The sequence below is a fragment of the Malikia spinosa genome, from assembly GCF_002980625.1.
Taxonomy (GTDB): Bacteria; Pseudomonadota; Gammaproteobacteria; order Burkholderiales; family Burkholderiaceae_C; genus Malikia; species Malikia spinosa.
Genome location: NZ_PVLR01000030.1, coordinates 1 through 53,901 on the forward strand (window position 1 = coordinate 1; position 53,901 = coordinate 53,901).

Below are 53,901 nucleotides of genomic sequence, written 5' to 3' on the forward strand. Positions count from 1 at the left end.
GTCGCCGTCGCGCAGCTCGATGGCTTCGCGGCTGCCGGTGGAGGCGCCCGACGGCACGGCCGCGCGGCCCATGACGCCGCTTTCGAGCAGCACGTCGCACTCGACGGTGGGGTTGCCGCGGCTGTCGAGCACTTCACGGCCGACGATATCAACGATTGCACTCATGTCTTACCTTTGGAGTTGAAAAATACTGGGACCTGGCCGCAGCGGGCGACCGGGCCGGAGGGCAGGGTCAGAACTCGCCGAAGCGGTTTTCCAGGAAGCCGTGGCGCTTGGTCACGCGGTCGAGCTCGACCAGGGTTTCCAGCAGCGCCCGCATATGCTTGAGCGGTACCGCGTTGGGGCCGTCGCTCATGGCCTGGCGCGGATTCGGGTGGGTTTCCATGAACAGGCCGGCCACGCCGACGGCCACTGCCGCGCGCGACAGCACCGGCACCATCTCGCGCATGCCGCCGCTGCTCGTGCCCTGGCCGCCCGGCAGCTGCACGCTGTGGGTGGCGTCATAGACGACCGGTGCGCCGGTCTCGCGCATGATCGCCAGGCTGCGCATGTCGGACACCAGATTGTTGTAGCCGAAGCTCGCACCGCGCTCGCAGGCCATGAAGTTGTCTTCCGGCAGGCCCGCGTCGCGCGCGGCGGCACGCGCCTTGTCGATCACGTTCTTCATGTCGTGCGGCGCGAGGAACTGGCCCTTCTTGATGTTGACCGGCTTGCCCGACTGCGCCACGGCGCGGATGAAGTCGGTCTGGCGGCACAGGAAGGCGGGGGTCTGCAGCACGTCGACCACCCTGGCTACGGCCGCGATATCGGCTTCGGTGTGGACATCGGTCAGCACCGGCACGCCCAGCTCGCGCCGGACCTTGGCCAGGATCTCGAGGCCCTTGTCCATGCCAGGGCCGCGGAAGGTGCTGCCGCTGGAGCGGTTGGCCTTGTCGTAGCTGCTCTTGAAGATGAAGGGGATGCCGAGCTCGGCGGTGATCGCCTTGAGCTCGCCGGCCACGTCCATCTGGAGCTGCTCGGACTCGATCACGCAGGGGCCCGCGATCAGGAAAAAGGGCTGGTCCAGCCCGACATCGAAGCCGCAGAGTTTCATGCTCAGCCTTTCTTGGACTTGTGCTGGATCAGGCCGGCCTTGACGAAGGCGTTGAACAGCGGGTGGCCGTCCCAGGGCGTGGACTTGAACTCGGGGTGGAACTGCACGCCGACATACCAGGGGTGGACGTCCTGCGGCAGCTCGACCATCTCGGTCAGGTGCTCGCGCTGGGTCAGCGCCGAGATCACCAGGCCGGCCGCGCGCAGCCGGTCCAGATACTGGGTGTTGGCCTCGTAGCGGTGGCGGTGACGTTCGGTCACGACATCGCCGTAGATGGCGTGCGCCAGCGTGCCGGGCGCCACGTCGGAGCTCTGCGCGCCCAGGCGCATGGTGCCGCCGAGGTCGGAGTTGGCGTCGCGCTTCTGGATGCTGCCGTCGGCGTCCTGCCACTCGTCGATCAGCGCGATCACCGGGTGCGGGGTCTGGGGCTCGAACTCGGTCGAGTTGGCGTGCGTCAGGCCGGCGACATGGCGCGCGAACTCGATCGTGGCGACCTGCATGCCGAGGCAGATGCCCAGATAAGGCACGCCATGCTCGCGGGCAAAGCGCGCCGCGGCGATCTTGCCCTCCACGCCGCGCTTGCCGAAGCCGCCCGGCACCAGGATGGCGTCGAAGCCGCCGAGCTGGTTCGCCACGTCGCCGGATTCCAGCGTCTCGGAGTCGACGTAGGTGATCTCGGACTTGACATGGTTCTTCATGCCGGCGTGGCGCAGCGCCTCGTTGACCGACTTGTAGCTGTCCGACAGCTCGACATACTTGCCGACCATCGCGATCCTGACCACGCCTTGCGGATGCTGGGTCTCGTAGACCAGGTCGTCCCAGCGCTTGAGGTTGGCCGGCGGCGTGTTCAGGCGCAGCTTGTCGCAGATCAGGCCGTCGAGGCCCTGCTCGTGCAGTACGCGCGGCACCTTGTAGATGGTGTCGACGTCGGGCATCGAGATCACGCCCCATTGCGCGACGTTGGTGAACAGGCTGATCTTCTCGCGCTCGTCGTCGGGGATCGGGCGGTCGGCGCGGCACAGCAGCGCGTCGGGCTGGATGCCGATCTCGCGCATCTTCTGCACCGTGTGCTGGGTCGGCTTGGTCTTGAGTTCGCCCGCGGCGGCGATCCACGGCACATAGGTCAGGTGCACGAAGGCCGCGTTGTTCGGGCCTAAGCGCAGGCTCATCTGGCGCACCGCTTCGAGGAAGGGCAGCGACTCGATGTCGCCGACGGTGCCGCCGATCTCGACGATCGCGACATCCACCGCTTCCGTGGTGTTGTAGCCGGCGCCGCGCTTGACGAAGTCCTGGATCTCGTTGGTCACATGCGGGATCACCTGCACGGTCTTGCCGAGGTAGTCGCCGCGGCGTTCCTTCTCGAGCACGGACATGTAGATCTGTCCGGTCGTGAAGTTGTTGGTCTTCTTCATCCGGGTGGTGATGAAGCGCTCGTAGTGGCCCAGGTCGAGGTCGGTCTCGGCGCCGTCATCGGTCACGAAGACTTCGCCGTGCTGCATCGGCGACATCGTGCCCGGGTCGACGTTGAGGTAGGGGTCGAGCTTGATCAGGGTGACTTTGAGGCCGCGCGATTCGAGCAGGGCGGCCAGGGAAGCGGCGGCGATGCCCTTGCCCAATGAGGACACTACGCCGCCGGTAACAAACACAAATTTGGTCATGTCGCAGACGAGCCTGTGAGGCTCGCAGGAGTGTGAAATGGGGATTATAAAAGCCGGTGCCGGGTTTTGGCTCGGGGCCGGTGCCTGCGTGGCTGGTGTACATTGCTCGCCATGACGGATCTGGCAGGAAAACATATCGTTCTGGGCCTCTCGGGAGGCATCGCGTGCTACAAGTCGGCTGAGCTGTGTCGCTTGCTGGTCAAGGCCGGCGCGACCGTGCAGGTGCTGATGACCGAGGCGGCCGCGCAGTTCATCACCCCGGTCACGATGCAGGCGCTGAGCAACCGGCCGGTCGTGATCAGCCAGTGGGATGCGCGCGAGCCCAACAACATGCCGCACATCAACCTCGGGCGCGAGGCCGATGCGATCCTGGTCGCCCCGGCCAGCGCCGACCTGCTGGCCCAACTGGCGCAGGGCCGCGCGGCCGACCTGCTGACGCTGACCTGCCTGGCGCGCCCGCTCGAGCGCGCGCCCTTGCTGCTGGCGCCGGCGATGAACCGTGAGATGTGGGCCCATCCGGCGACGCAGCGCAACATCGCGCAATGCCAGGCCGACGGCGCGACCGTGCTGCCGGTCGGGCAGGGCGAGCAGGCCTGCGGCGAGACCGGCGACGGCCGCATGCTCGAGCCGGCCCAGCTGCTCGAGGCCCTGGTCGCGTCGTTCCAGCCCAAGCGGCTGGCCGGCCACCAGGTGCTGGTGACCGCCGGCCCGACCTTCGAGGCGATCGACCCGGTGCGCGGCATCACCAACCATTCATCGGGCAAGATGGGATTCGCGATTGCGCGCGCCGCGCGCGAGGCCGGTGCCGAGGTCACCTTGGTGGCCGGCCCGGTCCATCTGCCGACGCCGCTGGGCGTGCGCCGCGTCGACGTGCAGTCGGCGCTGCAGATGCAAGCGGCGGTCCAGGCCGAAGTCGGTGCTGCGACGATCTTCATCGCGGCAGCCGCGGTGGCCGACTGGCGCCCGGCCGCGGCGGCCGAACACAAGATCAAGAAGGACGGCTCGGGCCTGCCGCCCGCGCTGCATTTCGTCGAGAACCCCGACATCCTGGCCGGCGTCGCGGCCGACCCGCGCGCCAGCCGCGGCGAGCTCTACTGTGTCGGCTTTGCCGCCGAGAGCCAGGACCTGCTGGCCAATGCCCAGGCCAAGCGCCTGCGCAAGCGGGTGCCGCTGCTGGTCGGCAACATTGGTCCGGCCACCTTCGGCCGCGACGACAACGCGCTGCTGCTGGTCGACGCGCAGGGCGCACAGGAGCTGCCCCACGGCAGCAAGACCGAGCTGGCGCGCCAGTTGGTGGCCGAGATCGCACGCCGCCTGCCCGTGGCAGGCTGAAGCCGCCAAGTCGTCAATCTTGCCCCTGGCCTGCCGGCGTGCGCGGCGCCAGCTGCCACCAGGGCAGTTCGCGCCGCAGCGACAGCACCTGGCCGCTGGCTTGCGGCGCATAGCCCGGCAGCTGCGCGATCCGGCTTTGCCAGGCCGGTTGCGCCAGCAGCTCGCGCAGCCGTCGCAGCTCGGGCTGCTCGAGCGCGCTCTTCAGGCAGGCCAGGTAGTAGCGCTCGCTGGCCAGCGGCACGAAATCCAGCCCCTGCGCGCGCGCTGCCGCTTCGGTGCCCAGGCCGCAGTCGGCGCTGCCCGAGGCCACGGCCTGTGCCACCGCCGCATGCGAAGGCTCGCAGCGCAGATAGCCCTGGATCTGGCCGGGCTCGAGTCCGGCTTGCTGCAGCAGCTCGTCGAGCAGGACCCGGGTCCCTGAGCCCAGCGCCCGGTTGACGAAGCGGGCCTTCCAGCGCGCGACCCGCGCCAGGCTGTCGAGCCGCAGCGGATTGCCGCGCGCGACCATCAGGCCCTGCTGGCGGCGGGCAAAGCCGATCAGCTTGTGCAGCCCCGGCTGCAGCAGCGGCTGGTAGGTCCGGGCCGTCACGCTAGCGCCGTCCGCGCCCTCGCGCACATGAAAGCCGGCCAGCACGCAGTCGCCCGCGTTCAGGGCCCGGATCGCCTCGACGCTACCGCTGAAGCGGATGTCCAGGTGCAGCGCGGCCTGGCTGGCCGCATGGTCCTGCAGCAGCGGCAGCGCGTCGTCATGGCTGGCATGCAGCATCAGCACCAGCGCCTGCGGGTCGAAGGCCAGTGCCAGCGTACGCTCGAGTTCGGCGCGCAGCGCCTCGATCTGCGGCCCGAGCCGGGCCTGGGCCAGCCTTTCGCTCCAGAGCAGCCGGTCGGCAAACGGGGTCAGCCTGGCTGCCTGGCCGCGCTCCCAGAAGATCAGGTCCTGCTCCAGGGTCTGCTCCCAGTCCTTCAGCTGGCCCCAGACATGGCGGTAGGACAGGCCGAGCTGACGCGCCGCACCCGAGATCGAGCCGCTGTCGCGCACGGCCAGCAGCAGCTCGAACAGCGGGTTGCGGATCAGGGCGGCCGGCTCGCGCTCGCTGCAGAGCCGGTAGCTGAGTTCTATCTTGCGCATGTCGCGACAGTGTGCCCGATCCAGGGCCGGCAGCCTGCCTCCTTATGCATGGAGCTGCATAACTTGGACCCGTTGGCGCTTGCCGGGTGATGGCCAGGCTAGGATGAGTCGCGACACCATAAAACAGGAGATCCATGGCCGCCTTCACCGATGCCGCGCTCGGCGCCTTGCAGCTGCTCGTCGAGCGCGATCCGGCGCTGTGGGCGATTGTCGGCCGCTCGCTGGCGGTCAGCGCCACGGCCTGCGTGCTGGCCTGCGTGCTTGGGCTGGCGCTGGGTGCCTGGCTCGGGGTGGCGCGCTTTCGCGGCCGCGAGGCGCTGCTGGCCTTGCTCAACACCTGGCTGGCGGTTCCTTCGGTGGTGGTCGGGCTGGTGGTCTATCTGCTGCTGTCGCGTTCCGGTCCGCTCGGCTTCCTGGGCTGGCTGTTCAGCTTCAAGGCCATGGTGCTGGCGCAGGCCCTGCTGGTGTTGCCGGTGGTCACGGCCCTGACGCGCCAGCTGGTCGATGACGCCGAGCGCCGCCATGGCGAGCAGCTCGCTTCGCTCGGTGCCCGGGCCGGCCTGCGCGGCGCCTTGCTGGCCTGGGATGAGCGCTATGCCTTGCTGACGGTGCTGATCACGGCGTTCTCGCGTGCGATCTCGGAGGTCGGCGCGGTGATGGTGGTCGGCGGCAATATCGAGGGCTTCACCCGCGTCATGACCACGGCGATCGCGCTCGAAACCAGCAAGGGCGACCTGCCGCTGGCGCTCGGCCTGGGCTGGGTGCTGCTGGCGGTGGTGCTGCTGCTCAATGCCGGCATCGCCGGGCTGCGGCGTTGGCGCGATCGTTCCGGCCTGGCGATGGCGGCCTTGCCGGCCAGCGTGCTGCAGGAGGCTTCATGAACGCGGTCCCGCTGTTGCAGCTGCGCGGCCTGTCGCTGCGCCTGGGTCCGGTCTGGGCGCTGCGCGACCTCAACCTGCGCCTGGAGGCGGGCGAGCGCCTGGCCCTGGTCGGCGCCAACGGCAGCGGCAAGACCAGCTTGCTGCGCGTGCTGAACGGCCTGCGTCCACCCAGCGCCGGCAGCCTGAGCTGGCGCCAGCCGCTGCGCCAGGCGATGCTGTTCCAGCGCCCGCATCTGCTGCGCTGCTCGGTCCGGCACAACGTGGCGCTGGGCCTGTGGCTGGCCGGCCAGTCCTGGCGCCAGGCGCGCAAGCGCGCGCTGCTGGCGCTGGAGCGGGTCGGCCTGGCCGAGCTGGCCGACCGGCGCGCCTCGGCGCTGTCGGGCGGCCAGCAGCAGCGCGTCGCGCTGGCGCGCGCCTGGGCGCTGGAGCCGCAGCTGCTGCTGCTCGACGAGCCCACCGCCAGCCTGGACCCGCATGCCAAGCGCGAGGTCGAGGCCTTGCTGGGCCAGATCAGCCGCGACGCCACCCAGCCCGAGCCCATGACGCTGGTGTTTGCCAGCCACAACCTGGGCCAGGTCAAGCGCCTGGCCAGCCGAGTCATTTACCTGGAGGGCGGTCGCATCCTGGCCGATCTGCCCGTCAACGATTTTTTCAACGATGCGCTGCTGGCGGGCAATTACCCCGAGGCGCAGGCTTTTGTCCGAGGAGAAGTGGCATGAAGTGGTCCGGAACTGTCCTGTTTTCTACCCGTCGCGGCTGGGGTGTCAGCGCCGCTGCACTCCTGCTGGGCGCCCTGGGCTGGGTGGCACCGATGGCTCCAGTAGCCGCGCAGTCGCCGTCGATTGTCGTGGCCTCCACCACCTCGACCGAGCAGTCGGGCCTGTTCGGCCATATCCTGCCCGAGTTCACCCAGGCCAGCGGCATCGCGGTCAAGGTGGTGGCGCTGGGCACCGGCCAGGCGATCGACATGGCGCGCCGTGGCGACGCCGATGTGCTGTTCGTGCATGACAAGGCGGCCGAGGAGAAGTTCGTCGCCGACGGCTTCGCGCCGCGCCGCTTTGATGTCATGTACAACGATTTCGTGCTGGTCGGCCCGAAGGCCGATCCGGCCCAGCTGCGCGGCAAGGACATCGTGGCGGCGCTCAGGAAGGTGGCCGCTACCCAGGCACCATTCGTCTCGCGCGGCGACAAGAGCGGCACCCATGCGGCCGAGCTGCGTTTCTGGCAGCAGGCCGGGGCCGACAAGGGATCGGGCTACAAGGAATGCGGCTGCGGCATGGGCCCGGCGCTCAACATGGCGGCCGCCACCGGCAGCTATCTGCTGGCCGACCGCGGTACCTGGCTCAGCTTCAAGAACAAGGCCGACCTGGCGGTGCTGGTCGAGGGCGACCCTCGCCTGTTCAACCCGTACGGCGTGATGCTGGTCAGCGCGGCCAAGCACCCGCATGTGAAATCGGCCGAGGGCCAGAAGTTCGTCGACTGGGTGCTGTCGCCGGCCGGCCAGGCGTCGATTGCCAGCTACAAGATCAACGGCGAGCAGCTGTTCTTCCCGAACGCCGTCCGTTGAGCGCCCGGCCCGCCAGCGACGGCGGGCTCGGTGCCAGGATCAGGCCAGCTCGCCGCCGAGCGCCGTCGTCAGGTCAGTGATCAGCGCGGCGAGTTCGCCGGTGGCGATCGCGACATCGCTGTCGAAGCCGCCGTTGTCCTCGGCGCCGGCCTGCTCCTCGAACACGCCGTCGAGGAAGGCGACCTTCTTGAGCTGGGTGCCCTCGGTCAGCACGAAGCTGACGCGGCCTTCCCAGTCGAGCGCGAGCTGGGTCGGCAGCTTGCCCTGCGCGATATGGCGCTTCATCTCCTCGTCGTCGAGCGGATGGCGGGTGAACTTGACGACCGAGTTCATCTCGTCGCCGCTCTTGAGCTCGACCTCGCGCCCGGGCGCGAAATGCGCCGGCCACTCGTCGGCGTTGCCGGTCAGCCATTGCGTCATCGCGGCCTGCGGCGAGACCTGGGTGTTGAGCAGCGACACCTGCAGTCCGGCCAGGCATTCGACCAGCGCGCTGACCAGGGTATCGGCCTTGCCCGTGCTGGCGCAGTCCAGCACCAGCCGGCCCTGCTCCAGGTCGAGCCAGACCAGGATGCTTGCGGTGCGCGCAAAGGCCATCGGCAGCAGCTCCTGCACGATCTCGTCGCGCAGCTCGCGGCTTTCCTTGCGGCCCGGCTTGCGGCCTTCCTTTTCCTCGATCTGGGCGCAGCGCTCCTCGAGTCGGCGCTTGACGACCGAGCCCGGCACGGCCTTGCTTTCGTGCATGAAGCGCAGGATGCGCTGGCCGGCGACCAGTTCGACCAGCGCGCCATGGGCCTGGCCGCGCGGCGGGGCCCAGCCGTAGGACTCGGGCTGCGTGGCGCCACAGGGCTGGAACGGCATCTTGGCCAGCGCGGCCTCCATGGCTTCGACTTCCATCGCCCAACCCGGGGCGATGCGGTAGACCATCACGTTCTTGAACAAATTCTTTCCTCTTTGGCTGTCCGGCATCAGGCCGGGGACTCGATTATGCGGGCCGGCGAGCGGCCGGGGCGGCTGGCCGACGTCAGAGCTGGCGGCTGCGCGCCAGCGGCGGATTGGCCGCGAAGTAGCGCGTGATGCCGCGCTGCAGCGCCTGGGCCAGCCGGTCCTGGAAGCCCGAGTCGAGCAGACGGGCTTCCTCTTGCGGGTTGCTGATGAAGGCGGTCTCGACCAGGATGCTCGGGATGTCGGGCGCCTTCAGCACTGCGAACGAGGCCTGCTCGACCCGGGGCTTGTGCAGCCGGCCGACGCGGCCGATCTCGCCCAGCAGCGCGCCGCCGAGCTTGAGGCTGTCGTTGATCTGGGCCGTGGTGCTCATGTCGAACAGCGCGCGCTGCACATGCACATCCTGCACCTTGACATTGATGCCGCCGACCCGGTCGGACTTGTTTTCCTGGTTCGCCATCCAGCGCGCGGCGGCACTCGAGGCGCCGCGGTCGCTCAGCGCGTAGACGCTCGCGCCCTGCGGGTCGGGGGTGTAGAAGGCATCGGCATGCAGGCTCACGAACAGGTCGGCCTGCACGCGGCGTGCCTTCTCGACCCGGACCTGCAGCGGCACGAAGAAGTCCGCATCGCGGGTCAGGAACACGCGCACCGGGTTGCCCTTGATCTCGAGGCCCTGCAGCCGGTCGCGCAGCTTGAGCGCGATCTGCAGCACCACATCCTTTTCCTGCGTGCCGGCCGGTCCGATCGCGCCCGGGTCCTCGCCACCATGGCCCGGGTCGAGCGCGATCACGATCAGGCGGTCGGTCTTGTCGCTGCGTGGCTCGGGCTCGGCGCGCGCCGGCGCGGCGGCCGTCTTGCGCGGCTCGCTGGCGACCGAGGGCGCAGTGACCTTGCCGTCAGCACGGATGTCGGTTCTGGGCTCGGCCCTGGCCTCGATTCTGCTGTCGGTTTTCTGGCCGCCAGCCTTGCCGCTGCCGGCCTGTTGCTGTATCAGTTCGCCCAGCAGATCCGGCTTGGCGGCGCCAGAGGGCGGGGAAGCCAAGGAGGCGGAGGAAGGTGAGGAGGAGGCCGAGGCAGCCGAAGCGCCAGCAGGGGCCGATGTGACGGCCTTGGCGCCCGGGCCGGCGGCGATCGTGGCTTCCAGGCCCTGCAGCCGCTGCTGGATCAGTTCTTCCAGCGGATCGACCGCGCGTGTCGGATAGAGGTCGAGCACCAGCCGGTGCTGGTAGGGCTCGACCGGCTTGAGGCTGAAGACCTGGGGCGCGACCGGTTGCTTGAGGTCGACCACCAGCCGCACCACATTGGGCGCGTTCTGTCCGACGCGCACGCCCGAAATATTGGGGTCATGCGGCTGGACCTTGCTGACCAGCTCACGCAAGCCGGGCAGCAGATCGAGCCCCTCGATGTCGACCGCCAGCCGGGGCGGGTCGGGCAGGACCAGCTGGCGTGCCACCAGCGGGCGGTCCGATTCGATCGTCAGTCGGGTGTAGTCGCGCGCCGGCCAGACCCGCACTGCCAGCAGGCTGGCGCCGCGCGCGAGTTGCGCCGGCCCGAGCCAGAGTGCGAGCAGGCCGCCGCCGAGCAGATGACGTCGTTTCATGGGGCAATGTCCTCCAGCAGCTTGAGGCCAGTCGCGCTGTGCGCCTTGAGCGTGACGATCCGGCTCTCGTCTTCCTGCGTGGCCAGTTCGAGGCTGAGGTCGGGCGCCGGCATCAGGCCCTGCGCCTTTTCGGGCCATTCGACCAGCTTCAGGCCTGGGTCGGCAAACACTTCGCGAAAGCCGGCATCTTCCCACTCGCGCGGGTCGCCGAAGCGGTAGAAGTCGAAATGCGACACGCTGAGTCCGGCGGGCCAGGCCGGTGCGGGCGGCGCCTGGTGCGGCTCGACCACGGCATAGGTCGGGCTCTTGATGCGTCCGGCCACGCCGAGCGCGCGCAGCAGATGGCGCACGAAGGTGGTCTTGCCGGCGCCGAGGTCACCGTGCAGCGTCAGCGTCGCATGGGCCAGTGCGGGGCTCAGCGCGAGCGCGCATGCCAGCGCCTGCGTGTCGTCCTCGCCGGCACACAGGACCGTGCGCTGCGCCAGACTGGCCGCCCGGGCCGGCTGCGCGCTTTCCACCGCGCTTTCTACAATAGGGGTCTGATGGTCGATGCTGCTCAATTCGTCTCGCAAATACAGGCCTGGGGCCGGGAACTCGGATTCTCCCAAATCGGAGTGGCCGCTGTCGACCTCTCGGCCGCCGAGCCCGGCTTGCTGGCCTGGCTCGAACAGGGTTTTCATGGCGACATGCACTACATGGCCGCCCATGGCGTCAAGCGCGCGCGACCGGCCGAACTGCTGCCCGGCACGCTCAGCGTGATCACGGCCAGGATGGATTATCTGCCGCGCGCCACGCCCGCGGGCTGGCAGGCCGTCGAATGGCAGCGCCATGACGATCCGGGCCAGGGCCTGGTCTCGCTCTACGCCCGCGGCCGGGACTACCACAAGGTGCTGCGCCAGCGCCTGCAGCAGCTGGCCGACCGCATGGCCGAGCAGCTCGGGCCGTTCGGTCACCGCGCCTTTACCGATTCGGCGCCGGTGCTCGAGGTCGAGCTTGCCAGCCGCAGCGGCCTGGGCTGGCGCGGCAAGCACACCCTGACGCTGAGCCGTGACGCCGGCTCGATGTTCTTCCTGGGCGAGATCTTTGTCGACCGCGCGCTGCCCGCTACCGAGCCGGCCAGCGCGCATTGCGGCCAGTGCCGCGCCTGCCTCGACGCCTGCCCGACCCAGGCCATCATCGCGCCGTATCGGCTCGATGCGCGGCGCTGCATCTCCTACCTGACGATCGAGCATGGCGGGCCGATTCCGCTCGAATTCCGGCCGCTGCTGGGCAACCGCATCTACGGCTGCGACGACTGCCAGCTGGCCTGTCCCTGGAACAAGTTCGCCCAGCGCGCCGTCCTGCCCGACTTCGATGCGCGCGCCCCGCTGACCGGGCGCGGCCTGATCGAGCTGTTCGGCTGGAGCGAGGAGCAGTTCCTGCGCCAGACCGAGGGCAGCCCGATCCGGCGCATCGGCCATGAGCGCTGGCGGCGCAACCTGGCCGTGGCACTGGGCAATGCGCTGCGCACGGCCGGCAGTACCGATGGCAGCGATCCGGCCGATTCTGCCGCTGCGTCGGTCAAGGCAGAGCTGCGCGCGGCGCTGCAGGCCGCCATGGACGACCCGAGCGAGCTGGTGCGCGAGCATGTGGCCTGGGCCCTGACGCAGTCCTAGCCGCAGGTCCTGGGACCGGCCTCACCAGCCATTACCAATGGGCCAACAGGCCCAGCGCCAGCGGCAGGCTCAGCATGCCCAGCAGCGTCGAGACCGTCACCAGTCCTGCGACATAGGCGCCGTTGTAGCCCATGCGCGCGGCCAGCACATAGCAGCTGGTGGCGGTCGGCACGGCCGAGAACATCAGCAGCACCCGGGTCGGCAGTTCGGGCAGCTGCCATAGCCGCGCCATCAGCAGCGCCAGCAGCGGCAGCCCGAGATGCTTGATCGTCAGCAGCGCCAGGCTCAGCGCCTTGCCCTCGCGCATGGCGCCGAGCTGCATGCCGGCACCCGCGGCCAGCAGGCCGAGCGCGATCGCCGCCTGGCCGATGCGCGTCAGCGTGGGCGTCAGGTCATCGGGCAGCTGCAGCCCGAGCAGGTTGGCGCACAGCCCGCTGGCCGTGGCCAGGATCAGCGGATTGCGCGCGAGTTCGCGCGACAGTCGCCCGCCGGCGTGGCGCGCCATCGGCAGCACCGCGCCGATGTTGAACACCGGCACCAGCAAGCCGATCAGCAGCGCCAGCAGCGGCAGGCCCGCAGGCCCTGCGACCCTCTCGATCAGTGCCAGCGCGATGAAGGAGTTGAAGCGGAACGCCACCTGGGCCCCCGCGGCATGCAGCCGGTGCTCGATCCGGCTCCCGAGCAGCGGCCAGCGCGGCAGCGAATAGGCCAGTGCGATGCCGGCTGCCGCCATGCACAGGCCGGCCCCCATCAGCGGCCGGGCCGCCTGCCAGTCCAGCGGGTGCTTGACGATCGAGTGAAACAGCAGCACCGGGAACAGGAAGTAGTAGACCAGCCGGTCGACCTGGTCCCAGACCTGGCGGTTCAGCGCGCTGTGGCGGCACAGCAGATAGCCGCACAGGATCAGCACGAAGTCGGGTAGCAGCAGTGGGAAGAAGTTCACCCCGCAAGCATAAATGCTTGCTCTGCGATCCCTGTATGAACCATGTCACAATCTTGCCTCTTATTCCTATCAGAGCCCACCTATCGGGCCATTACTTTTATGAAAATGAAGTTTCATCTGGGCAAGCGCAGCATGCCCCGCCATCCCCATTCCCATCAGCCCGGTGGCGGCATCACCCAGGTCGTCGCGCTGGTCGACGAGCGCTACCTCAAATGGCTGGCGGCCCAGCATGCCAGCGCGCCCTTGCAGCTGCAGCGCCACAACCTGCAGCCGGTGCTGGTCGATCTGCTGCGCCAGAGTGCGCCCGATACCCAGCTGCTGCGCGCCTATGTGTTTTCCGATCAGCAGGTGCTCGACCTGTGCGATGACGTCGTCGTGCGCGGCGTGCCGCAGCATGCGATCGATGGCGGCCTGGGCCTGGTGCGCTCGCTCGGGCTCGAGCTCAACCAGCTGGCCCAGCATGGCGGCGCCGGCCTGGTGCTGATCCTGAGCGACGACGAGCGCCTGATTCCCTATATTGATGAAGCACAGTGGCGCGGCCTCAAGGTGGCGCTGGTCAGCGACGAGGGCAGCCTCGACATGCCCAAGCTCATGACCGAGGACCCGAGCTGGGCCCGCCTGCTGCTGCAGGCCGACCGCCGCCTCGCGCTGGGATCGACCGCCTGGGAGGCGCTGACCGTGCCGGGCGCCGTGCTGCAGTCCAGCCGCCCCCCGGTCTCCCAGCTGCCGGCGCAGCAGTCCGAGCGCGATAGTGACGCCGGCGAGAGTTATTTCAGCAACGCCTTGCCCTCGGACGACTGGCTTGAGCAGGTCAGGCAGGTGATCCAGTCCTGGTGGTCCGAGGAGACCCCCGACGCCCGTCTCGATCTGCAGGAAGAGATGCAGAACAGCCAGGGCGTGCCGCCCGAGACCGACCGCCATCTGCTGCTGCGCGTGCGCCGCGAGCTGGCGCGCACGCTGAGCTTCCAGGAGAAGAAGGCGATGCGCGAGCTGATCCGAGCCACCGTGCTGGCGCCGGCACAGGACCTGCCGGTCACCTCCTGAGCGGGACCGGGCCGGTCATGAACGACAGGAGCGCATCCGGCCAGGAGCTCGCGGCCTGGTTCGCGACCCCGCCCGGGCGCTATCTGCTCGACTGGGAGCGCGAGCAGTTCGACCGGGCGGTGGCGGATCGCTTCGGCTACCACGCGCTGCAGCTCGGCCTGCCCGAGCTCGCCACGCTGCGCGCCAACCGCATGCCGCACCGCTGGCTGGCGCTGCCTGAGTCCGCCGAGGCCGCCGGGCTGGCGAGCGTAGGCCCGGACGCCGACCCCGCGGTCGCGCTCGTGACCCATGCCGCCGCGCTGCCCTTTGCGGCCAGCAGCCTGGACCTGGTGGTGTTGCCGCACACGCTCGAATTCAGCGCTGACCCGCATGCCGTGCTGCGCGAGGTCGAGCGCGTGCTGGTGCCCGAGGGCCGGGTCGTGATCTCGGGCTTTCACCCCTTGAGCCTCTGGGGCTGGCGCCAGTGGCGCGCGCGCTGGGCTGCCCGCCTGGGCTTGCGGGGCGATTCCGCTCAGCTGTTCCTGCCCGAGGCCGGCGATTTCATCGCGCCCTGGCGCGTGCATGACTGGCTGCACCTGCTGAGCTTCGAGCCCGAATTCCAGACCCAGGGCTGCTGGCGTCCGGCCGTGCGCAGCGAAACCTGGTTGCAGCGCTGGGCCTGGATCGACCGCATCGGCCCGCATGGCTGGCCGCTGCCGGGCGCAGTCTATTTTCTGGTCGCGGTCAAGCGCGTGCGCGGCATGCACCTGCTGGGCCCGGCCTGGAAGCCGCGCCGCGCCGGCCTCAAGCCGGTCGCGGTGGCGCAAAAACATCCCTTATCTAAGAATCGATGAATCCTGTCACCATTTACACCGACGGTGCCTGCAAGGGCAATCCGGGTCCGGGCGGCTGGGGCGTGCTGTTGCGCGCGGGCGCGGCCGAAAAGGAACTTTTTGGCGGCGAGCGCGAGACCACCAACAACCGCATGGAGCTGACTGCCGTGATCCAGGGCCTGCTGGCCTTGAAGCGGCCCTGCCATGTCAGCCTCTACCTCGACAGCCAGTATGTGCGCAAGGGCATCACCGAGTGGATGGCGGGCTGGAAGGCACGCGGCTGGAAGACCGCGTCCAAGGAGCCGGTCAAGAACCAGGACCTGTGGCAGCAGCTCGACGCGGTGGTGCAGGGGCATGGTCACCGGATCGACTGGCACTGGGTGCGCGGACATGCCGGCGACCCGGGCAACGAGCGCGCCGATGCGCTGGCCAACCGCGGCGTGCCCACCCGCTAAACCAGCGTCTCAGATCAGGCCGTCGAACAGCAGCAGCTCGACCGGGTCGCCGATGGCAACGTTGCCTTGGCCGTGATCGAGCCGGATCAGGCAGTTGGCCTCGGCCATCGAGCGCAGCACGCCCGAGCCCTGGCTGCCGGTGCTGCGCACCTGCAGGCTGCCGTCGGCGGTGCGGCTTGCGATACCGCGCTGGAATTCGGTGCGGCCCGGCTTCTTGCGCATCGCCTGCTCGCTGCGCGCCGTCACGCGCAGCGGCTGGGTCTGGCTCGCGCCCATCAGGCGCAGCAGGGCGGGGCGCACGAAGGCCAGGAAGGTCACCATGACCGCGACCGGATTGCCGGGCAGGCCGAACAGCAGCGCGCTGCGACCGGCCTGTTGCAGCCGGCCCACCGCCATCGGGCGGCCCGGACGCATCGCGATGCGCCAGAACGCCATGTCGCCCAGCTGCCGCATGACCGCCTTGGTGTGGTCGGCCTCGCCGACGCTGACGCCGCCGCTCGTGATGACCGCGTCGGCCATCGACGCGGCCTGCCGGAAGGCCGCTTCCAGGCTGTCGGCCCGGTCCGGCACCGCGCCGAGGTCGATCAGCTCGACCCCGAGGCGCTTGAGCAGGCCGAACAGGGTGTAGCGGTTGCTGTCGTAGACCGCGCCTTCGCGCGGCGGCTGACCCAGGCTCAGGATCTCGTCGCCGGTCGAGAAGAAGGCCACTTTCGGGCGCCGCCATACCGTGACCTCGGCCAGTCCCAGGCTGGCGATCAGCCCGAGCGCGGCCGGCCCGATCCGGCTGCCGGCCAGCAACGCCGGCTGGCCGGCCATCAGGTCCTCGCCCAGCAGGCGGCGGTTGTCGCCCGCGCGCAGTGCATCGGCCGGAATCTGGATGAACTCGCCTTCGATCCGGGTCAGCTCGAGCGGCACCACGGTGTCGAGTCCGGCCGGCATTACCGCGCCGGTCATGATCTTCACGCATTGGCCCGGCCCCAATTCGCCCTGCCAGGCTGCGCCGGCATAGGCGGTGCCGACCACGCGCAGCGCCAGCGCCTGGCCGGCTTGCAATTGAGAGCCGGCAAAGGCGAAGCCGTCCATCGCCGAGTTGTCGTGCGGCGGCACACTGAGCGGCGCGATCAGGTCTGCCGCCAGCACCCGGTCGAGCGCGTCGAACAGGCCGACGCGTTCGGTCTGCACCACCGGCTCGACCAGCCGCGACAGGAACTCGTCGACCGCATCGGCCGGCAGTGCGTTCGGGTCATAGCCTTGCAGTTCGGCCGCGATCTGGTCCAGTGTCTTCATCTTCAAGCAGGAAATGGGGGTCGGTCAATTGGGGTCAGAGACCGATTTCGAGCGCACGCAGTTCGGCCAGGGTGTTGGCATTGTAGAAGGCGCGCGGGTCGTCGCCGGGCGCATCGAAGGCGACCGCGACATGGCGCTGCGATCCGATCCAGTGGTCGATCTTGCGTCCGCCGCCCTGCAGGTAGGCGTGCAGGCTGCCGGCCAGTTCGCGCCGGAGCAGGCAGAACACCGGCTGGCGGCGCAGCAGGCCTTCCTCGTCGCGGCCCAGCGCCAGCGCCAGGTCGGCGCCCTCGCGCTCGGCCGCCTGCGCCAGCCGCTCCAGCAGGTCGAGCGGAAACAGCGGCGAGTCGCAGGGCACGGTCAGCAGCCAGGGCCGGCTGCTGTGCTCCAGCCCGGCCAGGAAGCCCGCCAGCGGACCCGGGAAGTCGGCCAGGGCATCGGGCCAGACCGGCAGTCCCAGCGCGCGGTAGTCGTCCAGGTGCCGGTTGGCGTTGACCATGATGGTGCCAAGCCGCCCGCCGGCCTGCTGGCGCAGCCGCGCCAGCGCGTGCTCGACCAGCGCTTGCCCGTTGAGGTGCTGCAGTCCCTTGTCGACCCCGCCCATGCGCGAGCCCCGGCCGCCGGCCAGGATCAGCGCGTCCACCGATGTGCTTGCCTCTGTGCTGGTCTGTGTGTCCAATGTTGCGTCCCGTTCCGCCTGCGCCATGCCTTCAGCCCCCGATGTAGCTCATCTCGATCCGCTTTCCGGCCGCCGCGCTGTCGGCTGGCAGCAAGGCGCGCAGCTCGGAGTAGCGGTCAGTGCGCCCCTGCCAGATCGCGCCCAGCGCCGAGGCGATCTGTGCCTCGTCCGCCGCCTCATCGCGCAGCAGCGTGCGCAGGTCGTAGCCCTGCGAGGCAAACAGGCAGAGGTAGAGCCGGCCCTCCGTCGACAGTCTGGCACGGTTGCAGTCGCCGCAGAAGGCCTGGGTCACGCTGCTGATGACGCCGATCTCGCCCAACGCCGGATCATGAAGACCGTCGGCACCGGCATAGCCCCAGCGCTCGGCGGTCTCGCCCGGGGCCGAGGCCTGCAGCGGCACCAGCGCCAGCTCGCGCCCGATCCGCTCGACCACTTCGGCGCTCGGCAGCACCTGATCCATGCGCCAGCCGTTGGTCGCGCCGACATCCATGTATTCGATGAAGCGCAGCGTCACGCCGCTGCCGCGGAAATGGCGCGCCAGCGGCAGGATCTCCTGTTCGTTGGTGCCGCGCTTGACCACCATGTTGACCTTGATCGGACCCAGTCCCACCGCCTGCGCCGCCTCCAGCCCGTCGAGTACCGCCCGCACCGGAAAATCCACATCGTTCATGCGCCGGAAGATGGCGTCGTCGAGCGCGTCCAGGCTCACGGTGACGCGCTGCAGGCCCGCGTCCTTGAGCGCGCGCGCCTTGCGTGCCAGCAGGCTGCCATTGGTCGTCAGCGTCAGGTCCAGCGGCTGGCCGTCCGGGGTGCGTAGCGCCGCGAGTTGCTCGACCAGTTGCTCGAGGTCCTTGCGCAGCAGCGGCTCGCCGCCTGTGAGCCGGATCTTGCGCACACCATGGGCCACGAAGACCTTGGCCAGCCGGGTGATCTCCTCGAAGCGCAGCAGCGCCGAATGCGGCAGGTAGGGATGTCCCTGGTCGAACACCTCCTTGGGCATGCAGTAGCTGCAGCGGAAGTTGCAGCGGTCGGTCACGCTGATGCGCAGGTCGCGCAGCGGCCGGCCCAGCAGGTCGAGCCATGGCCCGCTGGTGGGGATGGCCTGGATAGGGCGGGGGGCCGACAGCGCCTTGCTGCGCAGGTCGACCAGGGGGATCACGCGTTCTGCCATGAGGTCAAGATTACACCAAGGTGCACTGCGGCGGCATCCGCCGTAAGGAGGGGGTAGGTTGGCCCGGTAAAATGATTTTGATGCTTGCGCACCAGGCGCATGGCTTTCATCAACCTATTTCAGATCGACACTATGTCCCTCGACCACGTCACCCCCGGCAGCAAGGTGCCCGAAGCGTTCAACGTCATCATCGAGATCCCGATGAACGGCGACCCGATCAAGTACGAAGTCGACAAGGCCTCCGGCTGCGTCTTCGTCGACCGCTTCATGAACACCGCCATGCACTACCCGACCAACTACGGTTACGTGCCCAAGACCATCGCTGGCGATGGCGACCCGGTCGACGTGCTGGTCATCACCCCGGTGCCGCTGCCCCCGGGCGTGGTCGTGCCCTGCCGCGCGCTTGGCATCCTGAAGATGGAAGACGAAGGCGGCGTCGACGGCAAGGTCATCGCCGTGCCGACTGCCAAGATCCTGCCGCTGTACGCCAAGATCGAATCGCTGGAAGATCTGGCCGAGATCCAGCTGGCCCAGATCAAGCATTTCTTCGAGCACTACAAGGACCTCGACGCCGGCAAGTGGGTCAAGGTGCTGGGCTGGGAAGGCAAGGAAGCCGCCCACCAGGAAATCACCGACGGCATCGCCGCCTACGACAAGGAACAGGCCTGAGTCCCTGGCTGGCGGCCTTGATCTGATCTGATCTGATCCAGGCGCCAGCCCGCTGACGCTTCCCCTGTCAGCCCCCTGCAGTCCTGCGCTCAAGCGTCGGATTTCAGGGGGCTTCGGCTTTCCAGCTGCTCCAGGTAGGCGCCGATGTGTTCGCCCTCCTGCTCCAGGTAGCGCTCGACCGCGTCGGAAAACGCCGGATGCGCCAGCCAGTGCGCGCTCCAGGTGGTCACCGGCAGCAGCGCGCGCGCCATCTTGTGCTCGCCCTGGGCCCCGCCCTCGAATCTTTGCACGCCCTGCGCGATGCACCAGTCCAGCGGCTGGTAGTAGCAGGCCTCGAAATGCAGGCAGTCGACCCGCTCCAACGCGCCCCAGTAGCGGCCGTAGGCGGCCTCGGGGCGGTCGCTGTCGTCGCTCAGGGCCAGCAGACTGGCCGCGATGCGCTCGCCCGCCGCATTGCGCGCGATGAACAGCAGCCACAGCCCGGGCTGCGCCTGCTGCAGGCGAGCGAAGAAGTTGCGGCTCAGGTAGGGCCGGTTGCCGTGTTCGAGGTAGGTGCGTTCGTAGCAGCGGTAGAAGAAGTCCCAGTCCTCGGTCTGGATGTCGCTGCCGCGCTTCCAGTCGAAAGTCACGCCGGCATCGGCCACCTTGCGTCGCTCCTGCCGGATCTTCTTGCGCTTGTCCTGCTTGAGCGTGGCCAGGAAATCGTCGAAATCGGCATAGCCAGTACCGGGCGGGTTCTGCCAGTGGAACTGCACCGTCTGGCGCAGCAGCAGGCCGGCTTCGCGGCAGGCGGCGATGTCCTGCTCCGCAGCAAACAACAGGTGCAGCGAGGACAGCCCGAGCTGCTCGCAGTGTGCGATCAGCGCTTGTAGCAGCGCGGCGCGCGCCCGGGCGTCGAGGGCCAGCAGGCGCGGTCCCGGCACCGGCGTGAACGGCACCGCCACCAGTCCCTTGGGGTAGTAGGCCAGGCCATGGCGCTCATAGGCCTCGGCCCAGGCCCAGTCGAACACGTACTCGCCCCGCGAATGGCTTTTCAGGTAGAGCGGGGCGGCCGCTTGCAGCTGGTCCTGGCGCCAGAGCGTGAGCCACTGCAGGCCCCAGCCGGTCGCGGCTACCGCGCAGCCGCTCTCATCCAGTGCGGCCAGGTAGTCGTGGCGCATGAAGGGGCCGCCCGCACCGCCAGGCTGGCGCGCCAGCAGCGCATTCCAGGCCCCGGCATCGATTTCCGAGGGCTGATCCAGCACCCGGATGACATAATCCTCGCCAACGTTTTCGCTCTCCATACACGGTATCTCCATGACCCTCCAGATCTGCGTTGCGCAGCTCAATTTCGTCGTCGGCGACCTGGCCGGCAACGCGCAAAAAATCGTTGACGCCGCGCGCCAGGCCCATGTCCAGGGTGCCAGCCTGCTGCTGACGCCCGAGCTGGCCCTGTGCGGTTACGCGGCCGAGGACCTCTACCTGCGTCCGGCCTTCGTCGCTGCCTGCGATGATGCCTTGCAAACCGTGGCCCGCGAGACCGCGGGGCTTTGCGGCCTGCATATCGTGGTCGGTCATCCGGCGTCGGCAGCGGGCGGCGAGCGCGGCCGCAGCGTCTCGCGTGCGCCCTGCCTGAACGCCGCCAGCGTGCTGTTCGAGGGTCAAATGACGCAGCGCTATGCCAAGCGCGAGCTGCCCAACTACCAGGTGTTCGACGAGCGGCGCTACTTCGTGCCGGGCGACGCGCCCTGCGTGTTCGAGCTTGCCGGCGCCAACGGCCAGAAGGTCAAGGTCGGGCTGCTGATCTGCGAGGACGCCTGGTTCGAGGCGCCGGCCGCTGCCGCCAAGGCCGCCGGCGCCGAGCTGCTGGCCGTGATCAATGCCTCGCCGTTTCACGCCGGCAAGGGCGACGAGCGCGAGCAGGCCATGCGCCTGCGCGTGCTGGCGACCGGCCTGCCGCTGGTCTATGCCCATCTGGTCGGCGGCCAGGACGAGATCGTGTTCGAGGGCCGCAGCTTCGCGCTCGACCGCAATGGCGCGCTGGCCGCGCGCGCGCCGAGCTTTGCCGAGGACCTGTTCGCGCTCACGCTGCAGTCGCCAGCCGAGGCCGCTGCCAGCCCGTCGCGCTTTGGCGTCGTGGGTCCGATCGCGCCCGAGGCCTCGCTCGAAGCCGATCTCTGGCATGCGCTGGTGCTCGGCGTGCGCGACTATGTCGGCAAGAACGGCTTTCCAGGCGCGCTGCTGGGCCTGTCGGGCGGCATCGACTCGGCGCTGGTGCTGGCGATCGCGGTCGATGCGCTCGGCGCCGACAAGCTGCGTGCGGTCATGATGCCCTCGCCCTACACGGCCGACATCTCCTGGATCGATGCGCGCGAGATGGCGCAGCGTCTGGGCGTGCGCTACGACGAGATCGCGATCCAGCCCGAGTTCGATGCCTTCCTGGGCTCGCTGGGGCCCCTGTTTGAAGGCCGTCCGTTCGATACCACCGAGGAAAACATCCAGGCCCGCATCCGCGGCACGATGCTGATGGCGCTCTCCAACAAGTTCGGTTCCATCGTGCTGACCACCGGCAACAAGAGCGAGATGGCGACCGGCTACTGCACGCTCTACGGCGACATGGCGGGCGGCTTCGCGGTGATCAAGGACCTGGTCAAGACCATGGTGTTCCGGCTGGCCTGGTGGCGCAATGCCAACGACCCCTACGGCACCGGCGCCAATCCGATCCCCGAGCGCATCATCACGCGTCCGCCCAGCGCCGAGTTGCGCCCGGACCAGAAGGACCAGGACAGCCTGCCGCCCTACGAGGTGCTCGACGCCATCGTCGAACGCTACATGGAGGAAGACCAGTCGCCGGCCGAGATCATCGCCGCCGGTTATCCGCAGGCGGCGGTCGAGCAGGTGGTGCGCCTGATCCGCTTCAACGAGTACAAGCGCCGCCAGTCGCCGGTCGGCATCCGCGTCACGCATCGCAGCTTCGGCAAGGACTGGCGCTACCCGAACACCAACCGCTATCGCGCCTGAAGCCCGGCCTGCCCGGGCCACCGGGCGGGGCGTGATACAGTTTTGACCTGAGAGTTTTCAACCCCCATTCCCGGAGCCTTATCCATGAAGCAAATCACCGCCGTCATCAAACCCTTCAAGCTCGAGGAAGTGCGCGAGGCGCTGGCCGAGCAGGGAGTGACGGGGCTGACCGTGACCGAGGTCAAGGGCTTCGGCCGCCAGAAGGGTCATACCGAGCTCTACCGTGGCGCCGAATACGTGGTCGATTTCCTGCCCAAGGTCCGGATCGAACTGGTGGTCAAGGGCGATGATGTCGAGCGCTGCGTCGACGCCATCATCCGCGCCGCGCGCACCGGCAAGATCGGCGACGGCAAGATCTTCGTCACCCCGGTCGAGCGCGTGATCCGCATCCGCACCGGCGAGCAGGACGAGTCGGCAGTCTGACCCGCCCCGCCTGGCTCCGTCACGGGGTCGGGCGGGTCCTCGCTCGGGCCTGGATCAGATCTGTTCCAGCCGGTCCGGCGCGTCCGGCCGGGCCGCCTTCAGCAGCGCCGGCAGCAGCTCGCTGGCGCTGTCGCTCACGCGCAGCAGCTCCATCTGCCACTGGCCCATGAAGCCAGCCTGCACGCTCGAGTCCAGGAAAGTCAGCAGGCTGTCGTAATAGCCGCCGGCGTTGAGCAGTCCGATCGGCTTGTCGTGGTAGCCGAGCTGGCGCCAGGTCCAGACCTCGAACAACTCCTCGAAAGTGCCGATGCCGCCGGGCAGGGCCAGGAAGACATCGGCATGCTCGGCCATCATCTGCTTGCGCTGGTGCATGTTGGCGACCACATGCAGCTCGGTGCAGCCCCGATGCGCGGCTTCCATCTCGACCAGCGCCTCGGGGATCACCCCGATCACGCGTGCGCCCGCCGCCAGCGCCGCGTCCGCCACCGCGCCCATCAGGCCATGGTGGCCGCCGCCGTAGACCAGCTGCGCGCCGTGGGCGCCGATCCAGTGACCGACCTCACGCGCCAGCGCCGCATGCGCGGGATCATGGCCGGGACGGGAGCCGCAATAGACGCAGACCGTCAGCGGCCGGGAAGAATGGTTTTCCTGCAGGTTCATGGTCGTCATCATGCCAGCAGTCGGTGACCGAGCGCCGCGAGCCAGACCCCGGCGCACAGCAGCAGGCTCAGCAACACGGCAGCGCTGCCCATGTCCTTGGCGCGCTTGGACAGTTCGTTCCATTCGGGACCGATGCGGTCGATCGCGGTCTCGATGCCGGTGTTGAGCAGTTCGACCACCAGTACCAGCACCACGCCGCCGATCAGCAGGCTGGTCTCGACCCAGCTGCGTCCGAGCCAGACCGCTGCCGGCAGCATGACGATCGCCGCAATCGCCTCCTGGCGGAACGCCGGCTCATGCCAACCCGCGCGCAGGCCCGCGAGCGAGTAGCCCAGCGCATGGCGCAGCCTGGCCAGGCCGTGGCGCTGCTTTTGTGCTTGCGGCGACTCGTGCGTGGCGGGCGGGGGCGAGGCGCTCATGACTTGCGGCCGCGACCGGCCTTGCCGGGTTGGGACGGATCGAACACCAGCTCGGTGCCGGCCCAGGCGTCATGCCAGAACTGGCGCTTCGGGTGCAGGTAGGACAGTGCGGCCCAGCAGCCGACCCAGCCCAGGGTCAGCGCCAGCAACTGGCCGCCCGGCAGCGCCAGCAGCGAGCCCAGTGCCAGCGGCGGCAGCAGCCAGATCCAGCTCAGCAGATAGCGCCGCAGCGCCCGGCCCGGGCTGGGCGCACGGCCGTCCGGACCCTGGATGCGGATATGCCAGGTCCGCATCGGCAGCGTGTGCGAATGGGTCCAGCACCAGGTGAAGTAGAGCCCCAGCAGCAGGAACAGGAAGGCCTGCAGCTCGGGGCGGTTCTGCAGGCCGTGGCGGGTCTGGGTCACGACGCTGAACAGCAGGCTGGCGACGAAGACGACGCCAAACAGCAGCACCCCCTCGTAGAGCCAGCAGGCCAGGCGCCGGCGCAGGCTGGGGGTGGGTAGGGGGGAGGCAGTGGAGGAAGGGGCGGCTTGCTTGGTCATCTTCAGGCCAGGATGGTAGCGCAGCGGCGAGTCATGCCGGCTTTCATGTCGTCGGCGCGGCGGCCGCTTCGGGGGCAGCCTCGGGAGCCACCTCGAGGGCCGGCTCGAGGGCCGGCTTGGGCGCAGGCTTGGCGGCCGGCGCACGGGGCGCCTGCCTGCCTGGCGCAGCGGGTGCCGCCGCTGGCGGGGCAGCCGGCGCAGCGGTCGGCAGGATCTGGATCTCGACTCGGCGGTTGCGCAAGCGGCCCTCGGCGCTGGTGTTGCTCGCGACCGGCTGGGTCGCGCCGCGGCCGATTGCGACCAGGCGCTGGTCGCTGATTCCGGCTTCGACGAACAGCCGCACCACGCTGCTGGCGCGGGCCGCCGACAGCTCCCAGTTCGACGGGTATTGCAGCGACCGGATGTCGAGCGTGTCGGTGTGGCCGATGACCTGGACGGTGTGCTGCGGGTAGGCCTGCAGCACGTCGGCCACTGAACGCAAGGCGCTCAAGGCGGCCGGACTCAGGTTGGCTTCGGCCGGCGGGAACAGGATGCCGGCATCGAACTCGATATGGATCGCCTGCGGCAGGTGCCGCACCTGCGCCGCGCCTTGCTGGAACGTGATCGACAGGCGCTTGGCCAGTTGTTCGGCGATCTGCTGCATTTCGTCCACCTCGGGGGCCGCTTCGGTCGGCGCGCCGGTGGCGTTCGATGCCTGGGCGTCGGAGCCGGCGGGGGGCTGCTCCTTGCCGACAGCCTGGTCGAACGACTCCGTCAGGTCCTGGTACTTGCCGCCCTGCAGCGACAGCGCATACATCACGACAAAGAAGGCGAACAGCAGCGTGATGAAGTCGGCATAGGACACCAGCCAGCGCTCGGCCGAGTCGGTATCGTCGTCCTGGCGTCTGTTTCTGCGGCGCCTCATCTCAGCCGCCTTGCTGCCAGTGGCTGTTCATGCGCTCCTGGATCACGCCCGAGTTTTCTCCGCGGGCGATGCTCACCAGTGCGTCAGCCAGCATGGTGCGCTTGAGCAGCTCCAGCGCCAGCTGCTTCTTGAGCTTGTTGGCGATCGGCAGGCAGACCAGGTTGGCCAGCGCCACGCCATAGACCGTGGCAACGAAGGCCACCGCGATGCCGCTGCCGAGCAGAGCCGGCTCGCCGAGGTTGTCCATCACCCGCATCAGTCCCAGCACGGCGCCCAGGATGCCGATGGTCGGCGCATAGCCGCCGGCAGCCTCCCAGACCCGGATCGACTGGCGCTCCCAGCGCTCGTAGCTGTCGATGTCGGTTTCGAGGATCGAGCGCAGGGTCTCGGCATCGACGTTGTCGACCAGCATGCGCATGCCCTTGGTGATGAAGGGGTCGCGCTGGTCGGTCAGGTAGCGCTCGAGTTGCAGGAAGCCGTCGGCGCGGGCGGTCTTGCTCCAGCCCTGGATCGAGGCGATCAGGGCCTCGTAGAAGGGGGGTTGCGGCGCAAAGGCCTTGCCCGCCAGTCGCAGGCCGCGCCACAGCGTACCCATGCCGTTTTGCAGCAGCACGGCGCCCAGCGTGCCGCCCAGCACGATCACCATCGCCGCCGGCTGGACCAGGGCGGCGAGCTTGCCGCCCTCGACCCATTGGCCACCCGCGATCGCCGCCAACGCCAGCACCAGGCCGGCTAAACTGCCCCAGTCCATTCCTGTCTCCTCAGGTGGTTGCGCAGACGGGCCACCGCCTGGCTATGTAATTGCGACACGCGCGACTCGGTGACACCGAGCACGGCGCCGATTTCCTTCAAATTGAGTTCCTGCTCATAGTACAGCCCCATCAGCAGCTTCTCGCGCTCGGGCAGGGCATCGATGGCCTCGATCAGTGCGGCGCGAAAACCCTCTTGCAGCAACTCCTGCAACGGGTCATGCGAGCTGTCCTGGCAATGCCGGTCCAGGAAATGGTCGCTGCTGTCGTCGCTTGCCGACTTGAAGTCGTCGAAATAGATCAGCTGGTGGCCGGCGCCGTCGCTGAGCTTTTGCTGGTAGTCGGCCAGCGTCAGATCGAGCCGGGCCGCGATCTCGGCTTCGCTCGGCGCCCGCAGCAGTTCCTGCTGCAGCTCGCTCAGCGCGCCCTCGATCTGGCGCATGTTCTGGCGCACGCTGCGCGGCAGCCAGTCCTGGCTGCGCAACTCATCGAGCATGGCACCGCGGATGCGCTGCACCGCATAGGTCTCGAACTGGGCGGTCTGGGTCACCTCGTAGCGGCTCATGGCGTCGAGCAGGCCGATCGTGCCGGCCTGGATCAGGTCGTCGACCTCGACGTTGGCCGGCAGCCTGGCCTTGAGCTGGTAGGCCAGCTTCTTGACCAGCGGGATATGCTGCTCGATCACCCGGTCCTTGGGGGCTCGACCCTTGGCGTCGTACATGGTTCAGCGCTCCAGCAAAGAGGCCGCCGTCTGTTGTGACTGGCCGACGTTGAGCAGCCGCGCCGCCACCTCGCGCAAGGCTATCGAGGCGCCGGCCATCGGAAAGGCCTCGACCACCGGTCGTCCCAGCTGCAGGGCGCGCGCCAGATGCTCGTCTTGCGGCAGGTGGCCCAGGAAACGCACCGGCACCGCCAGGTAGTGGTTGGCCGCCTGCGCGATGTTCTGCTGGATCTTCTCGGCTTGCGCCAGCGTCGCGCCCACCACCATCAGCAGGAACGGGCGCCGTCCGAGCTGTCCATGCAGGGCCTTGATCTGGGCGTAGGCATGCTTGATCGAGTCCGCCGTGCTGGCGGTCAGCACCACCATTTCGCCCTGTGCCAGCTCGGGCAGCACAAAGGGGTTGTCGCGCTGCAAGTCGGTGTCGACCAGACAGAACTGACCGGCCGGGCTCAGCGTCTGCAGCTGTTGCGACAGCTTGGCCGCATCGTCGGGCTGGCCCAGCAGCTCACTGAGCGGGCGGTTGGCCAGGCGGGCGATCCGCACGCCCGGACCATGCGGTTGCACCGCTTGCTGCGCATCGCCCTGGCGGCAGGCCAATTGCCACAGCGAAGGCGTGGGCAGCTGGGCCGCGCAGGAGGCGATGCCGTCGGCGTTCAGGCTGGCATCGAGCAGCTGCACCTCGTTGCCCGCGCGCACCAGTGCGGCCGCCAGATTGAGCAGTACCAGGTTCTTCTGCGCTGGTTCGAGCGCCGTCAGCACGCTCACATAGCGCGACTTCCTGGCGCCGAGGATGCGGCGCAGGCCGGCGGCCTGGTCATTGGACAGGTCAAGCAATTTTTATTCCTTGCACACTGGTGTCGAGGCGCACGGCATCGGTGCTCATCAGCACCGGCAGCTCGCTGTCCTCGTAATGCTTGCTGCTCTGGCTGCTGCGCAACTCGAACACGCGCTCGACCAGCGGGCGCGCCTGCGCGAGCTGCAGGTCCTCGGGCACGCGCTGTCCGGTGCCCAGGTAGAACAGCCGCAGCTTCTGCCGGATCACCACGTCGAGCGCATTGCTGATCGTGACCGCCTCGTCAAGCTTTGTCAGTATGACACCTTCCAGCCCCGATCCGCGGTAGGCATGGACCACCTCGTTCAAGGTCTCGATCGTGCTGGTGGTGTTGAGGCAGAGCAAGCGCTTGACCGGCACCTGGGTGCCGGCGAGCATGGCGATCTGCTCGGCCACCATCTGGTCGCGCTGGCTCATGCCGACGGTGTCGATCAGCACCGTGTGCTTGGTCGCCAGCTCTTCGAGCGCGAGTCGCAGGTCGACCTCGTCCTTGACCGAGTGCACCATCACGCCCATGATCTTGCCGTAGATGCGCAGCTGCTCGTGCGCGCCGATCCGGTAGCCGTCGGTCGTGATCAGGGCCAGCTTGCCGGGACCGTGGCGCATCACGTAGCGCGCCGCGAGCTTGGCGGTCGTCGTCGTCTTGCCGACCCCGGTCGGTCCGATCAGCGCATAGACACCGCCCTCGTCGAGGAAGCTGTCCTCGTCCTGCAGCACATTGATGTTGCGCGTCAGGATGCCCTTGGACCATTCGATCGCCTGCTCGAGGTCACCCTCGCCCGGGGCATTCTCGGTCAGGTAGCGCGTCAGGCTCGGGCTCAGGCCCAGGCTCAGCAGATGCTTGAGCATTGCCGACTTGAGCGGGTTCTTCGGCTGCTGCTGGCCCGACCAGGCCAGCTCGTTCATCTGCTTGGCCAGCGCCTCGCGCATGGCCCGGATCTCCTCCATCACCACGCTCATGCCCGGTCCCGGGTCGGCTGCCGGCACCGGGGCTGGCGCCGGCGCTGCCAGTGCCGGGTCTGCATCGTCATCCCGGTACTGCTCGATGACCGTGGCGTAGTCCCGTTCGCTGCAGGCCAGGATCTCGATGCCGGCCTCCGCGCTGCGGTTGGCCAGGATCATGGCCTCGGGGCCCAGGGCTTCACGCACCAGGCCCAGTGCCTCGCGTGCGCTACTGGCAATAAAACGGTGAACCTTCATGTTCAGGCTCCAACGAGGTGGGTGACTTTAATGGTCCGGCTGTCCGGCAGCTCGGCGTGCGACAGCACCTTGAGCTGCGGCAGGGTGCGGCGCAGGAAGCGTGCCAGCATGGCGCGCAGCGGCGCCGGCACCAGCAGCACCGGGGTGTAGCCCATCTGCTCCTGCAGCTGGCTGGCCTGCACGGTCTGGTTGACCAGCGTCTCGGCCAGTCCGGGCTCGATCCCGCCGCCCTCGGCGCCGCCGGTCTGCAGCGCCTGCAGCAGCAGCCGCTCGAGCCGGTGGTCCAGCGTCATGACCGGCAGCTCCTGCTGGCCCGGCACGATCTCCTGCACGATGGCTCGGCCCAGTGCGACCCGCACTGCGGCAGTCAGGCTGTAGGCATCCAGGCTCATGGCGGCTTGCTCGATCAGGGTCTCGACGATGGTCTGCATGTCGCGGATATGCACGCCCTCGGCCAGCAGGTTCTGCAGCACCTTCTGCAGCGTCGACAGCGGCAGCAGCTTGGGTACCAGGTCCTCGAGTAGCTTGGGGCTTTCCTTGCCGAGGTGGTCGATCAGCGCCTGCAGCTCCTGGCGACCCAGCAATTCCGCCGCGTGCTGCGCCAGCAGGTGGTTCAGGTGGGTGGCCACCACGGTGCCGGCATCGACCACCGTGTAGCCCATCGACTGGGCCTGGTCGCGCATGTTTGCATCGATCCAGACTGCGGGCAAGCCAAATGCCGGATCGGTGACCGGCTGGCCCGGCAGCGGCCCCGAGACCATGCCGGGGTTGATCGCCATGAACTGGCCCGGATGCGACTCGCCGCTGCCGATCTCCACCCCCTTGAGCGTGATGCGGTAGCCTGACGGCGGCAGCTCGAGGTTGTCGCGAATATGCACCGGCGGCGGCAGGAAGCCGACTTCCTGCGCGAACTTCTTGCGGATGCCCTTGATGCGGCGCAGCAGTTCGCCGTCCTGGCTGCTGTTGACCAGGCTGATCAGCCGGTAGCCGACCTCCAGGCCCAGGGCCTGGATCGGGCTGACGTCCTGCCAGCTGGCTTCTTCCGTCTCGGGTGCCGGCAGCGGGGCTGGTGCCGGCTCCTCGGCCTTGCGCTCGCGTGCGAGCAGCTGCGGCACATAATAGGCGCAGCCGCCGATCAGCAGCGCCAGCAGGCCGAAGGCCAGATGCGGCATGCCCGGAATCAGGCCCATGCTGCCGATGATGGCGGCCGTGATGTAGAGCACCTGCGGCTTCATGAACAGCTGGTTGATCATCTGCGAGCCGACGTCCTGGTCGTTGGCCACGCGCGAGACCACGGCACCGGCGGCCACCGAGATGATCAGCGACGGGATCTGCGCCACCAGGCCGTCACCGATCGCCAGCAGCGTGTAGGTCTCGACGGCGCGGTCGAACGGCAGATCGTGCTGCAGCATGCCGACCAGCAGGCCGCCGATCATGTTGACCACGGTGACCACGATGCCGGCAACCGCGTCGCCGCGCACGTATTTGCTCGCACCGTCCATCGCGCCGTAGAACTCGGCTTCCTGCGACACCTCGGTGCGGCGCTTGCGCGCCTCGGCCTCGCCGATCAGGCCGGCGTTGAGGTCGGCATCGATCGCCATCTGCTTGCCCGGCATCGCGTCGAGCGCAAAGCGTGCGCCGACCTCGGCGATCCGTCCGGCGCCCTTGGTCACGACCACGAAGTTGATCACGGTCAGGATCACGAACACCACCACGCCGATCAGGTAGTTGCCACCGATCAGGAAGTGGCCGAAGGCCTCGATCACCTTGCCTGCCGCGTCCGGTCCGGTATGGCCATTGGTCAGCACGACCCGGGTCGAGGCCACGTTGAGCGACAGCCGCAGCATGGTCGTGATCAGCAGCACGGCCGGGAAGGCCATGAAATCGAGCGGTCGCACCGTGTAGAGCGCCGTCAGCAGCACCATGATCGACAGCGCGATGTTGAAGCTGAAGAAGATGTCGAGGATGAAGGACGACACCGGCAGGATCATCAGCGCCAGCATCATCACCACCAGCATCGGGGCGGCCAGCGCCTTGCCGTTCATGCGGCCCAGAATCAGTTTCCAGTTCATGCCCGGCCTCCGGTCTCATTGTCTGCGCTCTCGAGCGGATCGAAGCCGGCCGGCAACGCGACCGGCTCCGGGCGTATCGGCGCGAAACCGCCCTGGCTGCGGTAGGTCCGCAGCTGGAACACATAGGCCAGTATCTGTGCCACGGCGGTGTAGAGCGGCGCCGGGATTTCCTGGTCGAGTTCGGTATGGCGGTAGAGCGCGCGTGCCAGCGGCGGCGCCTCGATGATCGTGACCCCGTTGGCGGCCCCCAGCTCGCGGATGCGGGCCGCGACCTCGTCGACGCCTTTGGCCACCACCTTGGGCGCGTGGTTGCCCTGTTCCGGATATTGCAGCGCGACCGCGTAGTGGGTCGGGTTGGTCACGATCACGTCGGCCGTCGGTACCTGCGCCATCATGCGTCTACGCGCGATGGCGCGCTGCTGGGCGCGGATCTTGGCCTTGATCTCGGGGTTGCCATCGGACTCCTTGGCTTCGTCGCGCAGTTGCTGGCGCGTCATCATGAGCTTACGCGTGTAGCTCCACATTTGGTAGGGGCCGTCGATCAGCGCGATCACGGCCAACGCCGCGACCAGCCCGATGAAGCAGGCCAGCAGCAGCCGGACATGTTCGGCCGTGCTCTCGCGCGGCGACTGGCTCGCGAGCGCGAGCAGGGCGTCGAGCTGCTGGCTGATCACGAACCAGGCCACGCTGCCGACCAGCAGGGTCTTGGCGATCGCCTTCAGCAGCTCGCTGAGCGAGCGCATCGACACCATGTTGGCCAGGCCCTTGAGCGGGTTGAGCTTGCTGAACTTGGGCACCAGTGCCTGGGTATGGAACAGCCAGCCGCCGATCAAGGCCGGCGAGGCCAGCGCCGCCAGCAGCAGCAGGCCCGCCATGGGCAGGAAGGCCAGCAGCAGGTCGAACAGTTGCTGGCCCCAGTCCACGCCCAGCCGTTGCGGGTCGAACAGCTGCTCGCGCTTGAACTGCAGCCCCATCAGCAACATGTGCTTGAGCTGGCGCACCATGGCCTCGCCACTGATCCAGAAGCCAAGCGCCGCCGCTGCCAGCACCGTGAAGGTGCCGATCTCGCGTGACCTCGGCACATCACCCTGCTCGCGTGCTTTTTCTAGCTGTCGGGGTGAGGCGGGTTCTGTCTTTTCGAGGTCGCTGTCTTCTGCCAAGTGGGGGCTCCGGGGATTGAAGATTATCGCCGCCAGCAAGCAGCGCTCAGATCCGGAGCAGTACGGCTAATGAGTGTCTGCTTGCCGCTTTGGCCGCTCTCGAGCCCCCTGGCTGAACTTTCAGGCGATCTTGAAGACGCGCACGACTTCTTCGAGCTGCACCGCCTGTTGCCTGAGGCTGTCGGCGGCGGCAGCGCTTTCCTCCACCAGCGCGGCGTTGCGCTGCGTCATGTTGTCGATGCTCGAGATCGACTGGCTGATGTCGGACACGCTGCCCGACTGCTCGAGACTGGCGCGCGAGATGCTCTCGATCAGCTGCGACAGCGAGCGCACCTGCGCGACAATGCTGTTCACGCTGGTGCCGGCCTGTGCCACCAGCTCGGTGCCGACCCTGACGCGCTCGCCGCTTTCGGCGATCAGCGACTTGATTTCCCTGGCCGCAGAGGCGCTGCGCTGGGCGAGCTGGCGCACCTCGGTCGCGACCACGGCAAAGCCGCGGCCCTGCTCGCCAGCGCGCGCGGCCTCGACCGCGGCATTGAGCGCCAGGATATTGGTCTGGAAGGCGATGCCGTCGATCACGCCGGTGATGTCCGTGATCAGGCGGCTGCTCTGGCTGATCTGCTCCATGGTCGAAACGACCTGGGCCACCACCTCGCCGCCATGGCTGGCGGCCTGGCTGGTCTGCTGGGCCAGTTCGCTGGCCTGGCGTGCGCTCTCCGCATTGCTGTCGACCGCGCTGGTGATCTGGGCCATCGCCGCCGCCGTGCGCTCGAGGTTGATCGACTGCTCCTCGGTGCGTTCGGCCAGCATCGCGCTGCTCTCCGAGATCTCGCGCGAGCCGTTGGCGATCGCTTCGCTGCCATGGCGGACCCGGGACACGATCTGGATCAGGTTGTCATGCATGGTCTTGAGCGCGTTCAGCATCGCACCGGCCTCGTCCCTGCCGCTGCCGACGATCTCGCCCGTCAGGTCGCCGCTGGCCACCTGGTCGGCCATGCGCACCGCCTCGGCCAGCGGCCTTGTGATCGAGCGCGTCGCGACCCAGGACAGCCAGATGCCCAGCAGCAAGGAGCCCAGCGTCGTGAGCCCCAGGATGGTGTTGACCAGCTTCATGCTGGTGTTCGAGGCCTGGAATTCCTCTTCGGCCTGCTTGATCTTGAGCTGGATCAGCTGGTCAAGCGGTGCCTGGGCCTTCGGGGCATTCGGGGTAATGATCCGGATATAGAGATCCTGGGCATCGTCATAGCGGTCGCTGGTCATGGCCTGGTTGGCCGGTACCAGCCCTTGCTCGAACAAGACTCGCCGGTGCTGGTCGAACGCCTGCGCCAGCGTCCTGGATTCTGCGTCTTGCGGCAGCGCCATGTAAGCCTTCCAGAGGCCGGTGATCGCAGTCAGGTTACGATCGAATTCAGCACTCTTGGGCTCGACCGTGAAGCGGTCCGGGCTCAGCAGCATTTCCATCACCAGGATGCGGTTGCGCTGGATCAGCTGGTTCAGGCTCGCGAGCTGCTGCGCCGGGACGGCTCGCTCCTCGTAGATCACCCGCGTCTTGTCGTTCAGGTGCAGGTTTGACAGTGTGCCGAGCAAGGCCATGCCGCCAATCAGGAGCAGGAGCAAGGCCGAGCTCAGAGCGAGCCGTTGCCCAATTTTCAGATTGCGGCTATATTGGTGAAATGACATGCAATGTGAAAAATGTTAGGTCGATGCCCTAATATTTCCACATTAGTTTGAAATATTCATGAAAAATACTGATCGATGGCACAAAACTGCTGATGCCTGATCGAATCGCTGGCGTCTGCGCCTGATTGGCGTGGCCTGCAGGCAGCGGCCGTCGTCGGATTCGGCCGAAGGTATTGGAGCTGCTCAGCCCAGGATGGTCCTGAACTGGGGGCGCAAGCCCGTCAAGCCACCCTGTCCGTACAAGGCGGACTCCCCCGGACCGCGCAGCGCCGCGAGGGCTGCCTGGTTGCGCACCGACAGGCGCTGGATCAGCAAGCCGTTGGTGCGGTTGAGCTCCTGCGCGCGCTGGGCGCAATCGAGCAATTGCTGCCACTGCTGCTGTATCGCCGGATCGGTCTGACGCTCGACCCAGCTCGCCATGCTGCTGTCTTGCTCGGGCAGACCGGCCTGGCCGAGCAGGCGGCGCAGCTGCTGGTGCAGCGTGACGAAGCTGGCAATCAGCTGCGACTTGCCATGCGCGGCCTGTGACAGGGCATCGGCATCGTTGTCGAGCAAGGCCGCTTCTTCGCGACTCATGGCCTCGTGCAGCTGGGTTGCGAGGGCAAGCTCCTGCGCCAGGCTTTGCGCGATTGCCGCATCGGTGGCGTTCATGTTCAGGCCGAGCGCGAGTTGCCGCGGATCAGATCCTTGACCGTGCTCAGCAGGCCGTCGGCGACCTTGCTCGAGTCGACCTGGAAGCGGCCATCGGCAATGGCCTCCTTGATCGACTGCACTTTCTTGGCGTCGAAGCTGCCGCCGCCGACTTGACGCTCGAGCTGCTGGAACTGACCCGACATCTGGACCGTTGCCGTCTGGCTGCGCGCGGCCGAACTGGCCTCGAGGGGCTTGGGACTGGCCGGTGCGTTGCCTACACCCAGCCCGGGCATTTTGCCGATCGATGGTTCAATTTTCACGGGGGTATCCTGACATGTGGTGACTGGTGCTGCCTTGCTTTGCCCTGTTTACGGTCATGGTGCCGCAAACTTGAGTGTGTTGGCAAGCGGCTTCACGGTTCCAGTTCGACCCAGCCGCCGGCCTGGGCCTTGCCGCTGACGGTCTGGCCCGACGCCACGCGCACCTGGACTGACTGTCCCACGGCGGCGTTGCCCAGCGCCCGGCCTTCGGAGTCGATCCGGAAGCCCGCGCCCTCGAGCACCAGCTTGACGGTTTGTCCGGCCGTGACGACATGGACGCTGCGCAGCCATTGCTGGCGCAGCGGTGCGCCGGCCGCCACGGCTGCCGTCAGGCTGCGGCCCAGCCATTGCTTCTCGTCGGTCACGGCGCCCGGCGGCAGGTTCTCGGCATAGGTCTGCTCGACCGTCAGGTCCTGCGCTTGCAACAGATGACCGGCCTGCAGCGCTGTCTTGGCCAGATAGTAGCTGCGCGATTCCTGGATCGTGGCGCTCAGGTAGACCGTCCAGGGTTGGGGCTTGTGGCAGCGCACACCGATGCGCAGCTGGCCGCGCAGCGGCTGCTGGCCCGAAGGCAGCAGGACTTCGGGCTTGGGGCAGGCCGGTAGCTGGAGTTGCGGGTCTGGCGGGCTGACCCGCACGCGGCTGGAGGCCGGCAGTTGTGCCTCGACGGCGCTCGCGACCTGCGCGCGCAGCGCGTCGAGATTGTGCCGGGTCGAGGGCTGTGCCTGGGCCGCCAGGCTGACCAGCAGCAGGCAGCCTTGCAGCAGACGGTAGGGTCGCTTCATGGTTGGCACCAAGTGTAGAGGGATTCCCAGGCCGGGTGCGAGGCTCTAACAGCCAAGCTGAACGCGGTTTTGGGCTTTGTTTGTTCGATCGCATGTGTCATAACCTGCGTAAAGTAAGACAATCCCTATCACTGCCCGTGCGTCCTTGCAAGCGGGCGGATTCTGGGTTTGAACGGAGGCCTAGATGGCAGGAAGACTGGACGAAGCACTGGGGTTTCATGAGCAGGCCCTGCGACTGCGGGCGCAGCGCCAGCAGCTGCTGGCGACCAATATCGCCAACGCCGATACCCCCAACTACAAGGCGCAGGATTTCGATTTTGCCCAGGCCATGAAGGCCGCCATGGCGGGTGCTGCCGGCAACGCGCAGCAGCTGCAGCGTACCCATGCCGCCCACCAGGGGCTGGCCTCGGACGGCATGCCGCAGGCCCAGCCGCGTGCGGTCGTGCAGGCCAGCCGCGACGGCAACACGGTCGACCTCGACGTCGAGCGCAGTGCCTTCACCGAAAACGCGCTGCGCTACGAAGCCGGCGTGACCATCCTGTCCTCCAAGCTCAAGGGCTTGTCTTCCGTCATCCAGGGTTGATCGCCATGTCCTTGCTCAATGTTTTCCAGGTCGCCGGCTCGGCCATGACCGCGCAGGCGCAGCGCCTGAACGTCGTGGCCAGCAACCTCGCCAACGCCGAGAGCACCAGCGGCCCCGGTGGTCAGCCCTATCGGGCCAAGCAGCTCGAGTTCATGGCCGCCGCGCTGCCCGGTGGCGCGACCGGAGTCAAGGCCGGCCCGGTGGTCGAGGACCCGACCCCGCCGCGTCTGCTCTACAACCCCTCGCATCCCCAGGCCAATGAGCAGGGCTATGTGGCGATGCCCAATGTCAACGTGGTCGAGGAAATGGTCAACATGCTGTCGGCCTCGCGCTCCTACCAGACCAACGTCGATACCCTCAACGCCGCCAAATCCATGGCGCTCAAGACACTGACCATCGGTCAGTGAGAAAGTCCATCCTATGGCAGTCAACAGCATCAGTTCGAACACTGGGGTCACGGCCCAGACCAGCGCGTCCAGCGCCACCGGCAGCGTCGACGACGCCCAGTCCAATTTCATGAAGCTGCTCGTGGCCCAGATGCAGAATCAGGACCCGATGAACCCGATGGACAATGCGCAGATGACCTCGCAGATGGCCCAGCTCAACATGGTCAGCGGCATCAACCAGCTCAACAGCACGCTGTCCTCGGCGCTGTCGGGCTTCCAGGCGACCCAGGCCATGCAGGCCTCGAGCCTGATCGGGCGCGAGGTGCTGGTGCCGAGCTCGACGCTGCAGCTCAGCGAAGGCCAGGCCAAGATGGGGGCCGATCTCGCGCAGTCGGCCGACAGCCTCAAGCTGACCGTGCTCGATGGCGCCGGCCAGGCGCTGCACAGCATCGATCTCGGACCGCAGTCGGCCGGCCTGGTCCAGCTCGACTGGGACGGCGCCACCGATGCCGGTGCGGCTGCCGCCGACGGCCGCTACAGCTTCAAGCTCGAGGCCTTGCGCAATGGTCAGTCGGTCACGGCCACTGCCCTGTCGGCGGTCCAGGTCGGCGGTGTCTCGCTGAACAACAACAGCGTACGCCTGAGCCTGCCCGGCATGGGCGATGTGGCCCTGGCCGACGTGCGCCAGGTGCGCTGATCTTCATTCATATTTTTAAGGGGTTACGGTCATGGCCTTTCTGATTGACAACTCAGCCGTCAAGTCCTCCGCCAAGCGGCTCGAGGTCATTGGCAACAACGTCGCCAACGTCAACACCGTGGGTTTCAAGGGCTCGGATTTCGAGGATGCGCTGGCATCCGCGTTGAATACCGAGACCGGCATCAGGTCCACGGGCGGACGCCAGAGCTTCTCGCAAGGCGACATCAGCGCCACCAACAACCCGCTCGACATCGCGATCAGCGGTGCCGGCTTCTTCCGCGTCGAAAGCGGCGACCGGGTGGCCTACACCCGTGGCGGCCAGTTCAACCTCAACAAGGAAGGCGAGATCGTCAACTCGATGGGCGACAAGCTGACCGGCTTCCTGGCCGATCCGGCCAGCGGTCTGATCAAGACCGGCAAGCCCGTGCCGCTGACGATCAGCCAGGCCAACGATGCGCCCAAGCCGACCGCCAAGGCCACGCTCGAGCTGATGCTCGACACCCGCTCCGAAGTGGTGTCCGCAGCCGCTTCCGCCTCGACCGCCGACAAGGCCGCGATCGCGAAGGCGGGTGCCTCGCAGGCGATTGCCGTGGCGGCGCAGGCGGCTTCTGACACTGCGGCCGCCAAGGCGGCAGCCCTCGCGCTCGACCCGAACGCCACGGCGGCCGACAAGACCGCAGCCGACGCCGAAGCAGCTACTGCCGCCACCGACGCTGCTGCTGCCGCCGCGGCAGCGGCGGTCGATGCGCCGGCCGGTGAAGCGGCCCTCAAGACGGTGTCTGACGACGCCTACGCCGCGTTCAAGCCGACCGATCCGACCACCTATACCCATTCCACCACCACCACGGTCTATACCGCGCAGGGCAAGGAAGTCGGGGTCCAGACCTTCTACGTCAAGCTCGCCGACAATACCTGGGATGTCTATGCCTGGCAGGGCGGAGCTGACAAGCCCGCCAAGCTCGGCGGCCTGACCTTCGATTCCAAGGGTCAGGTCCAGGCCTCGACGGTCTATGACAGCGCCACCGGCACCAGCACTGCTGCGACCACCAAGGGCGAATTCGGCATCACGGTCGACAATACCAAGATGGCGCTCGATCTCGGCAGCGCGACCCAGTACGGCTCCAAGTTCACCGTGCGCGTGAGCCAGGACGGCCGCGGCGTCGGACAGTTGCTCAACTACAGCGTGGCCGAGGACGGCATCATCACCGCGCGCTACAACAACGGCAACAGCAAGGTGCTCGGCCAGGTGGTGCTGACCAATTTCCGCAGCATCAACGGCCTGCATGCTGTGGGCAACAACCAGTGGCTCGAGACCTCGGCTTCCGGCTCGGCCGAGATCAACCAGCCCGGCGTCGGCGTGCTGGGCTCGCTGAAGTCGTCCTCGACCGAATCGGCCAACATCGACCTTACGCTCGAGATGATCAAGATGATCTCGGCCCAGCGCAGCTTCCAGGCTGCGGCCGAAATGATGCGCCGCCAGGATGAGACCATGCAGACCGTGGTCAACATCGGTCGCTGAGCGCATTGAACCTTTTGGACTAAGCCATGGACCGTCTGATCTACACCGCCATGACCGGCGCCAAGCAGGTCGCCGAGCAGCAGACCACGGTGGCGCACAACCTCGCCAACGTCGGGACGGGTGGTTTTCGTGCCCAGATCGACGCCTTTCGCGCCATGCCGGTGCCGGGCGGTGAAAAACCCACCCGCGCCCAGGTGCAAAGCAGCACCGTGGCGGCCGACTTCACGCCAGGAGCGATCCAGCAGACCGGTCGCGTGCTCGATCTGGCGCTGCCAGGCGCGGGCTGGTTGTCGGTGCTGGGCACCGATGGCCGCGAAGCCTATACCCGCAGCGGCTCGCTCAAGCTCGGTCCCGACGGTGCGCTGTTGACTCAGTCCGGCCTGCCGGTGCTGGGCGAGGGCGGGCCCTTGAACCTGCCGGCCGATGTCGAACTCCTGATCGGCCGCGATGGCACGATCTCGGCGCTGCAGCCGGGCGTGAGCCCGGCGGTGGCGGAGCAGATCGGCCGCCTCAAGCTCGTCAACCCACCGCAGGCCGGTCTGGCACGCGGCGATGACGGACTGTTCCGGCTGCGCAGTGGCGCCGACGCCGAGGCCGATCCCGCCGTCATGATCGAGTCGGGCGCGCTCGAGGGCAGCAACGTCAGCGTGGTCGACGCGATGGTGCGCATGATCGACCTGGGGCGCCAGTTCGACACCCAGATGAGCCTGCTCAAGCATGCCGATGGCAATGCCAGCAAGGCCGACCAGGTGCTGAGCCTGAATTGACCGCCCGCGATCTCCTCACCAAATAAAAGGAACAAGTCATGCTTCGCTCACTCTGGGTGGCCAAGACGGGTCTGGAAGCGCAACAAGCGCAGATGGACGTCATCACCAACAACATCGCCAACGTCAACACCAACGGTTTCAAGCGTTCGCGCGCGGTGTTCGAGGACCTGCTGTACCAGACCGTGCGTCAACCTGGCGCGCCATCCTCGCAGCAGACCCAGTTTCCCACCGGCCTGCAGTTCGGCACCGGCGTCAAGCCGGTCGCGACCGAGCGGCTGCACACCCAGGGCAACCTGATGCAGACTGGCAACAGCAAGGACATCGCGATCGATGGCAAGGGCTTCTTCCAGGTCCAGATGCCCGACGGCACGGTCGGCTATACCCGTGACGGCTCCTTCCACGTGGACAACCAGGGCCAGCTCGTGACTTCCAGCGGCTACCTGCTGCTGCCCCAGATCACCGTGCCGGCCGACGCCCAGGTCCTGACGGTGTCGCGCAGCGGCCAGGTCAGCGTGACGGTGCAGGGCAATGCCGCGGCACAGGAGCTCGGCACGCTGCAGCTGGCTTCCTTCATCAACCCGGCCGGTCTCGAGGCCAGGGGCGAGAACCTGTATTACGAGACTGGTGCTTCGGGCGCGCCGATCGTCAACGACCCCGGCACCAACGGCCTGGGCCAGCTGTCGCAGGGTTTTGTCGAGGCGGCCAACGTCAACGTGGTCGAGGAGATGGTCAACATGGTGCAGGCCCAGCGCGCCTATGAACTCAACAGCAAGGCCGTCACCGCGTCCGACCAGATGCTGCAGAAAATTGCCCAGCTTTGATCCGGTGATGTCCATGTTCAAGCCTTTGACCGCTCTCCTCTGCCTGGCTCTGGCCGGCTGCAGCGCGGTGCAGCCCAGCTCCATCGTGCCCAACCCGACCAGTGCGCGCGCCCAGCCGGCCGCGTTGACCAGTCCCAGCCCGGGTGCAATCTTCCAGGCCCAGGCCTATCGCCCGCTGTTCGAGGATCGGCGCGCCCGCGCGGTCGGCGATGTGCTGACCATCGTCATCAACGAAAAGGCCCAGGCCGACAAGCGCGCCTCGGCTTCGGCCACCAATTCCGCCAGCGTCAACAGCCAGGCCGGCAAGCTGTCGCTGTTGCCGGCCACCGTGTCGGACTGGCTGGGCCTGCAGGCCGGCGGCAGCAATACCTCCAGCAACAAGGAGGCGGGTGCGGCCGGTTCGAACTTCCTCGGCACCCTGGCTGTCAGCGTGATCGAGGTGCTGCCCAACGGCAACCTGCTCGTCGGCGGAGAAAAGCAGATCGGCCTCGACAAGGGGTCCGAGTTCATCCGCTTCTCCGGCGTCGTGGCGCCGGCTTCGATCAGCGCCGGCAACACGGTCCCGTCGACCCAGGTCGCCGATGCGCGGCTGGAGTACCGGACCAATAGCCAGATCGACAAGTCCCAGCTCGCCAGCATGCTCAACCGCCTGTTCTACAGCATCCTGCCGCTTTGATGTCACTGCCTACCTTGTTCTCGCTGCCCGGTCTGCGCCGCGGCCTGTTCGTCCTGTGCCTGCTGCTGGCAGGCCCGGCCCAGGCCGAGCGCATCAAGGACCTCGCGACCCTGCAGGGCGTGCGCTACAACCCGCTGCTGGGCTATGGCCTGGTCGTCGGCCTCGACGGCACTGGCGACCAGTCGCCGTTCACGGTCCAGGCGGTGGTCAACATGCTGCAGCAGATGGGGATGACCCTGCCGCCGGGCGTCAACTTGCAGGCCAAGAACGTCGCCGGCGTGATGGTCACCACCAGCCTGCCGGCCTTCGTCCAGACTGGCCAGTCGCTCGATGTGACCGTTTCCTCGATGGGCAGCGCCAAGAGCCTGCGCGGCGGCACCTTGCTGATGACGCCGCTCAAGGGCGCCGATGGCCAGGTCTATGCCCTGGCGCAGGGCAATGTGCTGGTCAGCGGTGCCGGTGCCGCGGCGGCTGGCGCCAAGGCGCAGGTCAATCACCTCAACGTCGGACGCATCAGCGGCGGCGCCACCGTCGAGCGCAGCGTGCCGACCGAACTGGGGCAGGGCGACACCGTGACGCTGGAACTCAAGGACAGCGACTTCGGCGCCGCCAGTAGGGTGGTCGAGGCGCTGAACCGGCGTTTCGGTCCGGCCACCGCCACGGCGCAGAACGGGCGCGTGATTCAGGTGCAGGCGCCGCAGCAGCAGGACCAGCGCGTGGCCTTCCTGGGCGCGCTCGAGGCGCTCGAGGTCACGCCGACCCAGCAAGCGCCCAAGGTGGTGCTCAATGGTCGCACCGGTTCGATCGTGATGAACCAGGCCGTCACGCTCGAGGCCTGCGCGGTGGCGCACGGCAACCTCTCGATCGTGATCGGCAGCAGCGCCGAGGTCAGCCAGCCCGCTCCGCTGTCGCAGGGCCAGACGGTGGTGACAACCCGCACCAATATCGAGATCAAGCAGGAGCCCGGCCAGCTCATGCTGCTGCCGCGCGCCGTCCTGCTGGCCGATGTGGTCAAGGCCCTCAACGCGATCGGTGCCACGCCGCAGGACCTGTTGGCCATCCTGCAGGCGATGAAGGCCGCCGGCGCCTTGCGGGCCGAACTTGAAGTGATCTGAGTCCCATCATGAGCCTGAAGCCACTGAACGATCCCAACAGCCTGGCGCTTGACGTGCAGGGCTTGAACTCGCTGCGCCAGTCCGCCAAGCAGAACTCGCCGGAGGCGCTCAAGGCTTCGGCCCAGCAGTTCGAGGGCCTGTTCATCAACATGATGCTCAAGAGCATGCGCCAGGCCACGGCGGCTGCGGGCCAGGAGCAGAGCCAGGACAGTCAGCTCTACACCTCGATGCTGGACCAGCAGCTGAGCCAGACCATGGCACAGCGCGGCATCGGCCTGGCCGACATGATGTTGCGCCAGATGCAGCGCCAGCCGGGCGCGCTGTCCGGCGCCAATGCCGCTGGCGCCAATCCTGCTGGCGGCGCTGCCGCCGTGCCAGGCCAGCAGCCCGGCGTCGGCAGTCCGAGCGCCAGTACCGGTACAACTGTCGATGCCAATGCCTCGGCGGTCGGCGCTGCGGCCGCCGCCAAGCGTCCGCTCCGGTCGGCCAGTGCGCCGGCTTCCGGCGTGGTCGCGCGGGTGCAGAGTTTTCTCCAGGGCGTGGGCCAGCATGCCGAGCAGGCCTCGCAGCGCACCGGCCTGCCGTCCTCTTTCATTGTCGGTCAGGCCGCACTCGAAAGCGGTTGGGGCCGGCGCCAGATCAAGATGTCAGACGGCTCGACCAGCCACAACCTGTTCGGCATCAAGGCCGGCCCCAGTTGGAAGGGCAAGGTGGCCGAGGTCGTCACGACCGAGTATGTCGGTGGCGTCGCACAGCGCAAGGTGGCGAAATTCCGTGCCTACGATTCCTACGCCGAGGCCTTCAACGACTACGCCTCGATGCTGCTCAAGAATCCCCGCTACCAGTCGGTGCTGGCCTCGGGGCAGACCGTGGCCGGCTTTGCCCAGGGCATGCAGAAGGCCGGTTACGCCACCGATCCGGCCTATGCCGACAAGCTGGCCCGGGTGATCCGGCGCACGATGTCGACCTGATTGCCGCTGGCGGCTCATGTTTGGCCGTTTCCTGCCGTTACAGCAGTAGGGCGTCCCTGAAAGCATCATCATGGCCAATATCTTCTCCATCGGACAAAGCGCGCTGACTGTGGCGCAGGCAGGCGTCAACACGGCCGCTCACAACATCGCGAATGCCGCCACGCCCGGCTACAACCGCCAGACCGTGGTCCAGGTGGCGGGCCAGGCTGGTGCCCAGGCCGCGGCCACTGTGGGCATGGGCGCGCAGGTGGCTGAGGTCAAGCGCAACTACAGCAGCTTTCTCGGCACTCAGCTGTTGTCGACCCAGTCGCAACAGAGCCAGCTCGAAGTCCAGTACGGCCAGATCCAGCAGATCGACAACATGATGGCCGACAGTTCGGTCGGCGTGGCGCCGGCGCTGCAGGACTTCTTCAATACCCTGCAGAATGTCTCGACCGCACCGGCCGATGCCACGCTGCGCCAGAGCGTGCTGTTCAGTGCCGAGTCGGTGACGACGCGCTTCAAGGACATGAGCAACCAGCTCGACGAGATCGGCCAGGGCGTCAACAGCCAGATCGAATCGAGCGTGCAGGATCTCAACTCCGCCGCGCAGCATCTGGTAGGCCTGAACCAGGCGATTGTCAATGCCAAGGGCATGCCTGGCAGCCAATCCAATGACCTGCTCGATCAGCGCGACCAGGTGCTGCGCGACCTCAGCAAGGTGGTCAAGATTTCCGTCAATGAGCAAGACGACCAGGTCAACGTTTTCATTGGCAATGGCCAGCCCCTGGTGACGGGCTCCACGGCTCATCAGTTCAAGACCCAGCCGTCGAAAACCGACAGTGGCCGCCTCGAGGTGGTGCAGGATTTCGGCAACCAGGCTGGGGCTCCCCTGTCGAGTCAGCAGCCGGTGGGCGGGGCGCTCGGCGGCCTGCTCGCCTTTCGTGACCAGACGCTGGCGCCAGCGCAGAACGCGCTGGGCCTGGTGGCGATCGGGCTGGCCAGCGGCATCAATGCCCAGCAGGTCAAGGGCTATGACCAGACCGGCGTCGCCGGCAAGCCGCTGTTCGATCTGCCCCCCGTCGGTGTCGCCGCGTCCAGCAGCAACCAGGGCGTGGCCAGCCTGGGGGCCGAGCTCGGCGATATCTCCAAGCTGACGGCCAGCGACTTCACTTTCCGCCTTGCGGGCGACCAGTATCAGCTGCTGCGCAGCCCGGACCAGCAGATCGTTGCGAGCTCGGCCAATGCCGATGAGGTGTTGGCGGCCAGCGCCGAGCAGGGCTTCACGCTTGAGCTCAGCGGCGAACTCAAGGCCGGTGACAGCTTCCTGATCCGGCCCACGGCCCACGCGGCCCGCGGCATCGGTGTGGCGCTGCAGGATGGGCGCGACCTCGCCCTGGCCTCGGCCGAGACGGCAGCGGCCGGCGATAGCGGCAACCTGCGCCAGATGATCGGGCAGCAAAACGCCAAGACGCTCAACGGCGGCACCAGCAGCATCCAGTCGGCCTATGGTCAGATGGTCGGGCGCATCGGCAGCCAGACGCGCGAGTTGCAGCTCACCAGCCAGTCGGCCAGCCAGATCAATGCCCAGACTGAAACCGCCCTGCAGAACGCCTCGGGCGTCAACCTCGACGAGGAGGCCACTGACCTGATGCGCTATCAGCAGGCCTATCAGGCCGCAGGCAAGGTCATGCAGATGGCCCAGCAATTGTTCAGCACCGTACTTGACATGGGCCGCTGAGCCCGGAAGGAACACCCGCGATGCGTATCAGCACCCAGAACTTCTACAGCGGCAGTGGCGCCCGCCTGTCCGACCTGCAAGCCAAGGTCGGCCAGACGATGCAGCAGATTGCCTCGGGCAGCAAGCTGCTGACGCCGTCACAGGACCCCGCTGCCGCCGTGCGCGCGCTCGACGTCACGCAGTCGATGGCGGTGCGCGAGCAGTTCGGCAAGAACCGCGAGAGCCTGCGCAGCAACATGGGCCTGGCCGACATCACGCTGACCAGCATGCAGGACAATCTGGCGGGCATCAACGAGCAGGTCATTCTGGCCAACAACAGCACGCGCACCAGCGAGGACCTGGCCAGCATCGCGATTGTGCTCAAGGGCCAGCAGGAGCAGATGCTCGGTCTGGCCAACAGCACCGACAGCAGCGGCAACTACCTGTTCGCCGGCCAGAAATCAACGACCCAGCCTTTCCAGAGTGATGCCAGCGGTGTCAGCTATCTCGGTGATGACCAGCCGCAACTGGTGCAGGTCGAGACCGGGCGCGAGATGGCGATCCGCGAGGGGGGCCGATCGCTGTTTCCCAAGGACAGCAATGACAAGGACCTGTTCGCGCTGCTGGGCCAGACCATTGCCCAGTTGGAGGATGGCAGCCTGAGCCCGGCGCAGCGTGCGGATTCGCTCAAGACACTGAGCCAGTCGATCGAGTCGACCCAGGTCGCGCTCAGTAGTCGCCAGACCGCCATCGGTGTTCATCTGGGCGAACTCGACCGGCTCGACGACCTCAGCGGCGCGCGCTTGCTGCAGAACACCCAGGAGCTGAACGCCCTGCAGGACCTCGACTACAACAAGACCCTGTCCGACCTGTCGCGCCAGCAGCTCTCGCTGCAGGCGGCGCAGAAATCCTTCCAGATGGTCAGCAGCCTGAGCCTGTTCAATTACCTAGGCTGATATTGGTTATCCTATCCTACTAGGATGTCATGATCTTCTGTTGCAACCCGATACCCCTCAATGAACCAGCTGTCTGATCGCGCCCCCACTCTTGGTCACCGAGAGCTGCTGGGGGACCAGGTGCTCTTGATCGCGATTGCCTTGAGCGCCCTGGGCGCGATCGTGCTGGGCTTTCAATTCGTCGAGGCGACCACCGCCTTCATCGGGGTCGCCCTGCTGGTCGGCGTGGCGGGACTGGCCTTCGCGCTGGCGCGCGGCACCCTGACTTCACGCCTGGTCCTGACCGCCTGCCTGGTGGGCCTGGTCATTCTGCATATCCAGCTCTCGCGCGGCACCACCGAATACCACTTCGGCGTCTTCGCCTCGCTGGCGCTGGTGATGGTCTACCTCGACTGGCGCCCGATCCTGCTGGCGGCCGGCCTGTTCGCACTGCACCACATCCTGTTTGACCGCCTGATGGCAGCGGGTCTGGGCTTTTATTGCCTGAACGAACCCGATTTCGGCCGCATCCTGCTGCATGCCTTCTATGTGATCGTCCAGACGGCGCTCGAGCTGATGCTGGTGCGCGGCATGGCGCAGGCGGCCAGCGAGGGCCTGGAGCTGCAACAGATGGTCCATCGCATCAACCAGGTCGATGGCATCTCGCTGCAACTCAACGACCTGCAGGCCAAGACGGCCCTGGGCCAGGCCTTGGAACAGGCGCTGCAGCGCATGCAGGGCGCTGTCAGCACCGTCAACCAGGTGGCCGCCAGCATGCGTATTGCCAGCGCCGAGATTGCCAGTGGCGACCGCGACCTCAGCGTGCGCTCCGAGAGCGCTGCCAGCAGCATCGAGCAGACCGCTGCCAGCATGGAGGAGCTGACCAGTTCGGTGCGCCAGACCGCCGACGCCACCCGCGAAGCCATGACCATGGCAGTGGAAAACGCCGAGGTCGCGCAGCGTGGCGGCGAGGTCGTCGGCCAGGTCGTCAGCACCATGAACGAGATCAACCAGAGCAGCCAGAAGATCGGCGACATCATCGGCGTGATTGACGGCATCGCGTTCCAGACCAATATCCTGGCGCTCAACGCCGCAGTCGAGGCCGCGCGCGCGGGCGAGCAGGGCCGCGGCTTTGCCGTGGTGGCGACCGAGGTGCGCAGCCTGGCCCAGCGCAGCGCCCTGGCGGCCAAGGAAATCAAGGACCTGATCGGCGCCAGCGTCGACAAGGTCGAGCAGGGGGCTCGACTGGTGCAGTCCGCCGGCAGCACCATCGCCGACGTGGTCAGCCATTCCCGCCGCGTCAGCACCCTGATGAGCGACATCAACCGCCTGTCGTCCGAGCAGTCGGAAGGCATCGGCCAGGTCAACCAGGCGATTTCGCAGATTGACGAGATGACGCAGCGCAATGCCGCGATGGTCGAGCAGTCGATGGCCGCTGCCGAGAGCCTGCAGGATCAGGCGGTGCAGCTGGTCGAGGCGGTCAAGGTGTTCAAGTCGGCCTGAAGCCGGCGCGTCGGAGTCCCGGCCCAGGCCGGGATCAAAACCGGCTTCAAGCCGGACTGAGCGCCAGCGTGACCTGGCGCACCATGGCCAGGCCCTCGCGCAGGGCTTCGAGCATAGGCTGACTCCAGTAGGGCAGGCTCAGCATGATCATCACGAAGCCCACGGTCATCGTGACCGGAAAGCCGATGCCGAACAGGTTGAGCTGCGGCGCGGCCCGGGTCAGCACGCCCAGCGCCATGTTCGTGATCAGCAGCGCCGTCAGTGCCGGCATGGCCAGCTGCAGCCCGAGGCCGAAGATCCGGGCGCCCCAGTAGGCGATTTGCTGCAGGCCGCCGCGCTGTACCGGTTCGGTCGTGATCGGCAGCAGTGTAAAGCTCTCGACCAGGGCTTCGATCAGCAGCAGATGCAGGTCGCTGCCCAGGAACAGCAGTAGCAGCAGCAGCGACAGGAACTGGCTGATCACCGATGAGCGGCCCTGCGAGCCCGGATCGAAGAAGGTCGCGAAGCCCAGCCCCATCGTCATGCCGATCATCTCGCCGGCCAGTTCCACGCCGGTGAAGATGATGCGCAGCACGAAGCCGATCGCCAGCCCGATCAGCATCTGCTGAGCCAGGATCAGCAGGCCGGCCCAGGACAGCGGGTCCTGTTCGGGAAACGGCGGCAGCGCGGGTGCGACCAGCATTGCCAGCAGCAGGCCCAGGCCCAGCTTGACGCGGGTCGGTATGCTTCTGTGGCTCAGCAGCGGTGCGCTGGCGATCACCCCGAGGATGCGGGTCAGCGGCCAGAGAAAGGCGCTGACCCAGCCAAACAGCTGGGTGCTCGTGAATTCGACCATGGCTTAGCCAGCCAGGCTGGGCAGGCTGGTCAGCATCAACCTCAGGTAGTCGGTCAGCACGCCCAGCATCCAGGGGCCCGCGAGCACCAGCGTGGCAAAGATGCCCAGCAGCTTGGGGATGAAGGACAACGTGGCCTCGTTGATCTGCGTCGCGGCCTGGAAGATGCTGACGATCAGGCCGACCACCAGCGCGACCAGCAGCAGCGGGGCGGCGACCATGACGGTCACCTCGATGGCCTGGCGGCCCAGCGTCATGATGTTTTCGGGTGTCATCGGGTCTCCTTCAGGCGAAGCTCTCGGCCAGTGAACCCAGCAGCAGCTGCCAGCCGTCGACCAGCACGAACAGCATCAGCTTGAACGGCAGCGAGACGATCGAGGGTGAGACCATCATCATGCCCATCGACATCAGCACGCTCGCGACCACCATGTCGATGATCAGGAACGGCAGGAAGACCGCAAAGCCGATCTGGAACGCGGTCTTGAGCTCGCTCGTGACGAAGGCCGGCACCAGCACGCGCAGCTGGACTTCGCCCGCGTCCTGCGGCGCCGGCTGGCCGGACAGCTTGATGAACAAGGCCAGGTCGGCCTGGCGGGTCTGCTTGAGCATGAAGCCCTTGAGCGGTTCGGCCGCCTGCTCGAGTGCCTGGCTGACCGAGATCTTGTTCTCGGCCAGCGGCTGGTAGGCCTCGACATAGACGCGGTCGAGTACCGGGCTCATGACGAACAGGCTCAGGAACAGCGCCAGCCCCACCAGCACCTGGTTCGGCGGTGTCGACTGGGTACCCAGCGCCATGCGCAGCAGCGACAGCACGATGATGATGCGCGTGAAGCAGGTCATCATCAGCACCACCGCCGGCAGGAAGGTCAGCGAGGTCAGCAGCAGCAGGATCTGCAGGTTCAGGCTGTAGCTCTGGCCGCCATTGGCCGAGCGTGCCAGCTCGAGCCCTGGCAAGGCCTGGGCCTGGGCGGCCAGCGGCAGACAGGCCAGCGACAGCAGCAGCCCCGCCAGCCGGACCCGGCGCCCCAGCTGGCACCATTGGGGTTCAGCGCTGCTCATGGTGTCGGTTCAGGTAGGTGTTGAGCCAGTTGTTGGCGGCGCTGCGCGAGTCGGCGGATGGGGCCGGCAGGTTCGTCGGCGGCCCCGGCAGTTGCAGCAGGGTATTGACCTGGCCCGGCGCCACGCCGACCAGCAGCCACTGGCCGCCGACCTCGAGCAGCACCACCCGTTCGCGCGCGCCCAGCGCGGCGCTGGCGTGCAGCTGGATCAGCGCGCCCTGGCCCGCGCGCGGCTGGTACAGGCGCTGCAGCAGCCAGGCGGCCGCCGCGATTAGGCCCAGCACCAGGCCGAGCGCCAGCGTGATTTGCAGCAGACTCGACATCATCGGTTGAGCTTTCTGATTCGTTCGGCCGGACTCGTGATGTCGGTCAGCCGGATGCCGAACTTGTCGTTGACCACCACCACTTCGCCCTGGGCGATCAGGCAGCCGTTGACCAGCACGTCCATCGGCTCGCCGGCCAGGCCGTTGAGCTCGATCACCGAGCCCTGGGCCAGTTGCAGCAGGTTCTTGATCGCGATCTTGGTCCGACCCAGCTCCACCGTCAACTGCACCGGGATGTCGAGGATGAATTCGATGTCGTGCGTGGTGCTGGACTTGGTGCTGCGCTCGGAAAAGTCCTGGAACACATCGGCGGTTGCCGGCTTGGCCTGCAGCGCCTCGGCCTGGCCTTGCTCGGACAGCGCGGCACCCCAGTCGTCGGCGGTGATACCGCCTTCCTTGTCCTCATTGCTCATCTTGGACTCCTTGCGATAACATGCTCTTGCCGCCTTGCAGCAGCTTTTCGACCCGTAGTGCGTACTGGCCGTTGAGTTGACCGTAGCTGCATTCGAGCACCGGCACTTCCTCGACCTTGAGTTCGACCGTTGACGGCAGCTCGACCGGGATCACATCGCCGACCTTGAAATTCAGCACATCGCGCAGCGTCGACGGAGCGGTGCAGAGGTTGGCGACCGCCTCGACCTCGGCAACCTGGATCTGCTGCTTCATCTGCTGCACCCAGCGCTGGTCGAGCGTCAGCGACTCGCCTTGCATATTGCTCGTCAGCAGGTCGCGGATCGGCTCGATCATCGAGTAGGGCGTGCAGATATGCATCTCGCCGCCGACCACCCCGAGTTCGACGCTGAAGGTGGTCACCACCACGATCTCGTTGGGCGTCGCGATGGTGGCGAACTGGGTGTTCATCTCCGAGCGCACAAATTCGAACTCGATCGGGTAGACCGACTCCCAGGACTTGGCATAGTTCTCGAAGATGATGGCCAGGATGCGCTGGATCGTGCGCTGCTCGGTCTGGGTGAAGTCCCGGCCTTCGATCCGGGTCTGGAAGCGTCCGTCGCCGCCGAAGAAGTTGTCGACGAACAGGAACACCAGGTCGGGGTCCATCACGATCAGCGCCGTGCCGCGCAGCGGCTTGATCTGCACCAGGTTCAGGTTGGTCGGCACCACCAGGTGGCGCAGGAATTCGCTGTACTTGATCACCCGCACGCTGCCGGCCAGTACCTCGGCGCTGCGGCGCAGGAAGTTGAACAGTCCGATGCGCAGGAAGCGGGCAAAGCGGTCGTTGAGCAGTTCGAGCGTGGCCATGCGGCCGCGCACGATGCGCTCCTGCGTGGCCAGGTTGTACGGTCTTATGCCCTCGGTCTGCGGGGCTGGGCCTGTCTCGTCCTGCTCCCCGGTCACGCCCTTGAGCAGGGCATCGACCTCGTCCTGGGACAGGAATTTCTCAGTCACGCTCATTGGATCACGAATGAGGTAATGAAGACGTTGCTGATCTGGATCTCGGGCAGGCCGGGGGCAAAGGGCTCGCGCACGCGGGCCATGATTTCCTCGATCAGTTGCTGCTTGCCCTCGGTGCTCGAAATCTCCTCACCGGTCTTGGACGATATCAGCATCAGCAGACGGCTGCGCACCTGCGGCAGGTACAGCTTCAACTGCTCCACGTCATTCTGGCCGCCCAGTTGCAGCGTCAGCGCGGTCTGCAGGAACAGGCCGTCGCCGTTCAGGTTGACGGTGAAGGGCTCGAGCGGATGGAACACCGGCGGTTGCGGGGCGGCCGCTTTTTGCACCTCCTGATGCGGGGCCTTGTCGGCGGAGCGCTGCCAGTAGAACCAGCCGCCCGCCGCCGCAGCGCCTACCAGGACCAGCAGCGCGATCGGCAGCCATTTTTTCCAGGCCGGCTTCTTGCCTGCGCTGGCATCGGCATCGGAGGATTTGGGGTCGGCAGTGGCCATGTGACTTCAGCTTGTGATGAGAGATGAAAAAAATCAGGCGAACAGGTTCAGCAGGCCGCCGCCCTGCGCGCGCGGCTGCACCAGGGCTTCGACCGGCTCATCCTCGGCGGCGTCGCTGCGGCGGTCCTGGCGCTGGAAGGCCGGGCGCTCACGCTCGGACTGATGCGAGCCGACATCGGCCTGCCCAAGCTCGATCCCGGCTTCGCCCAGCATGGCGCGCAGTGTCGGCAATGCATCCTGCAGCGCCTGGCGCACCTCGGGCATGGCCGAGACGAACTGCACCGTTGCCTGCTGCTGGTCGAGCTGCAGCGTGATCTGGATCGGACCCAGGTGCGGCGGATTCAGGCTCAGGCTGGCGCTTTGCAACTGGTCCCGCACCAGCCAGCTGACCTGCTGGCTCACGGCCTGGTCCCAGCCGCGCTGGCCCAGCGGCGTCGCCACATGGCGCTGTACCGGCACCAATTCGGGCAGGCGGTCCGTTGCAGGGGTCAGGCCAGTGGCTGCGGGCAGGGCTTGGGCCAGGGCCTCGAATGCCGGCGGCGTGTCGGGCGTGTTGGTTGCAGCGCCGGTCGGGACTGCAGCGGGACGCGTCAGCTGAGGCGCGGCAGCAGCCAGCGCGCGCGCGGCAACTGCATCGAGTTGACCCGGTTCGGGTAAGTCCGGCTGCTGCTGCGCCCGCTGGCCCGGGGCATCGGTGGTGGACTCCAGCGCGGCGGTGGATGGCGCTGCCGCCGTGTCGATCACCGGTGCGGCGGGCTGGAGTGCAGGCGCTGCTGTCGACAGCAACGCAAACGGGGGCGGGGTGCCATCGAGCTGCACGCGGTCCTGTTCGGTTTCCTTGGCTGGCGCGCTGGCGGGGTCTGCAGCCGGGGTCGCAGCATGGGACGCGACCACTACCGGTTCACCCGCACCGGACGCGGCCAAGGCCGTCACTGGCTCGATAACGGGTTCGGCAATCGCCTGGGCAACTGCAGCCATTGCACTCGCTGCTGCAGCCAGCGGCTCGGTCACCGCCTCCGCCGGCTTGGCTGCGGTCCTGGCCCGCATCCCGTCGAGCAGGGTCAGCCAGTCGGACGGTGCGTCGTCAGCCGCTGGCTCGGCGGCATTGCCCGGTTTGAGCTTGGCCGCTGCTGGCGTGGCCGTTACCTGGGCTTTTGTGGTTTCGGACGAGTCGCCCGCTTCGGTCTGGCGCCGCAGCTCCTGCTCGAAAGACGAGCCCGAGCCGGCTTCGCGCAAGCCAGGCGTTGCCGGGCTCGTGACGCCGGCATTGGCGCTGACGCTGCCTGTCGCGGACAGGGACAAATCGTTCCAGCTCATGATGACTAGCCCAGCTGTGAGCGGCGGCGCGCCGCCCGCTCGTCGGTCTGTTTCTGGTCCTGGCGGTTGGCCTGGCGCAGGGCTTGCTGCTGGGCGCGCTGCACCAGCGTGCCGTAGGACAGGCGCTTGCGCTCATGCTCGCGCCAGCTGTCGCGTTCGCGCTCGACCAGGTACTTGGACTGCAGCACGGCGGCATCCTGCTGCGAAATCGCCCGGTCCAGGCCCTGGATGAAGCGCAGGAAATTGGCATGGCCCGCCACGCTCAGGCCGTTGGACATCTGGGTCTGCAGCTGATCGACATATTCTTGCCGATACTGCCGCAGCAGGTCGAGCTTTTCCTGGGCCTGCTCGCTTTGGCGGGTGGCCTGGCCGAGCCGCTTGGCGGCCTCTTCGGATTGCTGCGTCGTCAGTTCGATCAGCGTCTCGATCACGCTCGGATTTGCCATGCTTGATTATCGCTGCCGCCCAGCTGCCCGATCAGGCAAACAGAGCGGAAAGTTCGCGCCAGCTCTGCTCCATCCCGGCGCGCTCGTGGATGCTCTGCTGCAGGAAATGCTCGATGCGCTCGTGCATGCGGATCGCCTCGTCGATCAGCGGGTCGCTGCCCGGGCTGTAGGCGCCGACGTTGATCAGGTCGCGGTTGCGCTGATAACCCGACATCAGCTGCTTGAGCCGGCGCGTGCGCTTCTGGTGCGTCTCGTCGGTGATGTTGTGCATGGCGCGGCTGATCGACTGCTCAATGTCGATCGCTGGATAGTGACCGGCTTCGGCCAGCACCCGGTTCAGCACGATATGGCCGTCCAGGATCGCGCGCGCCGAGTCGGCGATCGGGTCCTGCTGGTCGTCGCCCTCGGTCAGCACGGTATAGAAGGCCGTGATCGAGCCGCCGCCGGCGCGACCATTGCCGGCGCGCTCGACCAGCGCCGGCAGCTTGGCGAACACCGAGGGCGGATAGCCCTTGGTCGCGGGCGGCTCGCCGATCGCCAGCGCGATCTCGCGCTGCGCCATCGCGTAGCGCGTCAGCGAATCCATGATCAGCAGCACGTTCTTGCCCTGGTCGCGGAAATGCTCGGCGATCAGCGTCGTGTAGGCCGCGCCCTGCAGTCGCAGCAGCGGCGGGTTGTCGGCCGGTGCCGCCACCACCACCGAACGCGCCAGGCCTTCCTCGCCCAGGATCTGCTCGATGAATTCCTTGACCTCGCGTCCGCGCTCGCCGATCAGCCCGACCACGATCACGTCGGCTGCGGTGTAGCGCGCCATCATGCCCAGCAGCACGCTCTTGCCCACGCCCGAACCCGCGAACAGGCCCATGCGCTGGCCCCGGCCCACGGTCAGCATGCTGTTGATCGCGCGCACGCCGACATCGAGCGTCTGCGAGATCGGTTCGCGCTGCAGCGGGTTCATGGCCCGCGCGTAGAGCGGCGCCATCACATGGCCCTGCAGCGGCCCGAGCTGGTCGAGCGGGCGGCCGGTGGCGTCGAGCACGCGACCGAGCAGGGCCGCGCCGACCGGCAGGGTGCGGCCGTCCGAGGTCGGCCGGGCCTGGGCGCGCCGATCATGCAGCCGGGGCTGGGACCTGGCCGCGACGGTGGGAATCACCGGTGCGCCCGGCTGCACGCCCTCGACATCGCCCAGCGGCATCAGGAACAGGCGCTCCTGCTCGAAGCCCACCACCTCGGCATCGAGCCGAAAGCCGCTCGGCAGCGGCACATGGCAGGGGCTGCCGACCGGCAGCCGCAGGCCCACGGCCTCCATCACCAGGCCGGCGACGCGT

At 67.5% G+C, this 53,901-nt stretch carries 58 protein-coding genes and 1 pseudogene (1 of these 59 only partly in view); 23 read left to right on the forward strand and 36 right to left on the reverse strand.

The window, feature by feature from the left end:
• From eno to C6P61_RS10950, 3 genes and pseudogenes are all read right to left on the reverse strand, one after another.
• Positions 1-165, reverse strand: a pseudogene (eno, locus tag C6P61_RS10940) (phosphopyruvate hydratase); the annotation flags it as partial.
• 67 nt (positions 166-232) lie between these two features.
• Positions 233-1,093 (reverse strand): 3-deoxy-8-phosphooctulonate synthase, encoded by an 861-nt coding sequence (gene kdsA / locus C6P61_RS10945; RefSeq protein WP_105729970.1) that lies wholly within the window; start codon positions 1,091-1,093, stop codon positions 233-235.
• A gap of 2 nt (positions 1,094-1,095) precedes the next feature.
• Entirely contained in the window at positions 1,096-2,751 is a 1,656-nt protein-coding gene (locus tag C6P61_RS10950) for a CTP synthase (RefSeq protein WP_105729971.1), read from the reverse strand.
• Between the two features lie 111 nt (positions 2,752-2,862).
• On the opposite strand from C6P61_RS10950, the gene coaBC reads away from it, so the two are divergent.
• Complete coding sequence (coaBC, locus tag C6P61_RS10955; protein WP_105729972.1) at positions 2,863-4,083, forward strand: bifunctional phosphopantothenoylcysteine decarboxylase/phosphopantothenate--cysteine ligase CoaBC; 1,221 nt, start codon at positions 2,863-2,865, stop codon at positions 4,081-4,083.
• Between the two features lie 13 nt (positions 4,084-4,096).
• On the opposite strand, the gene C6P61_RS10960 is transcribed toward coaBC, so the two are convergent.
• Positions 4,097-5,212, reverse strand: coding sequence for a substrate-binding domain-containing protein (locus C6P61_RS10960; protein WP_105729973.1), 1,116 nt, complete (start codon positions 5,210-5,212; stop codon positions 4,097-4,099).
• A 134-nt stretch (positions 5,213-5,346) separates the two neighbouring features.
• Between C6P61_RS10960 and C6P61_RS10965 the strand changes: the two genes are divergently transcribed.
• The 3 genes from C6P61_RS10965 to C6P61_RS10975 are packed head-to-tail and all read left to right on the forward strand — an operon-like array spanning position 5,347 to position 7,660.
• Complete coding sequence (locus C6P61_RS10965) at positions 5,347-6,093, forward strand: ABC transporter permease (protein WP_105729974.1); 747 nt, start codon at positions 5,347-5,349, stop codon at positions 6,091-6,093.
• Positions 6,090-6,812, forward strand: a complete 723-nt coding sequence (locus C6P61_RS10970; RefSeq protein WP_105729975.1) for an energy-coupling factor ABC transporter ATP-binding protein — start codon at positions 6,090-6,092, stop codon at positions 6,810-6,812. Before C6P61_RS10965 ends, C6P61_RS10970 begins: the two co-directional genes overlap by 4 nt.
• A complete protein-coding gene (locus tag C6P61_RS10975; RefSeq protein WP_105729976.1) occupies positions 6,809-7,660 on the forward strand; it encodes an ABC transporter substrate-binding protein in 852 nt (283 codons plus the stop codon). Before C6P61_RS10970 ends, C6P61_RS10975 begins: the two co-directional genes overlap by 4 nt.
• A gap of 39 nt (positions 7,661-7,699) precedes the next feature.
• Here C6P61_RS10975 and C6P61_RS10980 read toward each other — a convergent pair whose 3' ends face one another.
• The 3 genes from C6P61_RS10980 to tsaE all read right to left on the reverse strand — a co-directional run bounded on the left by C6P61_RS10980 (position 7,700) and on the right by tsaE (position 10,762).
• Positions 7,700-8,599 carry a recombination-associated protein RdgC gene (locus tag C6P61_RS10980; protein WP_105729977.1) on the reverse strand — a complete coding sequence of 300 codons (900 nt, stop codon included), beginning with the start codon at positions 8,597-8,599 and terminating at the stop codon, positions 7,700-7,702.
• A gap of 82 nt (positions 8,600-8,681) precedes the next feature.
• On the reverse strand, positions 8,682-10,202 hold the full coding sequence (locus tag C6P61_RS10985; RefSeq protein WP_105729978.1) for an N-acetylmuramoyl-L-alanine amidase: 1,521 nt from the start codon (positions 10,200-10,202) through the stop codon (positions 8,682-8,684).
• Positions 10,199-10,762, reverse strand: coding sequence for a tRNA (adenosine(37)-N6)-threonylcarbamoyltransferase complex ATPase subunit type 1 TsaE (tsaE, locus tag C6P61_RS10990; RefSeq protein WP_146115039.1), 564 nt, complete (start codon positions 10,760-10,762; stop codon positions 10,199-10,201). Before tsaE ends, C6P61_RS10985 begins: the two co-directional genes overlap by 4 nt.
• Here tsaE and queG point away from each other — a divergent pair.
• Positions 10,745-11,857 carry a tRNA epoxyqueuosine(34) reductase QueG gene (queG, locus tag C6P61_RS10995; protein WP_146115040.1) on the forward strand — a complete coding sequence of 371 codons (1,113 nt, stop codon included), beginning with the start codon at positions 10,745-10,747 and terminating at the stop codon, positions 11,855-11,857. The two genes, tsaE and queG, sit on opposite strands and share 18 nt — an antisense overlap.
• A gap of 31 nt (positions 11,858-11,888) precedes the next feature.
• On the opposite strand, the gene C6P61_RS11000 is transcribed toward queG, so the two are convergent.
• Complete coding sequence (locus C6P61_RS11000) at positions 11,889-12,800, reverse strand: AEC family transporter (RefSeq protein ID WP_105729980.1); 912 nt, start codon at positions 12,798-12,800, stop codon at positions 11,889-11,891.
• A gap of 105 nt (positions 12,801-12,905) precedes the next feature.
• Here C6P61_RS11000 and C6P61_RS11005 point away from each other — a divergent pair, with 105 nt between their 5' ends.
• Genes C6P61_RS11005 through rnhA form a run of 3 tightly spaced genes read left to right on the forward strand, consistent with a single transcriptional unit; the run spans position 12,906 to position 15,111 of the window.
• Complete coding sequence (locus C6P61_RS11005; protein WP_105729981.1) at positions 12,906-13,844, forward strand: hypothetical protein; 939 nt, start codon at positions 12,906-12,908, stop codon at positions 13,842-13,844.
• A gap of 17 nt (positions 13,845-13,861) precedes the next feature.
• A complete protein-coding gene (locus C6P61_RS11010; RefSeq protein ID WP_105729982.1) occupies positions 13,862-14,677 on the forward strand; it encodes a class I SAM-dependent methyltransferase in 816 nt (271 codons plus the stop codon).
• On the forward strand, positions 14,674-15,111 hold the full coding sequence (rnhA, locus tag C6P61_RS11015; protein WP_105729983.1) for a ribonuclease HI: 438 nt from the start codon (positions 14,674-14,676) through the stop codon (positions 15,109-15,111). Before C6P61_RS11010 ends, rnhA begins: the two co-directional genes overlap by 4 nt.
• 9 nt (positions 15,112-15,120) lie before the next feature.
• Here rnhA and moeA read toward each other — a convergent pair whose 3' ends face one another.
• The 3 genes from moeA to moaA form a co-directional block, all read right to left on the reverse strand.
• Positions 15,121-16,398 carry a molybdopterin molybdotransferase MoeA gene (gene moeA, locus C6P61_RS11020; RefSeq protein ID WP_105729984.1) on the reverse strand — a complete coding sequence of 426 codons (1,278 nt, stop codon included), beginning with the start codon at positions 16,396-16,398 and terminating at the stop codon, positions 15,121-15,123.
• A 34-nt stretch (positions 16,399-16,432) separates the two neighbouring features.
• Entirely contained in the window at positions 16,433-17,041 is a 609-nt protein-coding gene (mobA, locus tag C6P61_RS11025) for a molybdenum cofactor guanylyltransferase MobA (protein WP_425319748.1), read from the reverse strand.
• A gap of 67 nt (positions 17,042-17,108) precedes the next feature.
• Positions 17,109-18,248 carry a GTP 3',8-cyclase MoaA gene (moaA, locus tag C6P61_RS11030; protein ID WP_105729986.1) on the reverse strand — a complete coding sequence of 380 codons (1,140 nt, stop codon included), beginning with the start codon at positions 18,246-18,248 and terminating at the stop codon, positions 17,109-17,111.
• A 132-nt stretch (positions 18,249-18,380) separates the two neighbouring features.
• Between moaA and ppa the strand changes: the two genes are divergently transcribed.
• A complete protein-coding gene (gene ppa / locus C6P61_RS11035) occupies positions 18,381-18,917 on the forward strand; it encodes an inorganic diphosphatase (protein ID WP_105730042.1) in 537 nt (178 codons plus the stop codon).
• Between the two features lie 89 nt (positions 18,918-19,006).
• Here the strand turns inward: ppa and C6P61_RS11040 are convergent, their stop codons facing one another.
• Positions 19,007-20,200 (reverse strand): GNAT family N-acetyltransferase, encoded by a 1,194-nt coding sequence (locus C6P61_RS11040; protein WP_211296968.1) that lies wholly within the window; start codon positions 20,198-20,200, stop codon positions 19,007-19,009.
• 13 nt (positions 20,201-20,213) lie between these two features.
• Between C6P61_RS11040 and C6P61_RS11045 the strand changes: the two genes are divergently transcribed.
• Entirely contained in the window at positions 20,214-21,917 is a 1,704-nt protein-coding gene (locus C6P61_RS11045; protein ID WP_105729988.1) for an NAD+ synthase, read from the forward strand.
• A gap of 84 nt (positions 21,918-22,001) precedes the next feature.
• Complete coding sequence (locus C6P61_RS11050; RefSeq protein ID WP_105729989.1) at positions 22,002-22,340, forward strand: P-II family nitrogen regulator; 339 nt, start codon at positions 22,002-22,004, stop codon at positions 22,338-22,340.
• A gap of 54 nt (positions 22,341-22,394) precedes the next feature.
• On the opposite strand, the gene C6P61_RS11055 is transcribed toward C6P61_RS11050, so the two are convergent.
• From C6P61_RS11055 to flgA, 14 genes are all read right to left on the reverse strand, one after another.
• A complete protein-coding gene (locus C6P61_RS11055; protein ID WP_483403486.1) occupies positions 22,395-23,012 on the reverse strand; it encodes an LOG family protein in 618 nt (205 codons plus the stop codon).
• On the reverse strand, positions 23,009-23,419 hold the full coding sequence (locus C6P61_RS11060; RefSeq protein ID WP_105729990.1) for a diacylglycerol kinase: 411 nt from the start codon (positions 23,417-23,419) through the stop codon (positions 23,009-23,011). The genes C6P61_RS11055 and C6P61_RS11060 overlap by 4 nt, the downstream gene beginning before the upstream one ends.
• Positions 23,416-23,961 carry an RDD family protein gene (locus C6P61_RS11065; RefSeq protein ID WP_105729991.1) on the reverse strand — a complete coding sequence of 182 codons (546 nt, stop codon included), beginning with the start codon at positions 23,959-23,961 and terminating at the stop codon, positions 23,416-23,418. The genes C6P61_RS11060 and C6P61_RS11065 overlap by 4 nt, the downstream gene beginning before the upstream one ends.
• Positions 23,962-24,004: 43 nt before the next feature.
• A complete protein-coding gene (locus C6P61_RS11070) occupies positions 24,005-24,865 on the reverse strand; it encodes an OmpA family protein (RefSeq protein WP_105729992.1) in 861 nt (286 codons plus the stop codon).
• Position 24,866: 1 nt separating this feature from the next.
• The gene (locus C6P61_RS11075; protein WP_105729993.1) at positions 24,867-25,616 is read right to left on the reverse strand and encodes a flagellar motor protein; all 750 of its coding nucleotides are present in this window, start codon (positions 25,614-25,616) and stop codon (positions 24,867-24,869) included.
• The gene (locus C6P61_RS11080) at positions 25,598-26,335 is read right to left on the reverse strand and encodes an RNA polymerase sigma factor FliA (RefSeq protein WP_105729994.1); all 738 of its coding nucleotides are present in this window, start codon (positions 26,333-26,335) and stop codon (positions 25,598-25,600) included. The genes C6P61_RS11075 and C6P61_RS11080 overlap by 19 nt, the downstream gene beginning before the upstream one ends.
• A gap of 3 nt (positions 26,336-26,338) precedes the next feature.
• On the reverse strand, positions 26,339-27,169 hold the full coding sequence (locus C6P61_RS11085; protein WP_105729995.1) for a MinD/ParA family ATP-binding protein: 831 nt from the start codon (positions 27,167-27,169) through the stop codon (positions 26,339-26,341).
• A complete protein-coding gene (gene flhF / locus C6P61_RS11090; RefSeq protein ID WP_105729996.1) occupies positions 27,162-28,367 on the reverse strand; it encodes a flagellar biosynthesis GTPase FlhF in 1,206 nt (401 codons plus the stop codon). Before flhF ends, C6P61_RS11085 begins: the two co-directional genes overlap by 8 nt.
• A 2-nt stretch (positions 28,368-28,369) precedes the next feature.
• Positions 28,370-30,439, reverse strand: coding sequence for a flagellar biosynthesis protein FlhA (gene flhA / locus C6P61_RS11095; RefSeq protein ID WP_105729997.1), 2,070 nt, complete (start codon positions 30,437-30,439; stop codon positions 28,370-28,372).
• Positions 30,436-31,599, reverse strand: coding sequence for a flagellar biosynthesis protein FlhB (gene flhB / locus C6P61_RS11100; protein ID WP_105729998.1), 1,164 nt, complete (start codon positions 31,597-31,599; stop codon positions 30,436-30,438). The genes flhA and flhB overlap by 4 nt, the downstream gene beginning before the upstream one ends.
• A gap of 120 nt (positions 31,600-31,719) precedes the next feature.
• Entirely contained in the window at positions 31,720-33,279 is a 1,560-nt protein-coding gene (locus C6P61_RS11105) for a methyl-accepting chemotaxis protein (protein WP_105729999.1), read from the reverse strand.
• Between the two features lie 183 nt (positions 33,280-33,462).
• Entirely contained in the window at positions 33,463-33,930 is a 468-nt protein-coding gene (locus C6P61_RS11110) for a flagella synthesis protein FlgN (protein WP_105730000.1), read from the reverse strand.
• Positions 33,931-33,932: 2 nt separating this feature from the next.
• Positions 33,933-34,232, reverse strand: coding sequence for a flagellar biosynthesis anti-sigma factor FlgM (gene flgM, locus C6P61_RS11115; RefSeq protein WP_244908887.1), 300 nt, complete (start codon positions 34,230-34,232; stop codon positions 33,933-33,935).
• 92 nt (positions 34,233-34,324) lie between these two features.
• Positions 34,325-35,017: a flagellar basal body P-ring formation chaperone FlgA gene (gene flgA, locus C6P61_RS11120; RefSeq protein WP_105730002.1), complete on the reverse strand. Its 693-nt coding sequence runs from the start codon at positions 35,015-35,017 to the stop codon at positions 34,325-34,327.
• Positions 35,018-35,201: 184 nt separating this feature from the next.
• Here flgA and flgB point away from each other — a divergent pair, with 184 nt between their 5' ends.
• The 12 genes from flgB to C6P61_RS18290 all read left to right on the forward strand — a co-directional run bounded on the left by flgB (position 35,202) and on the right by C6P61_RS18290 (position 46,689).
• Positions 35,202-35,600: a flagellar basal body rod protein FlgB gene (gene flgB / locus C6P61_RS11125; protein ID WP_105730003.1), complete on the forward strand. Its 399-nt coding sequence runs from the start codon at positions 35,202-35,204 to the stop codon at positions 35,598-35,600.
• A 5-nt stretch (positions 35,601-35,605) separates the two neighbouring features.
• Entirely contained in the window at positions 35,606-36,007 is a 402-nt protein-coding gene (gene flgC, locus C6P61_RS11130) for a flagellar basal body rod protein FlgC (RefSeq protein WP_105730044.1), read from the forward strand.
• A gap of 13 nt (positions 36,008-36,020) precedes the next feature.
• Positions 36,021-36,683, forward strand: coding sequence for a flagellar hook assembly protein FlgD (locus tag C6P61_RS11135; RefSeq protein WP_105730004.1), 663 nt, complete (start codon positions 36,021-36,023; stop codon positions 36,681-36,683).
• Between the two features lie 31 nt (positions 36,684-36,714).
• On the forward strand, positions 36,715-38,202 hold the full coding sequence (locus C6P61_RS11140) for a flagellar hook protein FlgE (protein WP_105730005.1): 1,488 nt from the start codon (positions 36,715-36,717) through the stop codon (positions 38,200-38,202).
• Positions 38,203-38,228: 26 nt separating this feature from the next.
• Complete coding sequence (locus tag C6P61_RS11145) at positions 38,229-38,969, forward strand: flagellar basal body rod protein FlgF (protein ID WP_105730006.1); 741 nt, start codon at positions 38,229-38,231, stop codon at positions 38,967-38,969.
• Positions 38,970-39,007: 38 nt separating this feature from the next.
• Entirely contained in the window at positions 39,008-39,790 is a 783-nt protein-coding gene (flgG, locus tag C6P61_RS11150) for a flagellar basal-body rod protein FlgG (protein WP_105730007.1), read from the forward strand.
• Positions 39,791-39,803: 13 nt separating this feature from the next.
• Positions 39,804-40,466 (forward strand): flagellar basal body L-ring protein FlgH, encoded by a 663-nt coding sequence (locus C6P61_RS11155; RefSeq protein WP_105730045.1) that lies wholly within the window; start codon positions 39,804-39,806, stop codon positions 40,464-40,466.
• Positions 40,466-41,581 carry a flagellar basal body P-ring protein FlgI gene (locus C6P61_RS11160; RefSeq protein ID WP_105730008.1) on the forward strand — a complete coding sequence of 372 codons (1,116 nt, stop codon included), beginning with the start codon at positions 40,466-40,468 and terminating at the stop codon, positions 41,579-41,581. The genes C6P61_RS11155 and C6P61_RS11160 overlap by 1 nt, the downstream gene beginning before the upstream one ends.
• Before the next feature lie 8 nt (positions 41,582-41,589).
• On the forward strand, positions 41,590-42,552 hold the full coding sequence (gene flgJ, locus C6P61_RS11165) for a flagellar assembly peptidoglycan hydrolase FlgJ (RefSeq protein ID WP_105730009.1): 963 nt from the start codon (positions 41,590-41,592) through the stop codon (positions 42,550-42,552).
• A gap of 70 nt (positions 42,553-42,622) precedes the next feature.
• On the forward strand, positions 42,623-44,272 hold the full coding sequence (gene flgK, locus C6P61_RS11170) for a flagellar hook-associated protein FlgK (RefSeq protein WP_105730010.1): 1,650 nt from the start codon (positions 42,623-42,625) through the stop codon (positions 44,270-44,272).
• Between the two features lie 20 nt (positions 44,273-44,292).
• Positions 44,293-45,207 carry a flagellar hook-associated protein FlgL gene (gene flgL / locus C6P61_RS11175; RefSeq protein WP_105730011.1) on the forward strand — a complete coding sequence of 305 codons (915 nt, stop codon included), beginning with the start codon at positions 44,293-44,295 and terminating at the stop codon, positions 45,205-45,207.
• A gap of 60 nt (positions 45,208-45,267) precedes the next feature.
• Positions 45,268-46,689, forward strand: a complete 1,422-nt coding sequence (locus C6P61_RS18290; RefSeq protein WP_211296969.1) for a methyl-accepting chemotaxis protein — start codon at positions 45,268-45,270, stop codon at positions 46,687-46,689.
• A 46-nt stretch (positions 46,690-46,735) separates the two neighbouring features.
• Here C6P61_RS18290 and fliR read toward each other — a convergent pair whose 3' ends face one another.
• The 10 genes in view from fliR to fliI are tightly spaced (at most 33 nt apart) and all read right to left on the reverse strand, a layout consistent with a single transcriptional unit that may run on beyond the window.
• Positions 46,736-47,524, reverse strand: a complete 789-nt coding sequence (gene fliR, locus C6P61_RS11185; protein WP_105730012.1) for a flagellar biosynthetic protein FliR — start codon at positions 47,522-47,524, stop codon at positions 46,736-46,738.
• 3 nt (positions 47,525-47,527) lie between these two features.
• Complete coding sequence (gene fliQ, locus C6P61_RS11190; RefSeq protein WP_105730013.1) at positions 47,528-47,797, reverse strand: flagellar biosynthesis protein FliQ; 270 nt, start codon at positions 47,795-47,797, stop codon at positions 47,528-47,530.
• A 10-nt stretch (positions 47,798-47,807) separates the two neighbouring features.
• Positions 47,808-48,581, reverse strand: a complete 774-nt coding sequence (fliP, locus tag C6P61_RS11195) for a flagellar type III secretion system pore protein FliP (RefSeq protein ID WP_105730014.1) — start codon at positions 48,579-48,581, stop codon at positions 47,808-47,810.
• The gene (gene fliO / locus C6P61_RS11200; protein WP_105730015.1) at positions 48,568-48,906 is read right to left on the reverse strand and encodes a flagellar biosynthetic protein FliO; all 339 of its coding nucleotides are present in this window, start codon (positions 48,904-48,906) and stop codon (positions 48,568-48,570) included. Before fliO ends, fliP begins: the two co-directional genes overlap by 14 nt.
• Positions 48,903-49,316, reverse strand: coding sequence for a flagellar motor switch protein FliN (gene fliN, locus C6P61_RS11205; protein ID WP_105730016.1), 414 nt, complete (start codon positions 49,314-49,316; stop codon positions 48,903-48,905). Before fliN ends, fliO begins: the two co-directional genes overlap by 4 nt.
• The gene (gene fliM, locus C6P61_RS11210) at positions 49,306-50,310 is read right to left on the reverse strand and encodes a flagellar motor switch protein FliM (RefSeq protein WP_105730047.1); all 1,005 of its coding nucleotides are present in this window, start codon (positions 50,308-50,310) and stop codon (positions 49,306-49,308) included. The genes fliN and fliM overlap by 11 nt, the downstream gene beginning before the upstream one ends.
• Before the next feature lie 2 nt (positions 50,311-50,312).
• On the reverse strand, positions 50,313-50,810 hold the full coding sequence (fliL, locus tag C6P61_RS11215; RefSeq protein ID WP_105730017.1) for a flagellar basal body-associated protein FliL: 498 nt from the start codon (positions 50,808-50,810) through the stop codon (positions 50,313-50,315).
• 33 nt (positions 50,811-50,843) lie between these two features.
• Positions 50,844-52,127, reverse strand: a complete 1,284-nt coding sequence (locus C6P61_RS11220; protein ID WP_105730018.1) for a flagellar hook-length control protein FliK — start codon at positions 52,125-52,127, stop codon at positions 50,844-50,846.
• A gap of 5 nt (positions 52,128-52,132) precedes the next feature.
• Positions 52,133-52,573 (reverse strand): flagellar export protein FliJ, encoded by a 441-nt coding sequence (gene fliJ / locus C6P61_RS11225; protein WP_105730019.1) that lies wholly within the window; start codon positions 52,571-52,573, stop codon positions 52,133-52,135.
• Between the two features lie 31 nt (positions 52,574-52,604).
• Positions 52,605-53,901: the 3' portion of a flagellar protein export ATPase FliI gene (gene fliI, locus C6P61_RS11230; protein WP_371416984.1), read on the reverse strand. It continues 113 nt past the right edge of the window; 1,297 of the gene's 1,410 nt are visible here — the last part of the coding sequence; its start codon lies beyond the right edge, outside the window; its stop codon occupies positions 52,605-52,607.

Bases quoted from the DNA above. Each gene is read 5' to 3' on its own strand.
- kdsA (WP_105729970.1), bottom strand. From the start codon at position 1,093: ATGAAACTCTGCGGCTTCGATGTCGGGCTGGACCAGCCCTTTTTCCTG.
- C6P61_RS10950 (WP_105729971.1), bottom strand. From the start codon at position 2,751: ATGACCAAATTTGTGTTTGTTACCGGCGGCGTAGTGTCCTCATTGGGC.
- coaBC (WP_105729972.1), top strand. From the start codon at position 2,863: ATGACGGATCTGGCAGGAAAACATATCGTTCTGGGCCTCTCGGGAGGC.
- C6P61_RS10960 (WP_105729973.1), bottom strand. From the start codon at position 5,212: ATGCGCAAGATAGAACTCAGCTACCGGCTCTGCAGCGAGCGCGAGCCG.
- C6P61_RS10965 (WP_105729974.1), top strand. From the start codon at position 5,347: ATGGCCGCCTTCACCGATGCCGCGCTCGGCGCCTTGCAGCTGCTCGTC.
- C6P61_RS10970 (WP_105729975.1), top strand. From the start codon at position 6,090: ATGAACGCGGTCCCGCTGTTGCAGCTGCGCGGCCTGTCGCTGCGCCTG.
- C6P61_RS10975 (WP_105729976.1), top strand. From the start codon at position 6,809: ATGAAGTGGTCCGGAACTGTCCTGTTTTCTACCCGTCGCGGCTGGGGT.
- C6P61_RS10985 (WP_105729978.1), bottom strand. From the start codon at position 10,202: ATGAAACGACGTCATCTGCTCGGCGGCGGCCTGCTCGCACTCTGGCTC.
- queG (WP_146115040.1), top strand. From the start codon at position 10,745: ATGGTCGATGCTGCTCAATTCGTCTCGCAAATACAGGCCTGGGGCCGG.
- C6P61_RS11005 (WP_105729981.1), top strand. From the start codon at position 12,906: ATGAAGTTTCATCTGGGCAAGCGCAGCATGCCCCGCCATCCCCATTCC.
- C6P61_RS11010 (WP_105729982.1), top strand. From the start codon at position 13,862: ATGAACGACAGGAGCGCATCCGGCCAGGAGCTCGCGGCCTGGTTCGCG.
- rnhA (WP_105729983.1), top strand. From the start codon at position 14,674: ATGAATCCTGTCACCATTTACACCGACGGTGCCTGCAAGGGCAATCCG.
- moeA (WP_105729984.1), bottom strand. From the start codon at position 16,398: ATGAAGACACTGGACCAGATCGCGGCCGAACTGCAAGGCTATGACCCG.
- moaA (WP_105729986.1), bottom strand. From the start codon at position 18,248: ATGGCAGAACGCGTGATCCCCCTGGTCGACCTGCGCAGCAAGGCGCTG.
- ppa (WP_105730042.1), top strand. From the start codon at position 18,381: ATGTCCCTCGACCACGTCACCCCCGGCAGCAAGGTGCCCGAAGCGTTC.
- C6P61_RS11040 (WP_211296968.1), bottom strand. From the start codon at position 20,200: ATGGAGAGCGAAAACGTTGGCGAGGATTATGTCATCCGGGTGCTGGAT.
- C6P61_RS11045 (WP_105729988.1), top strand. From the start codon at position 20,214: ATGACCCTCCAGATCTGCGTTGCGCAGCTCAATTTCGTCGTCGGCGAC.
- C6P61_RS11050 (WP_105729989.1), top strand. From the start codon at position 22,002: ATGAAGCAAATCACCGCCGTCATCAAACCCTTCAAGCTCGAGGAAGTG.
- C6P61_RS11055 (WP_483403486.1), bottom strand. From the start codon at position 23,012: ATGATGACGACCATGAACCTGCAGGAAAACCATTCTTCCCGGCCGCTG.
- C6P61_RS11060 (WP_105729990.1), bottom strand. From the start codon at position 23,419: ATGAGCGCCTCGCCCCCGCCCGCCACGCACGAGTCGCCGCAAGCACAA.
- C6P61_RS11065 (WP_105729991.1), bottom strand. From the start codon at position 23,961: ATGACCAAGCAAGCCGCCCCTTCCTCCACTGCCTCCCCCCTACCCACC.
- C6P61_RS11070 (WP_105729992.1), bottom strand. From the start codon at position 24,865: ATGAGGCGCCGCAGAAACAGACGCCAGGACGACGATACCGACTCGGCC.
- C6P61_RS11075 (WP_105729993.1), bottom strand. From the start codon at position 25,616: ATGGACTGGGGCAGTTTAGCCGGCCTGGTGCTGGCGTTGGCGGCGATC.
- C6P61_RS11080 (WP_105729994.1), bottom strand. From the start codon at position 26,335: ATGTACGACGCCAAGGGTCGAGCCCCCAAGGACCGGGTGATCGAGCAG.
- flhF (WP_105729996.1), bottom strand. From the start codon at position 28,367: ATGAAGGTTCACCGTTTTATTGCCAGTAGCGCACGCGAGGCACTGGGC.
- flhA (WP_105729997.1), bottom strand. From the start codon at position 30,439: ATGAACTGGAAACTGATTCTGGGCCGCATGAACGGCAAGGCGCTGGCC.
- C6P61_RS11105 (WP_105729999.1), bottom strand. From the start codon at position 33,279: ATGTCATTTCACCAATATAGCCGCAATCTGAAAATTGGGCAACGGCTC.
- C6P61_RS11110 (WP_105730000.1), bottom strand. From the start codon at position 33,930: ATGAACGCCACCGATGCGGCAATCGCGCAAAGCCTGGCGCAGGAGCTT.
- flgA (WP_105730002.1), bottom strand. From the start codon at position 35,017: ATGAAGCGACCCTACCGTCTGCTGCAAGGCTGCCTGCTGCTGGTCAGC.
- flgB (WP_105730003.1), top strand. From the start codon at position 35,202: ATGGCAGGAAGACTGGACGAAGCACTGGGGTTTCATGAGCAGGCCCTG.
- flgC (WP_105730044.1), top strand. From the start codon at position 35,606: ATGTCCTTGCTCAATGTTTTCCAGGTCGCCGGCTCGGCCATGACCGCG.
- C6P61_RS11135 (WP_105730004.1), top strand. From the start codon at position 36,021: ATGGCAGTCAACAGCATCAGTTCGAACACTGGGGTCACGGCCCAGACC.
- C6P61_RS11140 (WP_105730005.1), top strand. From the start codon at position 36,715: ATGGCCTTTCTGATTGACAACTCAGCCGTCAAGTCCTCCGCCAAGCGG.
- C6P61_RS11145 (WP_105730006.1), top strand. From the start codon at position 38,229: ATGGACCGTCTGATCTACACCGCCATGACCGGCGCCAAGCAGGTCGCC.
- flgG (WP_105730007.1), top strand. From the start codon at position 39,008: ATGCTTCGCTCACTCTGGGTGGCCAAGACGGGTCTGGAAGCGCAACAA.
- C6P61_RS11155 (WP_105730045.1), top strand. From the start codon at position 39,804: ATGTTCAAGCCTTTGACCGCTCTCCTCTGCCTGGCTCTGGCCGGCTGC.
- C6P61_RS11160 (WP_105730008.1), top strand. From the start codon at position 40,466: ATGTCACTGCCTACCTTGTTCTCGCTGCCCGGTCTGCGCCGCGGCCTG.
- flgJ (WP_105730009.1), top strand. From the start codon at position 41,590: ATGAGCCTGAAGCCACTGAACGATCCCAACAGCCTGGCGCTTGACGTG.
- flgK (WP_105730010.1), top strand. From the start codon at position 42,623: ATGGCCAATATCTTCTCCATCGGACAAAGCGCGCTGACTGTGGCGCAG.
- flgL (WP_105730011.1), top strand. From the start codon at position 44,293: ATGCGTATCAGCACCCAGAACTTCTACAGCGGCAGTGGCGCCCGCCTG.
- C6P61_RS18290 (WP_211296969.1), top strand. From the start codon at position 45,268: ATGAACCAGCTGTCTGATCGCGCCCCCACTCTTGGTCACCGAGAGCTG.
- fliR (WP_105730012.1), bottom strand. From the start codon at position 47,524: ATGGTCGAATTCACGAGCACCCAGCTGTTTGGCTGGGTCAGCGCCTTT.
- fliQ (WP_105730013.1), bottom strand. From the start codon at position 47,797: ATGACACCCGAAAACATCATGACGCTGGGCCGCCAGGCCATCGAGGTG.
- fliP (WP_105730014.1), bottom strand. From the start codon at position 48,581: ATGAGCAGCGCTGAACCCCAATGGTGCCAGCTGGGGCGCCGGGTCCGG.
- fliO (WP_105730015.1), bottom strand. From the start codon at position 48,906: ATGATGTCGAGTCTGCTGCAAATCACGCTGGCGCTCGGCCTGGTGCTG.
- fliN (WP_105730016.1), bottom strand. From the start codon at position 49,316: ATGAGCAATGAGGACAAGGAAGGCGGTATCACCGCCGACGACTGGGGT.
- fliL (WP_105730017.1), bottom strand. From the start codon at position 50,810: ATGGCCACTGCCGACCCCAAATCCTCCGATGCCGATGCCAGCGCAGGC.
- C6P61_RS11220 (WP_105730018.1), bottom strand. From the start codon at position 52,127: ATGAGCTGGAACGATTTGTCCCTGTCCGCGACAGGCAGCGTCAGCGCC.
- fliJ (WP_105730019.1), bottom strand. From the start codon at position 52,573: ATGGCAAATCCGAGCGTGATCGAGACGCTGATCGAACTGACGACGCAG.